Genomic DNA, 50,942 nt, shown 5'->3' on the forward strand with positions numbered 1-50,942 from the left:
CGCCGCCCTCGCGGTCGCGGCCGTCCTCGCCGTCGTCGCGGCCGGGCTCGGTGCCGCGGCCTGGCAGCGCCACGACGGCGGCACGCCGACCCCGGGCAGCTCGCCGTCCGCCGCCTCGCCGTCGGTCGGTGCGCCCGACCGCGACCAGCAGCAGCTGGACGCCCTGACCGCCGTGCTCGACGCCCGGCGCCGTGCGGTGCTCGACCACGACCGCGACGCCTGGCTGGCCACGGTCGACCCGCAGAGCACGACGTTCCGCGACGAGCAGGGGGCGGTGTTCGACAACCTGCGCGCCGTGCCGTTCCGCGACTGGACCTACCAGTACCTCGGTCGGGCCCCCGACCTGTCGTCCCAGCGGGTCGCGCAGCTGGGCGGCGAGGTGTGGGTGGCGCGGGTGCTGGCCGGGTACCGCCTGCGCGGCTACGACACGACGTCCTCGGACGTCGAGCAGTACCTCACCGTCGTGCGGCGCGGCAGCGCCTGGTTCATCGCCTCCACCGAGGACGGCGGCACCGCGCCCCAGCCGTGGGACCTCGGCCGGGTGCGCGTGGCCCGCGGCGACCGGGTGCTGGTCATCGGCACGGCGTCCCCCTCGACGCTCGGCCTGTACGCCGAGGCCGGCGACCGCGCCGTCGCCCGGGTCAGCGAGGTGTGGGGCCGGGCGTGGTCGCGGCACGCCGTGCTGGTCGCGCCACGCACCCAGGCCGAGTTCGGCCAGCTGCTGCTGCGCAGCAAGGACGGCCTGAGCCAGGTCGCCGCCGTCACCACGGGCGACCTCGGCGGCGAGAGCACCGACGCCACCACCGGCCGCGCCGGCAACGACCGCGTCGTCATCAACCCGGGCGCCTTCGCCCGGCTCGGCGCCACCGGGCGCCGCGTCGTCCTGACCCACGAGATGACGCATGTCGCGGTGCGGCAGAGCACCGCCACCAGCGTGCCGATCTGGCTGTCGGAGGGCTTCGCGGACTTCGTCGGCTACCGCGGCACCGGCGTCACCCGCCGGGTCGGGGCGGGCGACCTGCTGGCCCAGGTGCGGGCCGGGCACGCGCCGCGCACCCTGCCGACCACCGCCGACTTCGACCCCACCCGGACGACGATCGCCCCCTCGTACTCGGCGTCCTGGCTGGCCTGCTCGCTGATCGCCGACACCTACGGCACCAGCAAGCTGGTCGCGCTCTACCGCCGCGCGGCCAGCACCCGGCCGGGCACCGCCCCCGACCCCGACGCGCAGCTGAGGTCGGCGTTCCCCGCCGTCCTGGGGCGCAGCGAGCAGGGGTTCACGGCGGACTGGCGCCGCTACCTCGACCAGCTCGCCCGCGCGTGAGGTCGCGGCGGCTCGACCGCGCCCCCTGGCTGCTGCTGGCCCTGCTCACGGTCGCGCTGCTCGTCACCGCCGCCCTGCTCGTGCCGTGGACCGCGTGGTCCGGCCCGCCCGCGGTGGACCCGAGCCCGGCCGCCGACTTCAGTGCCGCGCAGCGCGCCCGCGACACCGACTTCCACGCGGCGCTGCGGGTGTGGACCTACCCCCGCTTCGTCGTCGTCCTGCTCGTCACGGCCGGGCTCGGCCTGACCCGGCTGGGCGCGCGGCTGGTCGGCCGGGCCGGGCGGCTGCTGGGCGGCTCGTGGCCGGCGACGGTCGTCGCTGGCACCGTCGTGCTCTCGGCCGTCTCGGTGCTCGTCGCCCTGCCGTTCTCGGTGGCCGCCGAGGTGGTGCTGCGGCGGTACCGGCTCTCGACCCAGGACTGGGGGTCGTGGACGGTCGACCTGCTGCGCGGCACCGCCGTCACGGCCGTCGTGACCTCGCTGGCCCTGGTGGTGCTGGTCGCGCTCGCGCGGCGGTGGCCGCGCGGCTGGTGGCTGCCCGGAGCAGCGCTCGCCGCCCTGCTCGTCGTCGCCGGCTCCGCGCTCTACCCCGTGCTCGTCGAGCCGCTGAGCAACGACTTCCGGCCGATGGCCGCCGGCGCGCAGCGGACGGCGCTGCTCGACCTCGCCGCCCGCGACGGGCAGCCGGTGCGCGACGTGCTGGTGGCGGACGCCTCGCGCCGGACGACGGCCGAGAACGCCTACGTCTCGGGGCTGGGCGGCACGCGCCGGCTCGTCGTCTACGACACCCTGCTGCAGCGCGCGAGCCCGGCAGAGGTCGAGCAGGTCGTGGCGCACGAGCTCGGCCACGTCGCCGCCCACGACGTCCGCACCGGCACCGCGCTCGGCGCGCTCGGCGCGGCCTGGGCCGTCGTGGCGCTAGCGCTGGTGACCCGGCGTCGTGGCTGGGGCCGGCGCCTCGGCCTGGACGAGCGCCGCGGGCTCGGCGACCCGCGGGCGGTGGCGTTCCTGCTGGCGGTGCTGGCGCTGGGCACGGTGGCCGCCGCACCGGTGACGAACCTCGTCTCGCGCCGGATCGAGGCCCGGGCCGACGTCCACGCGCTCGACCTGACGCGCGACCCGCGCACCGTCGCGCTGATGCAGCGCCAGCTCGCGGTGCAGAACATCAGCGACGTGTCGCCGCGCTGGTACCGCGAGCTGCTGTTCGAGACGCACCCGTCGTCGTCCTGGCGGGTCGCGCTCGCCCGCGCGTGGGCGCAGCAGCACGGCGTGCCGGGCCCGGCGGCCGTGCCGTCCGGCGCCCCGTAGGGTCGGGCCGTGGCCACCGGACGCACGCTTGTCGTCACCAACGACTTCCCGCCGCGCACCGGCGGCATCGAGTCGATGGTGCTCGCGCTGGCGCAACGGCTGCCCGCGGACGACGTCGTCGTCCACACCGCGCGCCAGCCCGGCGACCGCGCGTTCGACGCGTCGTTGCCGTTCGAGGTCGTCCGCGACCCGAGCCGGCTCATGGTGCCGACGCCCCAGATCGCCCGCCGCGCAGCGGGTCTGGCCCGAAGCCGCGGCTGCGACCGCGTGTGGTTCGGCGCGGCCGCGCCGCTCGGCCTGATGGCCCCGACCCTGCGCGCCGCCGGTGTCGAGCACACCGTCGCGACCACGCACGGCCACGAGATCTGGTGGTCGAGCGTGCCGGGCGCGCGGTCGCTCCTGCGCCAGATCGGCGAGCGCAACGACACCCTGACCTTCCTCGGCGAGTTCTGCCGCTCGCGCATCGAGCGACCGCTCACACCCGCTGCGCGAGAACGGATGCGCCAGCTGACGCCCGGCGTCGACGACGCGACGTTCCGACCCGGGGCCGGCGGGGCCGCCGTGCGCGAGCAGCACGGCCTGGGCGACCGGCCGGTCGTGGTCTGCGTGTCGCGGATGGTCGCGCGCAAGGGTCAGGACGTCCTCGTCGAGGCGCTGCCCGCGATCCGTCGCCGGGTTCCGGGCGCGGCGCTGCTGCTCGTCGGCGACGGACCGCACCGCGGCGCGGTCGAGAAACGCGTGCGCGCCCTCGGCCTGGAGCAGGACGTCGTGCTGGCCGGTCGCGTGCCGTGGGACCGGACGCCGGCCTACTTCGACGCCGGCGACGTCTTCGCCATGCCGACGCGCACGCGCCTCGGCGGGCTCGAGCCCGAGGCGCTGGGCATCTGCTACCTCGAGGCCGCGGCCACGGGGCTGCCCGTCGTCGTCGGCGACTCGGGCGGCGCGCCGGACGCGGTGCTGGACGGCGAGAACGGGTTCGTCGTGCCGGGCCGCTCGGTCGACGCCGTCGCCGACCGGTGCGCCACCCTGCTCGAGGACCGCGAGCTGGCCCGGCGCTTCGGCGAGCGCGGCCGCGCGTGGGTGGCGCAGCAGTGGCGCTGGGACGACCTCGCGCAGCGGCTGCAGGCCCTGCTCGCCGGTCAGCCCGTCCCGCGACTGCTGGGCTGAGCGGCGGCGGGGGCGGGGGCGGCCGGCGCGCCCGTGGCGGCGAGCCCGACCGCGACCAGCGCCCCCACCAACCAGTACTGGTTGTAGAACGCCTGCTTGTTGACCAGGTTCGCGGCCAGCAGCACCAGCGCCAGCCAGCCGGCCAGCTCGGGCAGGGCCGGACGCCGGCGCCGCACCGCCCAGCACGCGGCGCCCAGCGTGGCCAGCACCACCAGGCCGGTCAGCCAGAACGGCGGCGTGCGGTCGAGCTCGGTGCGCGCCGCGATGAACCAGGTGTTGGCGAACCGGATCGGGTGGAAGCCGACGAGCAGCGAGACCGTGTCGTGCCAGAAGTCGGCCGGCGAGGCGAGGAACCACGGCAGCACCAGCGCCCCGGCCAGCCCGCCGGTGGCGACGGCGCGCCGGAACCCGAACGGCGCCCAGCAGGCGAGCACCGGCAGCAGCAGCACCAGGTGCTGCTTGCTCGCGCAGCCCAGCGCCAGCGGGACGACCGCCCACCACGCCCGCTCGCGCTGCACCAGCAGGGCCCACCCGGCCAGGCAGGCCAGCAGCAGCGGCTCGGTCCAGGCCTGCTCGGCCTGGGTGACGGTGCCGGGGGCCAGGGCGAGCAGCGTCACCGCGGCCAGCGCCACGGGGGTCGCCCGCCGACGTCCGCCGCCCAGCGCCCACAGGCAGGCCAGCCCGACCAGCGTCGCCACCAGCAGCGCCCACCGGACGTCGCCCACGAGCCAGCGCCCGGGCGCGAGCAGCACCGCGGTCCAGGGCAGGTAGGTGAAGGCGTCCTGGATGCCGGGGGAGCCGTGCCAGGTCATCGCGTAGATGTTCTGCCCGTGGGCCATGCCGTCCGCCGCCTGCTGCAGCGTGACCCAGACGTCGATCCGGGGTGCGGGGTCGAGCAGCACCGCCGCGACCGAGACCGCCACGACGCCGGCCACCGCCACGGCGGCGGAGGCGACCAGCCCGCGGCGCCCGGGCAGCAGCAGCGCGGCCGCGGCCAGCACCGTGACCGCGGCGACGACGTGGGCGAGCACCCGGCGCTCGCCGGGGGAGACGTGGCTGAAGAACGGCACCGCCTCGGCGACCACGGCGCTGACCAGCAGTCCTGCGCCCAGCACCGGCCGCGGGACGTCGGGGAGCGTCCAGCGGCGCACCAGCGCGGTCGCCAGCAGCACGGCCGCCGAGGTCAGGACGACCACGATGGCCAGCCGGTACCGGACGACGCTCCACTGCAGCGCGGTGAAGTACCCGAGCCAGACGACCAGGAAGCAGACGGCGGCCGGGCGGGGGGCGAGGCGGTTCAGCGGTAGAGCTCCTCGACCTGGTCGCCGAAGTCCTTCATCACCACAGCGCGCTTGAGCTTCAGCGACGGCGTGAGGTAGCCGGACTCCTCGGTGAAGTCGACCGGCAGGATCCGGAACTTGCGGATCGACTCGGCCTTGCTCACCGCCTTGTTCGCGTCGTCGACGGCCCGCTGGATCTCGGCCGCGACCTTCTCGTCCTCGGCCGCCGACTCGACGTCCATGGCCGGAAGGCCGTTGTTGCTCAGCCAGACCGGGAGCATCTCGTCGTCGAGGGTGATCAGCGCGCCGATGAACGGCTTCTGGTCGCCGACGACGATGCACTGCGACACCAGCGGGTGCGCGCGGATGCGGTCCTCGAGCACGGCGGGCGCGACGTTCTTGCCGCCGGCCGTCACCAGGATCTCCTTCTTGCGGCCGGTGATGGTCAGCGCGCCGTCGGAGTCCAGCGAGCCGAGGTCGCCGGTGTGGAACCAGCCGCCGGTGATGGCCTCCGCCGTCGCGTCGGGGTTGTTCCAGTAGCCGCGCAGGACGTGCGGGCCCTTGATGAGGATCTCGCCGTCGTCCGCGATCTTGATCGAGACGCCGGGCAGCGGCGGGCCGACGGTGCCGACCTTGATCAGCTCGGGGGTGTTGACGGTGCTCGGCGCGGTGGTCTCGGTCAGGCCGTAGCCCTCGAGCACCGTGACGCCCGCCCCGCGGAAGAAGTGGCCGAGCCGCTCGCCGAGGGGCGCGCCGCCGGAGACCGCGTACTGCACCTCGCCGCCCATCGCCTCGCGCAGCTTGGCGTAGACCAGCTTGTCGAAGACGCCGTGCTTGAGCCGCAGGCCGAGCCCGCCGCCGCCGGTGTCCTGCGCCTTGCTCCACGCGATCGCGCTGTCGGCCGCGGCGGCGAAGATCTTGCCCTTGCCGCCGGCCTCGGCCTTGGCCTCGGCCGAGTTGTAGATCTTCTCGAACACGCGCGGCACCGACAGCAGGAACGTCGGCTTGAACTCCGCGAGGTCGTCGAGCAGGTTCTTGATGTCGGCCGTGTGGCCCAGGCGCGCGCCGGCGCTGATGGTCAGCACCTGGATGAACCGGGCGAACACGTGCGCCAGCGGCAGGAACAGCAGGGTCGAGGCGCCCTGCGCGTTGACGACCTGGCCGAGGCGGGCCACCGCGTTGTCGGTGAGCGCCATGAAGTTCAGGTGCGTCAGCTCGCAGCCCTTGGGCCGCCCGGTCGTGCCCGAGGTGTAGATGAGGGTCGCGAGGTCGGACGGGCGAGCGGCCTCGCGGCGCTCGGCGACCGCCGAGGCGTCGACGTCCGCGCCGGCCTTGACGAGGTCGTCGAGGCCGCCGGCCTCGATCTGCCAGACGTCCTTCAGGGTGCTGATCTCGCCGCGCACCGACCCGACGGTCTTGGCGTGCGCCGCCGTCTCGACCACGCACGCGACCGCGCCGGAGTCGCCGAGGATCCACGACACCTGCTCGGCGGACGACGTCTCGTAGATCGGCACGGTGACGGCGCCGACCGACCAGATGGCGAAGTCGACGAGGGTCCACTCGTAGCGGGTCTTGCTCATCAGGGCCACGCGGTCGCCCGCGTCGACCCCGGCCGCGACCAGGCCGCGGGCCAGCGCCTCGACCTCGCCGGCGAACTCGGCGGCGGTGACGTCCTGCCAGCGGCCGTCGACCCGGCGGCTGAACAGCACGAGCCCCGGGTCCTGCTCCGCGTGCTTGACGACGAGCGAGCTGGTGTTCCCGGTCGTCGGCTCGGCGACGAGGGCGGGGACGGAGAACTCGGGCACGGGGGCGCCTCCTCGGGACCTGGGTGTTCGCTAGACCCTACCGACCGGTAGGGGCGAGGTGCACCGTGTTGATCCACATCATCCCAGCCCGGACCGCGGTGGCACCACCGCCTCCCTCGACCGGCCCAGCCCCCGGGATGCAGCATGCTGGGGCCGTGGCGCTCATCGACCTGGTCGACGACACGTTCGTCGCCGCCGACCCGGCCGCCGTGGCCGCGGTGGTCGCCGACGAGCGCCGCTGGGCGCGGTGGTGGCCCGACCTCGCGCTCACCACGACCCGCGACCGCGGGCCCAAGGGCCGCCAGTGGCGGGTGGACGGCGCGCTGGTGGGCACGGCCGAGGTCTGGCTCGAGCCGTGGGGCGACGGCGTGCTGGTGCACTGCTTCCTGCGGCTCGACCCCGCCCCGGCGCCCGCGCCCGGCGAGGGCCCGGCCGCCTGGCGCTGGGCGGCCCGCGAGCGCGCCGCCCGGGCCCAGGCCTGGAAGCGGGTCGTGCATGGCCTCAAGGACGACCTCGAGCACGGACGACGGCCCGGCACGCCCGTGCCCGCGCTCAAGGCGCCCGCCGGGGCTGCCGATCACCGCGGGGATGAGTCCTGACGCCATGACCGGACCCGAGCTCGGTTCCGAGCAGCCCACCGACCCGCCGACGACGTGCCCGTCGTGCGGCGCGACGGTGCGCCACGACGTGCCCTGGTGCCTGCAGTGCTACGCCTCGCTGGCCCCGCAGCCGGAGCCCGAGCCGGAGCCCGAGCCCGAGCCGGAGCCCGGGCCCCAGCTGGAGCCCGCGGCGCCGCCGGCGGCCGAGGCGTCGTCCGGGCTGCCCGCGCCGCCCGAGGGCAGCGCGCTGCCCCCGGGCGAGGTCGACCGGATCGCCGAGCGGATGCTCGCCGAGCTCTCGACCACGAGCAAGGCGCTGCCGCCGTGGTGGTCCAAGCTGCCCACGACCCCGGGCGGCAAGGTGGTCTGGGTGGCCGGAGCGATCGGTGCGGCCAGCCTGCTGCTCGTCCTGGTGATGGGACTCGTCGGCCTCGTGCTCTGAGCTGCCCGGTGCTGCGGGGTAGCCTTCGGGTCGTCCCGCGACGAGCGTCCCGAACGCCCGTCGCGCCGCGCCGCAGAGAGGCTCCCGCATGGCTGACCGCACCGAGTCGAGCATCGTCGTCGACGCCCCTCCGGCGCAGGTCCTGGCGGTCATCGCCGACTTCGACGCCTATCCCGAGTGGACCGGCGCCGTGAAGCGCACCGAGGTGCTCTCGACCGGTGCTGCGCAGCGGGCGAAGCAGGTGCGCTTCGTGCTGGACGCCGGGGCGATCAAGGACACCTACGTCCTGGACTACACGTGGAAGGTCGCCAAGGCCGGCACGGGCACGGTGAGCTGGAACCTCGTCGAGGCCGAGCAGGTGCTCAAGGCGCTCGACGGCAGCTACACGCTCGAGGGCGACAAGGACGGCCCCACCACGGTCACCTACCAGCTGGCCGTCGACGTCAAGATCCCGATGCTCGGCATGCTCAAGCGCAAGGCCGAGAAGAGCATCATCTCGACCGCGTTGCAGGAGCTGAAGAAGCGGGCCGAGGGCTGACCCGACGTGCGCGTCGTCCTGTTCACCGGCAAGGGGGGCGTCGGCAAGACCACCGTGGCCGCGGCCACGGCGGTCCACGCCGCGCGCAGCGGCGTCAAGACGCTGGTGCTCTCGACCGACGCCGCGCACTCGCTCGGTGACGCGCTCGGCCGCACCCTCGCCCCGGACGACGTCACCGAGGTCGAGCCGGGGCTGTGGGCCCAGCAGGTCGACCCGGGCCACCGGCTGCAGCAGACCTGGGGCGCGGTGCAGGCCTACCTGCTCGACGTCCTGCAGGTGCTCGGCGTCGAGCCGCTGGACGCCGCCGAGCTGACGGTGCTGCCCGGTGCCGACGACGTCCTGACCCTGCTGGCGCTTCGCGACCAGGTGGCCGCCGGCCCCTGGGACCTCGTCGTCGTCGACTGCGCGCCCACGGCCGAGACGCTGCGGCTGCTCGCCCTGCCCGAGGCGCTGACCCGGCTCGTCGACCGCGTGCTGCCCGGCCAGCGGGCCCTCGCCCGCACCCTGGCGCCCGCCGTGGGACGCGCAGCGGGCCTGCCGACGCCCGGGCGCGAGGTCGGCGCCGCGCTGCTGCGGCTGCGCGGGCAGCTGGCCGAGGCGCTCGCCGTCGTGCGGGCGCCGTCGACGTCGGTGCGGCTGGTGCTCACCCCCGAGGCCGTCGTGCTCGCCGAGGCCCGCCGCACGCTGACCGCGTTGAGCCTGCAGGACTTCGCCGTCGACGGCGCGGTCGCCAACCGGGTCGTGCCCGGGCAGGACGCGTCACCCTGGCAGCAGGGCTGGGTCGACGCCCAGCAGGTCGTGCTGGACGAGGCGCGCTCGTCCTTCGGCTCGCTGCCGCTGGTGACCGTGCCCTACCTGCCCGCCGAGCCGGTCGGCCCCGACGCGCTGGCCGTGGTCGGCGCCGCGCTGCACGGCGGCGCGGGGGTCGAGGCGCTCGTGGCCGACCCGGTGCGGCCGCGGCCGCTGCGCGTCGAGCCGGACGGCGAGGGCTACCTGCTCGTGCTCGAGCTGCCGCTCGTGCACGCCGCGGACGTCGACCTCGCCCGTCGCGACGACGACCTGCTCGTCGGCGTGGCCGGTCACCGCCGCGTCGTCGCGCTGCCCTCGGTGCTGCGCCGCTGCACGGTCGCCGGCGCGCGGGTGCGCGACGGCGCGCTGCACGTGCGCTTCGTGCGCGACCCCGACCAGTGGCCCGCGTCGTGAGCGCGGCGCGCGAGCCGGTGGGCACGGCGGCCGACGAGGCGGCCCGGCTGGTCGAGGCGGTGAGCGGCTGGTGGGCCGGCCAGCAGGCCGCGCCCGGCCCGGACGAGCCGACGACGCACGAGCACCACGCCGACCACGCCGACCACGCCCGCGCCGCCGGCGAGCCCGAGACGGCGGGTCAGCCTTCGGTCTGCCGCTACTGCCCCTGGTGCCGGGCGCTCGCGGCCGCGCAGCAGGTGCGACCCGAGGTGGTCGAGCACCTGCTGGGGGCGGCCGAGCAGTTCGCCGCCGCGCTGCGCGAGCTCTCGCACGACCTCGCGGCCCGGGGTGCTGCCGGCCCGCCGACGCCGGGGGCCCACGACCCGTCGTCCCGCGACGCGGACCACCCCGCCCCGCGCGCGGGGGCGGCGCGTACCGTCACGATCCCCGTCGAGCCCGACGAGGACGAGCAGGACGACGTGCGCGACCAGGTGCGGGAGGACGGCTGACATGGGGCTGACCATCGGGGTCGACATCGGCGGGACCAAGATCGCCGCCGGTGTCGTCGACGAGGACGGCACGCTCGTCGCGACGACGCGGCGCGAGACCGCGGCGTCCGACCCGGGCGCCATCGAGACCGAGGTCACCGACGCCGTCCGCGAGCTGCGCGAGGCCCACGAGGTCACGGCGGTGGGCGTCGCCGCCGCCGGGTTCGTCGACACCACGGCCGGCGTGGTGCTGTTCGCGCCGAACCTCGCCTGGCGCGACGAGCCCCTGATGACCGACCTGGCCGAGCGGATCGGCCTGCCCGTCGTCATCGAGAACGACGCGAACGCCGCGGCCTGGGGCGAGTTCACGTTCGGCACCGCGCGCGACGTCGACGACGCGGTGCTCATCACCGTGGGCACGGGACTCGGCGGCGGGATCGTCGTCGACGGTCGGCTGCTGCGCGGCCACGTCGGCGTGGGTGGCGAGCTCGGCCACGTGCGCGTGGTGCCCGACGGCGTCCGGTGCGGCTGCGGCAACCGCGGCTGCTGGGAGCAGTACGCCAGCGGGTCGGCGCTCGAGCGCCAGGGCCGCGAGCTGGTGGCCTCGCGCAGCATCTACGCGGGCCGGCTGGTCGAGCTGTGCGGCGGTGACCCGGACGCGTTGCGCGGCAAGATGATCACGCAGGCGGCGCACGAGGGCGACCCCGCCGCCACCGAGCTGCTGTCGGACCTCGGCACCTGGCTCGGCGAGGGCATGGCGTCGATCGCGGCGGTGCTCGACCCGGCGCTCTTCGTCGTCGGCGGGGGCGTGGTCGAGGCGGGCGACCTGCTGATCGGCCCGGCGCGCACCGCCCTCGGTCGCCAGCTGACCGGTCGCTCGCACCGGCCCGACATCGGCGTCGAGCCGGCCACGCTGGGCAACGCCGCCGGGATGATCGGGGCGGCCGACCTGGCCCGGAGCCGCACGTGAGCGAGGCCCGGCCCGAGAGCAGCACCCGGGCCATCTGGTCGCGGCCGGCCATCGGGATCGACATCGGCGGCACCAAGGTGGCCGCCGGGCTGGTGGACGTCGACGGCCGGGTGCTGCGGCGGGCCCGGCGCGAGACGCCGGACCGCAGCCAGAGCCCGCAGGTCGTCGAGGACACCATCGCCGAGGTGATCGAGGAGCTGCGAGACCACCGCGAGGCCATCGCGGTCGGCATCGGCGCCGCCGGCTTCGTCGACGCCACGCGCGCGTCGGTGCTGTTCGCGCCGCACCTGTCGTGGCGGCACGAACCCCTGCGCGACGCCATGCACCGACGCATCGGCCTGCCGGTGACGGTCGAGAACGACGCCAACGCCGCGCTGTGGGCCGAGGCCAGGTTCGGTGCGGGACAAGGGGAGTCGTCGATCGTCGGCGTCAACCTCGGCACCGGCATCGGCGGCGGCGTGCTGCTCGACGGCCAGCTCTACCGCGGCCGCTACGGCGTGGCGGGGGAGTTCGGCCACATGCAGGTGGTGCCGGGCGGTCACCGGTGCGAGTGCGGCAACCGCGGCTGCTGGGAGCAGTACGCCAGCGGCAACGCCCTGGTGCGCGAGGCGCGCGAGCTCGCGGCCGCCCGCTCGCCGGTCGCGCACGGGCTGCTGCAGCTCGTCGACGGCGACGCCACCCGCATCACCGGGCCGCTCGTGACGCAGGCGGCCAAGGACGGCGACCCCGCGGCCGGCGAGCTCTTCGACGACGTCGGGCGCTGGCTCGGCGTCGGCTTGGCCAACCTCGCGGCGGCGTTCGACCCCGGGCTGTTCGTCATCGGCGGCGGGGTCAGCGAGGCCGGCGAGCTGCTGCTCGGCCCGGCGCGCGACGCGTTCCGGCGTCACCTCACCGGTCGCGGCTTCCGGCCCGAGGCGCGCGTGGTGCGCGCGCAGCTCGGCAACGAGGCCGGGATGATCGGGGCGGCCGACCTGGCCCGCGACGGCGCCCGCCTCTTCCGCCGGCGCCGCAGCCGGCGCCGCCGTCCGCGCCGTGCCTGACCAGCCGTCGTCCGGGCCGTCGTCCGAGCCGCCATCCGGGCCGTCGCGGCTGCGGCTGGTGAGCTACAACGTCCGCGACCTGCTGGACGACCGCGACGCCGTGGCGCACGTCGTGCGCTCGCTGCGGGCCGACGTCCTGTGCCTGCAGGAGGCCCCGCGGCGGTGGTTCGACGCGCACCGGCTGCACCGGCTCGCGGTCGAGACCGGGCTGCGGACGGCGGCCGGCGCCCGCCGCTCGGGTGGCACCGCGGTGCTCGTGCACCCGCGGCTGGACCTCGTCGGCGCGGAGGCGAGCCGGCTGCCCGTCGCGGGCCGGTTCACCCGCACCCGCGGCTACGCCCTCGCCACCGTCGAGCACTCGGACGGCGGCCGGCTGACCGCGGTCAGCGTGCACCTGCCGCTGCGCGAGACCGAGCGCGCCGACCACGCCCAGCGGGTGCTGCGCCGGCTGCACGACCTGGCGGCCCCGCCCTACGTCGTGGCGGGCGACCTCAACGAGCCCCCGGACGGCCCTTCCTGGGCCGCGCTCGCCGACCTGGTGCACGACGCCGTCGACCCGGGCGGGCAGCCGCCGGGCGCCACCTACCCGGCGCGTGCGCCGCGCCAACGCATCGACGCCGTGCTGCTGCAGGAGGGCGTGACCCTGCGCACCCTGCGGGTGGCGGGGACGTCGGACGGCCTGGACGACGCGGTGCTGCGAGCCGCCAGCGACCACCTGCCGCTGGTGGCCGACGTCGAGCTCAGCCCGGCAGCCGGTCGCGCCACCCCGGGTTGAGCTCGCCCGCGAGCTGCTCGAGGAAGAGCCCGATGTCGGTGACCACACCACGGGCCTGGGACGAGCCGCGGTCGGCCAGCTTGGTGACCGTCGCCGGGTTGATGTCGACGCACACCAGCGGGATCGACGCCGGCAGCAGGTTCCCGGTGGCCACGGAGTGCAGCATGGTCGCGACCATGATGGCGAAGCCCACGCCGTCGAGCGCCTCGCGCATCTTGCGCTGACCCACGATGACGTCGGTGTGGACGTCGGGCAGCGGGCCGTCGTCGCGCACCGAGCCGACGAGCACGAACTGCTTGTCGCCCTGCACCAGCGCGTGCATGACGCCCGAGGTCAGCACGCCCTGCTCGACCGCGGCCGCGATCGAACCCGCGGCGCGGATCTGGTTGATCGCGCGGATGTGGTGCTCGTGCCCGTGCTCGACCCCGCGACCCTTCGACAGGTCGACGCCGAGCGACGTGCCGTAGATCGAGGACTCGATGTCGTGCGTCGCGATCGCGTTGCCGCCGAACAGGACGTCGACGAACCCGGCCTCGACGAGCGCGACCATGGCCGGCGCGGCACCGGTGTGCACGACCGCCGGACCGCCGACCCACAGCACCTTCTTGCCGGCCTCCTTGACCGCCCGCATCTCGTCGGCGATCTGGCGCACCAGCAGGGCCTGCGGCTTCTCGCTGGAGACCTCGGAGTTCATGAACTCGAACACCTCGGCGTCGTCGACGAGGTCGGCCTTGGGCTGGATCACCCGCACACCCGTTGCGCCGCAGACGATCTGGTCGCCGACGACCACCTCGCTGACCGGCACGGTGCGCACGTGCGGCGCCCCGTCGACCTCGGTGACCAGCAGCCCGCAGTCCATCTCGGGCCCCGCGACGTCGACCCAGCGGCCGGCTAGGCGCACCTGGGTGTCGAGGTTCGTCGTCGAGTAGAAGTCGGACGGGAACACGCCGTCGGCCTCGACCGCTCGCAGCACCGGCTCGCCCGGGTCGGTGAGGTTGACCCCGTGGGCGTTGAGCCGCATGAGGATCGAGGCGAGCACCTGCTCGTCGTCGGTCTGCACCCGGATGCGCGCGTACGACTCGTCCTCGTGGTCCTTGCCGAGGTCGAGCCGCTCGACGACGTAGTCGCCGCCCAGCGACCGGACGTCGTCGACGCACCGCGACAGCACGCCGGTGTCGAGCAGGTGGCCGCGGATCTGCACGGTCTCCGAGAACGGCACGACAAGGGTCCCTTCGGGTCGGTGGTGCTCCGGTGCCGCCCGCCCGGGCAGCGGCGCACGAGGGCGCAGGGGTGACGCTAGACGACGGCGCCGTCGTCGTCGTCCTCGCCGCGCGAGTGCGGCAGCCGGACCACGAGCGCGACGAAGCCGCCGACGAACGCGGCAGCCGCCACGGCCACCCACAGCCGGCCGACGTCGCGCCAGAACAGGGCCGCGAACAGCAGGAACGCCGGGCCCAGCAGCAGCCCGGCCCAGGCGAGCTGGGCGGTCAGGTCGCCGCGCGGCAGCGGCGGCGGCTCGGGCGGCTCGTAGTGGTCCTCCGGCTGGGCCGCGAGCTCCCAGTCGCGGGGCCCGAGCTCGCGCGGGCCGGCCAGCGGGCCGACCGGCTCGACCGGGCGCACCACGGGCGGGTCGTCGGACCGCCGGTCGCGGGGCTCGCCCCGCTCGCGCTGGTCGGCCCGGTCGCGCTCGAGCCGCAGCTGGTCCATCGAGGTGGGCGGCGTGCGGCGGTCCTCGCGGGCGCCGGGGGCCTCGGGCGCCTCGGGCTCGGGGTCGACGTCCTCGGACGCCGGCCACGACGGCACCGGACCCACGGCCACGTCGTCCCAGCCCGCCACGATCTCGGCGAACGCGGCGTCGAGGTCGGCGTCGCGCTCGCCCGGGTGGTCGTGGTCGGCAGGCACGGGGCTCACCCCGTCACGCGGCGGACGAAGGCGAGGGTCTGGTCCTCGACCAGCGGCGCGTCGTGGTCGAGCGTCGCGACGTGGTAGCTCTTCTCGAGCACCAGCTCGGTGACGTCCTTGCTCGACACGCGCGACAGCACCAGCGCCGAGCTCTTGGCCGGCACCACGTGGTCCTGGGCCGAGCGCATCAGCAGCAGCGGCTGGGTGACCAGCGGCAGGTCGCGGACGACGTCCGGCCAGGCCTGCACGAACGAGTGCAGGGCCTTGAGCGGCGTGCGGTCGTAGGCCAGTTCGACGGCGTCCGGCAGGGCGATGTCGGAGGCGATCCCGCCGAGCGAGGGCACCAGGTGCTTGAGCACCGGCAGCGCGGCCAGCCGCGGGTCGCCCAGCGTGACGCACGGGTTGACGACCACGACGCCGGCCACCCGCGCCGGCTGCAGCTCGGCCACCCGCAGGGCCAGCGCGCCGCCCATGGACAGGCCGGCCACGAAGACCCGGTCGCAGCGCTCGACGAGCTCGGCGAACGCCCGCTCGACCTCGGCGTACCAGTCGGCCCAACGGGTGCGGTTCATCTCCTGCCAGGTGGTGCCGTGCCCGGGCAGGCGGGGCAGGCGGACGCTCAGACCGTCGTCGGCCAGGCGCTGCGCGAGCGGCCGCAGGCTCTGCGGGGAGCCGGTGAACCCGTGGCACACCAGCACCCCGGTGTCGCCACCGTCGTGCGAGAACGGCTCGGCGCCGGGGAGGACGGGCACGGGGCGGGCTCCTTCGCAGGTGACGTCGCGGCGAGGCGGCGTCGCGGCTGACCTCCGCATCGTTCCACGCGGCACCGTCAGGGTCGAGGGGTGCCATACAGTTCGGGGTGCACGGGCGGCGCACGCCGGCCCCACGACGTCCGCCACCACGACGACCACGAGCTCGACCACGACCACGCAGCAGGAGGGAGGCCCGGTGTTCTACTGGTTCATGAAGACGGTCGTCCTCGGCCCCGTGCTGCGGCTGATCTTCCGGCCGTGGGTCACCGGCGTCGACAACGTCCCCACCGAGGGCGGCGCGATCCTGGCGAGCAACCACCTCTCGTTCTCGGACTCGATCTTCCTGCCGCTGCTGCTCGACCGGAAGGTCACCTTCCTGGCCAAGGCCGACTACTTCACCGGCCGCGGTCCCAAGGGCCGGGCCACCGCGCTGTTCTTCCGCCTCGCCGACCAGCTCCCCGTCGACCGCTCCGGCGGCCGGGCCAGCGAGGCAGCGCTGCGCACGGGCCTGAAGGTGCTCGGCCGCGGCGACCTGCTCGGCATCTACCCCGAGGGCACGCGCTCGCCCGACGGCCGCCTCTACCGCGGCAAGACCGGCGTGGCGCGGATGGCGCTCGAGGGCAAGGTCCCCGTGCTGCCGGTGGCCATGGTGGGCACCGCCGAGGCCCAGCCCATCGGCCGCAAGCTGCCGAAGATCGTGCGGATCGGCGTCAAGATCGGCAAGCCGCTCGACTTCTCGCGCTACGAGGGCATGGAGGGCGACCGCTTCGTCCTGCGCTCGATCACCGACGAGATCATGTACGAGCTCATGCAGCTCAGCGACCAGGAGTACGTCGACGTCTACGCCGCGTCGATGAAGGAGCGGCTGGCCGCGGCCAAGCGCGGCCGCACCGTCTCGCTGCCGGGCGACCCCGAGGACGAGTCGGACGACGGCGGCACCGACGGCCTGGTCGACGAGGCCCCGGCCGAGCTCACCGACGTCACCGCGGCCGAGCAGGCGGCGGACGCCGACGCGGTGGTCCGCGGCGACGGGTCCGGCGCGTCGACCGACGAGCAGGCCGACCCGCCCACGCGCGCGGCGGGGTGACCCGCACGGCCGGCCCGCCGACGTCCGGCACGGCCGCGGTCGAGGACCCGCTCTGGCGCGGGGTCGACGTCTTCCGCACGCTCAGCCTGCTCTACGCGGTGGCCAACACCGCGATGACGGCCGACGAGCTGCGCCGCCCGGCCCTGGCCTGGGTCGCGATGGCGGTGATGACGGCGTGGACGGCGTCCTTCTGGCTGCGGCCGCGACCGCGCCGGGCGGCGACGCTGGTCGCCGACCTGGTGCTCGCCGCCGGTCTGGCGCTGCTGACGCTGGCCGTCGACACCCCGGCCCGCATCGCCGAGGGCGCGCCCACGCTGCCGACCGTGTGGGCGGCCACGCCGGTCATCTCGTTCGCGGTGTGGCAGGGCATGCGCGGCGGGCTGCTGGCCGGGCTGTGCATCGCCACCGTCGACGTCGTGGTGGCCGGCCGGCTGGGCGGGAACACCTTGCACAACAACGTCCTGCTGGTGCTGCTGGGCTCGATCGTGGGCTACTGCGCGGACCTGTTCCGCCGCGGCCACCTGGCGCTGCGGCAGGCGCTCGCGCGCGAGGCCGCGACCGTCGAGCGCGAGCGGCTGGCCCGCGACATCCACGACTCGGTGCTGCAGGTGCTCGCCTTCGTGCAGCGCCGGGCCCGCGAGATCGGCGGCCCGACCGAGGAGCTCGGCACCCTGGCCGGCGAGCAGGAGCGCCGGCTGCGCGCGCTCGTGTCCTCGCGCCCGGAGCCCGCCGGCGTGAGCGGGCCGGGCGGCCGCCCGGACGTCGTCGACCAGCGCGCCCTGGTCGCCACCGACGACCCGCGGACGACGGTCGTGCTGCCGGCCGACCCGGTCGAGCTCGCGCGCGAGCTGGCCGAGCGGCTCGCCGCCGCCGTGTACGCGGCGCTGGACAACGTGGCGCGGCACGCCGGCCCGACCGCCCGCGCCTGGGTGCTGGTCGACGACACCGGCGAGCAGGTCGAGGTCACCGTGCGCGACGACGGCGCCGGCTTCGCGCTCGGCCGGCTCGAGCCGGCCGCGGACGACGGACGGCTGGACGGCGGCCTCAGCGTGCGCGGCCGGCTGGCCGAGCTCGGCGGCAGCGCCGACGTCCGCAGCACGCCCGGCGAGGGGACCGAGGTGCGGCTGACGGTCCCTCGTAGGGTGGCGCCGTGAGCGACCAGGGGGACAGCGAGCGGGCGGTGGGCGAGCCGGGCGTGAGCGTGCTGGTCGCCGACGACCACCCGATGTGGCGCGACGCCGTGGCGCGCGACCTGGGCGACGCCGGCTTCGCGGTCGTCGCCACCGCTGCGGACGGCGACGAGGCCGTGCGCCGGGCCCGCGCCACCCGCCCGGCCGTCGTCGTCACCGACCTGCAGATGCCCGGCACCGACGGGGTCGAGGCCACCCGGCAGATCGTCGCGGCCGTGCCCGGGGTGCGGGTGCTGGTGCTCTCGGCCAGCGGCGAGCAGCGCGACGTGCTCGAGGCGGTCAAGGCCGGCGCCACCGGCTACCTGGTCAAGTCGGCGTCGCGCGAGGAGCTCGTCGACGCCGTCCGGCGCACGGCCGAGGGCGACCCGGTGTTCACGCCCGGGCTGGCCGGGCTGGTGCTGGGCGAGTTCCGGCGGATGGCCGACCGCCCGGCCGAGCCGGGCGAGCAGGACGCGCGGCTCACCGACCGCGAGACCGAGGTGCTGCGGCTGGTGGCGACCGGCCTGTCGTACAAGCAGATCGCCGAGCGGCTGGTCATCTCGCACCGCACGGTGCAGAACCACGTGCAGAACACCCTCGGCAAGCTGCAGCTGCACAACCGGGTCGAGCTGGTGCGCTACGCCCTCGAGCGCGGTCTGGACGGCCCCGAGCGCTGACCGCGCTGGCTCCCGGCCGGCTCAGGTGCGGCCGGCGCGCAGCTGCTCGAGCACCACCGGGTCGACCGAGCCCGGCCGCAGCCGCATCTCGAAGTTGGCCGAGCCCGCCCAGTCGTCGAGCAGCTGGTCGAGGTCGTCGCCCTGGTGACCGAGCCGGGCCAGCAGGGTGCGCACCTCGTCGGCCACCTCGCCGGTGAGCGGCAGCAGCGCGTCGGGGTCGGGCTCGCCGAAGTACAGCGCGTGCAGGTCGTGCAGCCGGCGCAGCTCCTCGACCGGTGTCTCGTGGTCGTCGACCCGCAGGTCGAGCTCGGTGTCGTCGCCGCCGTAGCCGGCGCCGGGGCGCGCCACCACGATTGCGGCGCTCTGCCGGCCGCGCTTGTCGCCCCCCGCGGCGTCGCCCGCGGCCAGGACGTCGAGCAGGCGCTCGGCCAGCGGCCGCCCGGACGACGCGAGCCAGGTCTGCTCCATCGCCTCGACCACCTGCTCGCCGACCAGGATGTTGCCCTGCACCGCGTAGTCGGCCCCGCTGCGCCCGCCGGCCCAGTCGTGGCACTCCGGGCCGGTGAAGCTCGCCCCACCCGACGCCGACACCACGCCGGCCTGGCGCTGGGCCCGCCCGTCGTCCGCGTCGGTGAGCTCGCGCAGGGTGTCCTCGCTCGAGCGGCCCTGGCGCAGCAGCGACAGGCCGTCCGGGCGGTAGGAGAGGTTGGCGTACGCCTGGGTGGCGACGGCGCCGACGGCGGCCTCGGCCGCCGGCACGGCCGAGCCCACCGCGAGGAACTTGCTGGCCACCGCGACGCCGTAGGCGTCGCCGTCCCGGCCGACGACGGAGAAGGTCATGGCGCGACCCTAGCCCGGCCGTGCGACGTCCGACTGGTGGTCGCGCCGTCGCCGCGCCGCGCCCGGCCTGGCTAGGCTCCGCGGCATGCGCATCGGAATCCTCACGGGGGGCGGGGACTGCCCCGGCCTCAACGCCGTCATCCGCGCCGTCGTCCGCAAGGGCACGGGTCTGGGCCACGAGTTCGTCGGGTTCAAGGACGGCTGGCGCGGCCCGCTCGAGGGGCTGACCCGCTCGCTGACGACGGACGACGTCGAGGACGTCCTGCCGCTGGGCGGCACGATCCTCGGCTCCTCGCGCACCAACCCGTACAAGGTCGACGGCGGCGTCGACCGGATCCGCGAGAACCTCGCGGCCGCCGGGGTCGACGCGCTGGTCGCGATCGGCGGGGAGGACACGCTCGGCGTGGCCAAGCGGCTGACGGACGACGGCATCGGCGTCGTCGGCGTGCCCAAGACCATCGACAACGACCTGGGCGCCACCGACTACACGTTCGGCTTCGACACCGCGGTGTCGATCGCCACCGAGGCGATCGACCGGCTGCGCACCACCGCCGAATCCCACCACCGGGCCGTGGTCGTCGAGGTGATGGGCCGGCACGCCGGCTGGATCGCGCTGCACTCGGGGCTGGCCGGGGGAGCGGACGCGATCCTGCTGCCCGAGGTGCCGTTCGACCCCGACCAGGTGTGCGCCTGGGTGCAGCAGCGCTTCGACCGCGAGCGCGCCGCGATCGTCGTGGTGGCCGAGGGCGCGGTGCCCACCGGCGGGGCCGAGGTGCTGACGGCCGGCGAGGTCGACGCGTTCGGGCACGTGCGGCTGGGCGGCGTCGGCACCTGGCTGGCCGGGCAGGTCGAGGAGAAGACCGGCCGCGAGACCCGCGCGGTCGTCCTGGGTCACACCCAGCGCGGCGGCTCGCCCACGGCCTACGACCGCGTGCTGTCGACCCGGTTCGGGCTCGCGGCGATCGACGCCGTGCACGACGGGGCCTTCGGCACGATGGTCGCGCTGCGCGGCACCGACGTCGTGCGGGTGCAGCTGTCGGAGGCCACGGCCGAGCTCAAGACGGTGCCGCCGGAGCGCTACGCGGAGGCGCAGGTCTTCTTCGGCTGACCGCTTTGACCGGTCCGCGACCGAACTTCTGCTGATTTCAGCGAAAGGTATTGCGGGTCGCGGTCAAAGCCCTCTATCGTCCCGACCACCGGCCCACCAGGGGCCGGTCCCGGAGGGACGACGATGACCCTGCAGCGACCCGAGAACCGTCACCAGGTGGCGCTGCTGCGCCGGCTGCGCGACGAGGGGCCGCGCTCGCGGGCCGAGCTCGGGGACGGCGTCGAGCTGTCCCGCACCAAGCTCGCGGCCGAGGTCGACCGGCTGATCGAGCTCGGGCTCGTCGAGGCCACCGGCCTGGCCGCCTCGCGCGGCGGCCGCCGCTCCACTGCCCTGGCGCTCAGCTCGCGCACCCGGCTGCTCGGCGTCGACATCGGCGCGACCTCGGTCGACGTCGCGCTGGCCGACGCCCAGCTCGAGGTGCTCGGCCACCTGCGCGAGGACGTCGACGTGCGGCTCGGCCCGGACGTCGTCCTCGACCGCGCGCTGGACCTGGCCCGCAAGCTGCTGGCCGACGAGCCCGGCACGGTGCTGGCCGGCGTGGGCGTCGGCGTGCCCGGCCCGGTGAACTTCGACCGCGGCGAGCCGGTGTCGCCGCCGATCATGCCCGGCTGGAACGGCTACCCGGTGCGCGAGCGGTTCGCCACCGCGCTCGGCTGCCCGGTCGTCGTCGACAACGACGTGAACATCATGGCGCTGGGCGAGAAGCACGCCGGCATCGCGCGCCGCGCCCAGGACTTCCTGTTCGTCAAGATCGGCACCGGCATCGGCTGCGGCGTGGTCGTCCGCGGCGAGGTCTACCGCGGCGTCAACGGGTCGGCCGGCGACATCGGGCACATCCAGGTCGACGACGCCGGCCCGGTCTGCACCTGCGGCAACGTCGGCTGCCTCGAGGCCTACTTCGGCGGCGCGGCGCTGCGTCGCGACGCCACGACGGCGGCGCGCTCGGGCCGCTCGGTGTTCCTCGCCGAGCGGCTGGAGCAGACGGGGTCGCTGAGCGCGGCCGACGTCGGCGCCGCCGCCGAGGCCGGCGACCCCGAGGCGGTGGCGATGGTGCGCAGCGGCGGCCGCGTGCTGGGCGAGGTGCTCGCCTCGCTCGTCAGCTTCTTCAACCCCGGGCTGGTCGTGCTGGGCGGCGGCGTCACGGGTCTGGGCCACGAGCTGCTCGCCCAGGTGCGCAGCGTCGTCTACCAGCGCTCGCTGCCGCTCGCCACGGGCAACCTGCCGATCGTCATCAGCGAGCTGGACGGCGCCGCGGGCGTCATCGGCGCGGCTCGCACCATCAGCGACCAGCTGTACTCGACCGTCTCGGGGAGCCGGGCATGAGCGGACCGCTGCTGCAGATGCGCGGCATCGTCAAGGAGTTCCCCGGCGTGCGGGCGCTCGACGGCGTCGACCTCGACGTCGAGGCGGGCGAGGTGCACTGCCTGCTGGGCCAGAACGGCGCGGGCAAGTCGACGCTGATCAAGGTGCTGTCGGGCGTCCACCGCCCGGACGACGGCGAGGTGCGCTGGCAGGGCGAGCCGGTGCAGCTGCCGTCGCCGCACGCCGCGGACGCCGTGGGCATCGCGACGATCCACCAGGAGCTCGACCTCGTGCCGGGCCTGACCGTCGCCGAGAACGTCGTGCTGGGGCACGAGCCGTCGCGCCTCGGGCTGAGCCGGCCGGCCGACGCCGAGCGGCTTACCCGGGGCCTGCTCGAGCGGCTCGGCCACCCCGAGATCTCGCCGCGCCGCGAGCTGGGGCGCCTGTCGGCGGCCGGCCAGCAGATCGTCAGCGTGGCGCGGGCGCTGTCGCGCGACGCGCGGCTGATCGTCATGGACGAGCCGTCGGCCGTGCTCGACCCCGAGGAGGTGCGCGGGCTGTTCGGCGTCGTCCGCGAGCTGACGGCGCAGGGCGTCGCGGTCGTGTACATCTCGCACCGGCTCGAGGAGATCCGCGAGATCGGCCACCGGGTGACGGTGCTCAAGGACGGCCGCACCGTCGCGCAGAACCTGCCCGCGCGCAGCACCCCGACGGCCGACGTGATCCGGCTGATGACGGGCCGCAGCATCGAGTACGTCTTCCCGCCGCGCGAGACGCCGGTGGGCGAGGTGGTGCTCGACGTCCAGGGGCTGTCGCGGCCGCGCGAGTTCTCGGACGTGTCGTTCTCGGTGCGGGCGGGCGAGGTCGTCGGCATCGCGGGCCTGGTGGGAGCCGGTCGGTCCGAGGTGCTCGAGACCGTGTTCGGCGCCCGCCGGTCGTCGTCGGGCACGGTGCGGGTCGCCGGCCGGGCGCTGCGGCCGGGGTCCGTCGTCTCGGCGGTGCGCGCGGGGCTCGGCCTGTGCCCGGAGGAGCGCAAGTCGCAGGGGCTGCTGCTCTCAGAACCGGTGTACCGCAACGTGTCCCTGGCCAGCCTGCGGCGCTTCGCCCGCGGCTCGTTCGTCCGCGAGAAGGCCGAGATCGAGGCCGCGCGCGAGGTGACCGAGCAGCTCGACGTCCGCCCGGCCGACCCGCGCCGGCCGGTCGGCACGCTGTCGGGCGGCAACCAGCAGAAGGTCGTCCTCGGCCGGTGGCTGATGCGCGGCTGCAAGGTGCTGCTGCTCGACGAGCCGACGCGCGGCGTCGACGTCGGCGCGCGCACCGAGATCTACCAGCTGGTGCACCGGCTGGCCGCCGAGGGGGTGGCCGTCGTCCTGGTGTCCAGCGAGGTGCCCGAGGTGCTGGGCCTCAGCCACCGGGTGCTCGTCCTGCGCGAGGGCCGCGTGGTGCACGAGGCGCCGTCCACCGAGCTCGACGAGAGCCGCGTGCTCGACCTCGTCATGGAAGGGACCGCAGCATGAGCGACGTCAGGAGCACCGAGGCGACCCCCGCCGAGGTACCGGCCGCCGACGAGAGCAGCCGGGTCGAACGGGTCGCCCGCGAGGCCGCCCGGCCGACGTCCCGCTGGGCCCGGGTCATGGACAGCAGCGTCGGGCGCAACCTCGGGCTCGTGGGGGTGCTGGTGGTGCTCTGCATCATCGGGGTCGCGACGGCCGACACCTTCGCCACGCGCTCGAACGTGCTGACGATCCTCACGTCGGCGTCGGTCATCGGCGTCATCACCGTGGGGGCGACGTTCGTCATCATCGGCGGCGGCATCGACCTGTCGGTCGGCAAGGTCATGGCGCTGGCGTCGGTGTGGGCCACGACGGTGGCGACGCAGTCCTACGGGCCGTGGGCGATGGTGATGTGCGCGCTGCTCGTCGGCGCCGGGGCGGGACTGGTCAACGGCGTGCTGATCGCCTACGGCCGCATCGTGCCCTTCATCGCCACCCTCGCGATGCTCATCTCGGCGCAGGGCCTGGCCGAGCGGATCTCGCGCAAGCAGAGCCAGATCGTCACCCAGAACGCCATCAACGACATCGCGACCACGCGGCTGCTGGGCGTGCCGCTGCTGGTCTACGTGTTCGCGGTCGTCGTCGCGGTGGGCTGGGTGCTGCTCAACCGGACGACGTTCGGCCGGCGCACGTTCGCCATCGGCGGCAACGCCGAGGCGGCCCGGCTCGCCGGCGTCGACGTCAAGCGCCACACGATGCTGCTGTACGTCGTCTCGGGTCTGTGCTGCGGCATCGCGGCCATCATGATCGCCTCGCTCACCACCACCGGGTCGAGCACCCACGGCACGCTCTACGAGCTCGACGCCATCGCCGCGGTCATCATCGGCGGCACGCTGCTGAGCGGCGGGCGCGGCACCCTCGTCGGCTCGATCCTCGGCGTCCTGGTCTTCACGACCATCACCAACCTGTTCATCCTCAACAACCTGGCCACCGAGGTCCAGAACATCGCCAAGGGCGTGATCATCGTGGCCGCGGTGCTCTTCCAGGCCCGCGCCCAGCGCACGTCCACCTCTCCATAGAACCCGTCTCCCACAACGGTTCCGGCGCTGCGGCGCCGGCACCACACCCCGTCACACCCTCGTGCACCACCCCGTCAGACCCAGACACCACCAAGGAGATCGCGACATGACCGAGCTGCAGACCTCGACCCTCCGGCGGCGGGGCTTCCTCGTCGGAGCCGGAGCCCTCGGTGCCGCGGCCCTCGCTGCCTGCACCAGCAACAGCAAGGACGGCGGCACCTCCACGGCCAACGTCGCGGCGGCGGCCGGTGACAACGCCGCCAAGGGCAAGCAGGTGACCATCGGCTTCTCGGCGCCCGCGGCCGACCACGGCTGGATCGCCGCGATCGCCAACAACGCCAAGGCCCAGGCCGGCCAGTACGAGGACGTCACCTTCGAGGCCGTCAACCCCACCAACGACATCGCCCAGCAGATCGCGGCGGTCGAGACGCTCATCAACAAGAAGGTCGGCGTGCTGGTGCTGCTGCCGAACGACGGCAAGCAGCTGACCGCGGTGGCGCGCAAGGCGATGGAGGCCGGCATCCCGGTCATCAACCTCGACCGCGTCTTCGACACCCCGCTCGCGTACCGGACCTGGATCGGCGGCGACAACTACGGCATGGGCGTCAGCGCGGGCAACTACGTCGCCGAGACCCTGAAGTCGAAGGGTGTCTCGAACCCCGTCATCGGCGAGATCGCCGGCATCGACAGCCTGCCGCTGACGCAGCAGCGCAGCCAGGGCTTCAAGGACGCGCTCGCCACCCACGGGTTCAAGGTCGGGCCCCGCCAGGCCGCGGACTTCACGGTGCAGGGCGGGCAGCGCGTGACGGCCAACCTGCTGCAGGCCGCGCCCAAGCTCGACGCCCTGTGGAACCACGACGACGACCAGGGCCTCGGCGTGCTGGCGGCCATCAAGCAGGCGAACCGCTCGGAGTTCTTCATGGTCGGCGGCGCCGGCTCGGCCAACGCCATGCGCGACATCCAGGCCGACAACACGGTGCTGAAGGCCACGGTGACCTACAGCCCGACCATGGCGTCCAGCGCCATCTCGCTGGCCCGGCTCGTCGGGCAGAGCAAGGGCATGGGCGACCTGGTCGAGAAGGAGGTGCCGTCGTCGATCACCCTGTCGTCGGCCACCATCACCAAGGACAACGTGAAGGACTACCTGCCGCTGGGCTTCGAGTCGTGAGCGCGTCGGGGGAGGGGTCCCTCGGCGTCGGGATGGTCGGCTACGCGTTCATGGGGGCCGCGCACTCGCAGGCGTGGCGCAACGCGCCGGCGTTCTTCGACCTGCCGGTGCACCCCGCGATGAACGTGCTCTGCGGGCGCGACACCGCGGCCGCCGGGGAGACCGCCCGCAAGTTCGGGTGGCGCGACGTGGTCGGCGACTGGAAGGAGCTGCTGCGGCGCGACGACGTCCAGCTGGTCGACGTCTGCACCCCGGGGGACACGCACGCCGAGATCTCGATCGCGGCGCTCGAGGCCGGGCGGCACGTGCTGTGCGAGAAGCCGCTCGCCAACAGCGTCGCCGAGGCGCAGGCGATGGTCGACGCCGCAGAAGCCGCTGCGGCGCAAGGCGTCCGGTCGATGGTGGGCTTCACCTACCGCCGCGTGCCGGCCATCGCGCTGGCCCGGCAGCTGGTGCAGCAGGGGCGGCTGGGCACGATCCGGCACGTGCGAGCGCAGTACCTGCAGGACTGGTTGAGCGACCCCGCGTCGCCGCTCTCGTGGCGGCTGCAGAAGGAGCGCGCCGGGTCCGGGGCGCTCGGCGACATCGGGGCGCACGTCGTCGACCTGGTGCAGCACGTCACCGGCCTCGACGTCACGTCGGTGACGGCGGCGCTCGAGACGTTCGTGACCGAGCGACCCCTGCCGGTCGAGCAGGGCCAGCTGGGAGGACGCGGAGGCACCGAGACCGGCGAGGTGACCGTCGACGACGCCGCCGTGTTCCTCGCCCGGCTCGAGCAGGGCGTGCTGGGCGTCTTCGAGGCCACCCGGTTCGCGAGCGGTCGCAAGAACGCCATCCGGCTGGAGGTCAACGGCAGCGCGGGCAGCATCGCCTTCGACTTCGAGCAGATGAACGAGCTGTGGTTCCACGACCACACCGAGGACGCCGAGGTGGCAGGGTTCCGGCGAGTGCTGGTGACCGAGCCCTCGCACCCGTACGTCGGCGGCTGGTGGCCGGCGGGGCACCTGCTCGGCTACGAGCACGCGTTCACCCACCAGGTCGTCGACCTCGTGGGTGACGTCGCGGCCGGGCGCGACCCCGCGCCGTCCTTCGCGGACGGGCTGCAGGTGCAGAAGGTGCTCGCCGCCGTCGAGACGTCGGCGGCGTCGGGCGCGTGGCAGCAGGTCCAGGACCAGGTCTAGGCACAGGGAGAGCGGACATGGCACGACCGATCACGCTGTTCACCGGCCAGTGGGCCGACCTGCCGTTCGAGGAGGTCGCCCGGCTCGCCGGCGAGTGGGGCTACGACGGCCTCGAGATCGCCTGCTGGGGCGACCACCTGGACGTCGTCCGGGCGGCCGAGGACGAGGCGTACGTCCGCGACCGGCACGCGGTGCTGGAGAAGCACGGCCTGCAGGTCTTCGCGATCTCCAACCACCTGACCGGGCAGGCGGTGTGCGACGACCCGATCGACGCGCGCCACCGCGACATCCTCTCGCCGCGGGTGTGGGGCGACGGCGACCCGGAGGGCGTGCGGCAGCGCGCGGCCGAGGAGATGAAGGCGACCGCGCGCGCCGCGCGGGCCATGGGCGTCGACACCGTCGTCGGCTTCACCGGGTCGAGCATCTGGAAGACGGTCGCGATGTTCCCGCCGGTGCCGCAGGCGATGGTGGACGCCGGGTACGCGGACTTCGCCGACCGCTGGAACCCGGTGCTCGACGTCTTCGACGAGGTCGGCGTGCGGTTCGCCCACGAGGTGCACCCGAGCGAGATCGCCTACGACTACTGGACGACGGTCGCCGCCCTCGAGGCGGTCGGGCACCGCCCGGCGTTCGGGCTCAACTGGGACCCGAGCCACTTCGTCTGGCAGGACCTCGACCCGGTGGGGTTCCTCTGGGACTTCAAGGACCGGATCTACCACGTGGACTGCAAGGACGCGAAGCGCCAGGTCGGCAACGGCCGCAACGGCCGCATGGGCTCGCACCTCGCCTGGGCCGATCCCCGCCGCGGGTGGGACTTCGTGTCGACCGGTCACGGCGACGTCCCGTGGGAGGCGTGCTTCCGGATGCTCAACACCATCGGGTATGACGGCCCGATCTCGGTGGAGTGGGAGGACGCCGGCATGGACCGCCTGGTCGGCGCGCCCGAGGCGCTCGAGTTCGTCCGGCGGCTCGCGTTCGACCCGCCGTCCGCGGCGTTCGACGCGGCGTTCAGCTCCGGCGGCTGACCGGCCCCACGACCGCCGCCCGGCGCCCCGGTCCGCGGGGCGGGACCCAGGTCCCGTCATCCGGACCGCGCGCCGGGCGGCCGCGGCGGGGACCTACCCTGGTGCGGTGAGCCTCGACAGCCTGCACACCGGGACGACGGCCGCCGCGCCGGGCGGGCGCGCCGACCGCGCCGCCCAGGTGCTCGACGGGCTCGACGTCTGGCGCGGGCTGCCGGCCGCGCAGCAGCCGCGCTGGGACGACGCCGAGGCGGTCGCGAAGGCCGTCGAGACGCTGCGCTCGAGCCCGCCGCTGGTGTTCGCCGGTGAGTGCGACGAGCTGCGCGACCGGCTCGCCGCGGCCGCGCGCGGCGAGGCCTTCGTGCTGCAGGGCGGCGACTGCGCCGAGACCTTCACCGGCACCAACGCCGACGACATCCGCGACCGGATCAAGACGGTGCTGCAGATGGCCGTCGTGCTGACCTACGGCGCGAGCCTGCCGGTGGTCAAGCTGGGGCGCATGGCCGGGCAGTTCGCCAAGCCGCGCAGCAGCGACCTCGAGACCCGCGGCGACGTGACGCTGCCGGCCTACCGCGGGGACGCGGTCAACGACTACGCGTTCACCGCCGAGGCGCGGCGGCACGACCCCGCCCGGCTGGTGCAGGCATACCACGCGAGCAGCGCGACGCTGAACCTCATCCGGGCCTTCACCCAGGGCGGTTTCGCCGACCTGCGCCAGGTGCACGAGTGGAACCGCGGCTTCGTCGGCAACACCGCCAAGGCGCGCTACGAGGTCATGGCGCGCGACATCGACAAGGCCATGAAGTTCATGGACGCGTGCGGCGCCGACTTCGACGCGCTGCGCACCGTCGCGTTCTACGCCAGCCACGAGGCGCTGCTGCTCGAGTACGAGCGCGCCCTCACCCGCATCGACTCGCGCACGGGCGACCCCTACGACGTGTCCGGCCACTTCGTCTGGATCGGCGAGCGCACCCGCCAGCTGGACGGCGCGCACGTCGACCTGCTCTCGCGCGTGCGCAACCCGATCGGTGTCAAGCTCGGCCCGTCGACGTCGCGCGACGACGTGCTCGAGCTGATCGACCGGCTCGACCCCGACCGCGAGCCCGGCCGGCTGACCTTCATCAGCCGCATGGGCGCGCCCAAGGTGCGCGACGCGCTGCCCGCCCTCGTCGAGACGGTCGCCGAGGCCGAGGGCCAGGTCTTGTGGATCTGCGATCCCATGCACGGCAACGGTTTCGAGTCGCCGACCGGCTACAAGACGCGGCGCTTCGACGACATCGTCGACGAGCTGCGCGGCTTCTTCGAGGTGCACCAGGCGCTGGGTACCGTGCCGGGCGGCGTCCACCTCGAGCTCACCGGCTCCGACGTCACCGAGTGCCTCGGCGGGTTCGAGCAGATCGACGAGCAGGCGCTGTCGACGCGGTACGAGTCGGTGTGCGACCCGCGGCTGAACCACCAGCAGAGCCTGGAGGTCGCGTTCCTCGTGGCCGAGATGCTCGCGGCCCGGTGACGGCGCGCTGATGCTCGTCGACCTGCGCAGCGACACCGTCACGCGCCCGACCGAGGCGATGCGCACGGCCATGGCGCAGGCCGAGGTCGGTGACGACGTCTACGGCGAGGATCCCACGGTCGACCGGCTCGAGCGGCGCGTGGCCGAGCTGCTCGGCCACGAGGCCGGGGTGTTCACGCCGACCGGCTCGCTCGCCAACCAGCTGGGGCTGCGGCTGCTGGTGAAGCCCGGCGAGGAGCTGCTGTGCGACGTCACGGCGCACGTGGCCCGGGCCGAGCTCGGCGCCGCCGCCGTCTTCAGCGGGATCACCACCCGCACCTGGCCCAGCGAGCGCGGGCTGCTCGACGCCGCGGTGCCGCTGGCGCTCATGGCGCCGGACGCCGGGCCGTACCTCGTCTCGACCGCGGCGATCGCGGTCGAGAACACGCACAACTTCGGCGGCGGCACCGTGCAGCCCCTCGAGCAGGCTCGGGCGCTGCGAGCCGGTGTCGAGGGCACCGGCGTGCGGCTGCACCTCGACGGCGCCCGGCTGTGGAACGCCCACGTCGCGACGGGCGAGCCGCTGCACGAGTGGGGCTCGCTGTTCGACACCGTCTCGGTCTGCCTGAGCAAGGGCCTCGGCGCGCCGGTGGGGTCGGTGCTGGCGTGCAGCGCCGAGCGGGCGGCCGAGGCCCGGGTCTGGCGCAAGCGCTACGGCGCCGGGATGCGGCAGGTCGGCGTGCTGGCAGCTGCCGGGCTGCACGCGCTCGACCACCACGTCGACCGGCTGGCCGACGACCACGCGCACGCGCAGGCGATCGCGCAGGCGTGCGCCGCGGCCGCACCGGATGTCGTCGACCCCGACCAGGTGCGCACCAACATCGTGGTGCTCGACCTGTCCGCCGTCGGCCTGGCGGCTCCGGCCTTCGCCGAGACCGCTGCGGCGCAAGGAGTTCGCGTCTCGGCGCTCGGTCCGCGCGTCGTCCGGCTCGTCACGCACCTGGACGTCGACGACGCCGGTGCTGACCACGCGGCCCGCGTGCTCCCGGAGGCGTTGTCGGCGTGAGGCCGCGACCGGCGGGGTCCGTCCGCCGGTGCTCTGCCAGGATCGGGACGTGAGCCACGCCGACGACCGGGCGCTCCCGCCCGGCCAGCGCCTCGCGAACGGCTGGCCCGTGATGCACTACGGGCCGGTGCCCGCCGACCGGGGCGAGCGGTGGGACCTCACGGTCACCGGCGCCACCGAGGACGGCGCCGACCACGTGCTCGACGCCGCCGCGTTCGCGGCCCTGCCGCGCACCACGGTCACCGGCGACCTGCACTGCGTCACGCGCTGGACGGTGCCGGGCAACGTCTGGCAGGGCGTGGCGGCGCGCACCCTGCTGGACGCGTTCCCCCCGGCCGCGGGTGCCGAGCACGTCATGGTGTGGGCCGAGTACGGGTACTCCGCGAGCCTGCGGCTCGAGGACCTCGCGTCGCCGCGCGCCCTGCTCGCGACGCACCACGGCGGCGAGCCGCTCACGCCCGAGCACGGCTGGCCGCTGCGGCTCGTCGTCCCGCACCTGTACGGCTACAAGGGACCCAAGTGGGTGCGCGGGATCGAGTACCTCACCGAGCCCGGTCGGGGGTTCTGGGAGCAGCGGGGGTACCACGGCGTCGCCGACGCCTGGCGCGAGGAGCGCTGGTCCTACCAGGAGTGAGCTCGACGACGTACATCGCGGCCAGCACGAGCAGACCGCCGCCGAGCATCCGGGCGGTGAGGTGCTCGCCGCCGAGCGCCACCGCGAAGAGCGCGGCGAACACCGGCTCCATGGTCATGATGATGGCGGCGCGCGTGGCCGTGAGGTGGGCCTGCGCCCAGGTCTGCGCCACCAGCGCTGCCGCGCCGGCGAGAATGGCGGTGTAGACGACCGCCAGCCAGCCACCCGTCGTCGGGGGAGTGGTGTAGCCGTGCGGTGCGGCCGCGACGGCGCACAGCACGGCGATCGCGACCATCTGGACCGTGGCCAGCCCCAGGGCGTCGCGCGCGCCCGACCACGCGCCGAGCGCCACGATGTGCAACGCGTAGAGCAGGGCGGAGGCCAGCACCAGCAGCTCGCCGCCGCCGACCGAGAGCCCGTTGAGCGCCAGCAGCGCCAGCCCCGCGGTCGACAGCAGCACCGCGAACCACGTCGTGGCGGGCGCCTTCTGCCGCAGCAGCAGCGCGCCGAGCACCGGCGTCAGGACGACGTACATGCCGGTGACGAAGCCGCTGACCGCTGCCGACGTGTGCGCCAGGCCGTACGTCTGCAGGATCTGGGCCAGGCCGTAGACCACGCCGAGCGCGACGCCCTGGCGCACCTGCTGCCGGGCCAGCCGCCGCAGCGGGCGCCAGAAGACCAGCACCATGACGACCGCCGCGATGACGAAGCGCTCGGCGAGGAAGTCCAGGACGGGCACGTCGCGGACGACGTCCTTGATCATGACGAACGTGCTGCCCCACACGGCGGTCACGGAGACGAGCAGCACCGCGGCCGCCGTCGTGCTGCGCCGGGTGTCCGGCGGGTGCGGCGGGTCGGGGAGGACGAGTCCTTCGCTCACGGCGGGTGCGGCGCCGTCAGACGACGGTCAGGACGACGGTGGAGCCGTACGGCGCCTGGCTGTCGGCGCGCGGGCTCTGCGAGCGGACGCTGCCGAAGTACCCGCCGAGGATCTTGCGCACCTCGACCTGGAAGCCCAGCTGCTCGAGCGTCGCCCGCGCCTGGTCGACCTGGCGGCCCACCACCCGCGGCACCGGCACCAGGTGCGGGCCCTTGGACACCACGAGCCGCACGGTGTCGCCCTTGAACGCCGTCCCGGCGCCGGGCTTCTGGCTGACGACCGAGCCCTGGGCCACCTCGTCGTCGAACGCCTGCGTGGTCGTGACCTTCAGGCCCGACGCCTTGAGCGCCGCGACGGCCTGGTCGGCCGGCTTGCCCACCCAGCTGGCGACCGCCACCGGCTCGCGGCCACGGCTGACGACGAGGTCGACCGTGGTGCCCGGTCGCACCTTGGCGCCCGTGGTGAGCGAGCCCTTGATGACCGAGCCGTCCGGCACGGTGCTGGAGAACTGGCGGCTGACGGCGCCGACCTCCAGGTGCGCGGCGGTGATCGCGGCGCGCGCGGCGTCCTCGGTGAGCCCGGCCAGCCGCGGCACGGCGTAGCGCTCGGGGCCCTTGGAGACGACCAGGTCGACGGTGCCGCCCTTTCGCAGCCTGCCGCCGTCGGTGGGGTCGGCCGAGACCACGGTGCCGCGGGTGACCGACTCGCTGAAGGCGGTGCTGACGTCGTCGTGCAGGCCGCGGGCGGCCAGGGCCTTCTCGGCCTCCGCCTGGGTCAGCCCGACGACGGTGGGCACCCGCACGTACGCGCCCGGGCCGGCGCCGAGGTGCGCGGTCGGCCTTCTGGCGCACGCGGTCGGGAGGCTCGGGGGGCAGGGCGACGGGGCCGAGGGCGTCCAGCGCCATCGTGCGGTCGGCCGGGGCCGGTCCGGTGGGGACGACGTCCGCGCCGGTGCTGGACGGCGCTGCGCCCGGCTCGGTGCCGAGCGGGGTCGGACGCCGGTCGAGAGCCGCGCCGCCGAGGCGCCGGCGGGTCTCGCGCAGCGCCATCAGCAGGTCGCGGGCGTCGGACGGCCGGTCGTCGGGGTCGCGGGCGGCGGCGAGCAGCACCAGGTCGTCGAGCGCGGGGTCGATGCCGGCCGCGCGGGACGACGGGGCGGGCACGCGGCTGGACACGTGCTGCAGGGCCACCTGCACGGGGGTGTCGCCGGCGAACGGCTTGCTGCCGGTGAGCAGCTCGAACAGCACCACACCGGCGGCGTAGACGTCGCTGCGCGCGTCGGCGACGCCGCGCTCGACCTGCTCGGGCGCGAGGTAGGAGACCGTGCCGAGCAGCACGCCGGTCTGGCTGTGCGCGGTGCCGGCGTCGACCGCCCGCGCCAGGCCGAAGTCGGCGACCTTGACCCGCTCGTCGTCCGCGATCAGCACGTTCTCGGGCTTGACGTCGCGGTGCACGATGCCCGCGCGGTGCGCGGCGGCCAGCGCGTCGAGCACCGGCTCGAGCAGGTCGAGGGCCTCGCCGGCGCTCATCGGGCCGCGCTCGCGCATGACGTCGCGCAGCGTGCGGCCCGGCACGTACTCCATGGCGAGGAAGGCGACGCCCTCGTGGAAGCCCTGGTCGAAGACCTGCACCACGCCGTGGTGGTTCAGCCGGGCGGCCGAGCGCGCCTCGCGGGTGAAGCGGCGCACGAAGTCGTCGTCGCCGACCAGGGAGTCGTGCATGACCTTGACCGCGACCTCGCGGTCGAGCCGCTCGTCGACGGCGAGGTAGACGGTGGCCATGCCGCCGCGCGCGATGCGCGAGCGCACGGCGTAGCGCCCGTCGAGCACACGCCCGACGAGAGGATCGGCCACCGACACGTCCACGGCCACGAGTCTACGGTCGCCTCCTGCCGGGTTCGTGGACCCCGAGCCCGCTCGCGCGGCTCAGCCGAAGCGGCGCACGAGCGCCATGACGCTGCGGACGTACTGCTTCGTGTCCGCGTGCATGCCGTGCTGACGTACCGAGGCCAGGCCCTGGTAGTAGCCGGCGACGGCCTGGTGGCGGTTCGCCGCGGACGCCGAGAGCGCCTTGAGGATCACCACGCCGGCCGTGACGTTGTCGCGGGTGTCGAGCAGGTCGAGCCGTCGTCCGACGAGGTCGCTCGCCCAGCGCCCGGACGACGGGATGACCTGCATCGTGCCGATGGCGTTGGCCACCGAGACCTGGCGCTGGTTCCAGCCCGACTCCTGGAACGACACCGCCAGCGCCAGCGCGGGGTCGACGCCGTAGCGCCGGGCGGTGCTGGTGATCAGGCGCTTGGTCGCCTCGCGGCTCGGCACGGCGCGGCTGGCCAGCCGGTGCCGGTTGAGCGCTGCCGCGTGCACCGTCGCGTCGGGGTAGGTGCGACCGGCGAAGGTGTTGTGGTCGAAGGCCTTCGAGCTGCTCGCGCGGGTCGTCGCGTGGCGCGGCACCCGCAGGCGCTGGCCGGGGTGGATGACGGACGAGGGCCGCAGCCGGTTGGCCTTGAGGATCGTGGCCTGCGAGCTGCCGACCCGCACCGCGATGGCGCTGACGGTGTCGCCGCTGCGCACGCGGTAGGACGTCCAGCGCGCGCGGGCGACCGCGGCGGCGCGGGCCTTGGCGCGGGCGCGCAGGGCGTCGGCCGGGACGGCGAGGTGCTGGCCGGCGTAGATCCGCCCGCGCTGGTCCAGGTGGTTCAGCTGCAGCAGGCGGCCGGGGGAGACCCGCAGCCGCTGCGCGATGTCGCTGATGGTGTCGCCGCTGCGCACCACGTAGCGCGCGGTGCGGGCGGGACGCTGGTGCGGCGTCCGGGCGGCGGTGTGCGCCCGGCCGGGGACCCGCAGCACGGCGCCGGCACGGATCAGGTGCCCGCCGTCGCTGAGGTGGTTGGCGCGCACCAGCGTCCGCACGTCGGTGCGGTGCCGGCTGGCGATGTCCCAGACCGTGTCGCCGTCCTTGACGGTGTAGTGCGTCCAGTGACCGGCGCCGGCGCCGAGCAGCAGCGGTGCGCCGGCGGCGGTCGCGATGGCGGCCGTGACGATGGGCGCCATGGGGGTCTCCTCGAGCCGGGGAAGTGCGTCTTCGTGAGACGCGTGTGACGGGTGTGACCAGTGGTACGACGATCGACGGTACACGAGATGCGTTGCCGGACAAGAGTTACACCGGTGTGATTCGTCGTCCCGGGTGACGGTGCGCGGTGGTCGCGGGTGGCGTGGCAGGCTGGTGCCGTGGATGACCTGGAGACCCTCGTCGACGAGTGGCTGACCGTCCCGGACGTCGCGGACCGGCTCGGCGTGGCCGACACCAAGGTGCGCCAGCTGCTGCAGGAGGGCGCGCTGCTCGCCGTCCGGCGCGGCGAGCGCAACGTGGTGTCGGTGCCCGCGCTGCTGCTCGGGGCCGAGGGCCTGCTGCCCGAGCTCCCCGGAACCGTGACGGTGCTGGCGGACGCCGGCTTCGACACCGACGAGACGCTGCGGTGGTTGTTCGCGCCGGACGACACCATCACCGGCGGCAGCCCGATCGCCGCGCTGCACGCCGGGCACAAGACCGAGGTGCGCCGCCGCGCGCAGGCCCTCGCGGTCTGACCCGGGTAGCACCCGTGCGACACCTGGGGTACCTGGGGATGCTCGCGTTCTGCGTCCTGGGCACCGCGCCGCTCGAGCTGTACCTGCGCGTCGGGGTCTACCGGCGATGGCGCCGGCTGCTGCTCACGCTGCTGCCCGTCGTCCCGCTGTTCGTGCTGTGGGACCTGTACGCCGTGAGCCGGCACCACTGGTTCTTCGACCGCGCGCAGACGCTCGGCGTCGACGTCCCGGGCGGCCTGCCCGTCGAGGAGGTCGCCTTCTTCGTGGTGGTGCCGCTCGCCGCGGTGCTCACCCTCGAGGCCGTGCGCGCGGTGCGCGGCTGGCGGGTCGGTGACGAGCCGTGACCTACACCCAGCTGTGCCTGGTCGCGGTGCCGTTCGCGGTGCTGGTCGACCTGGTGCTGCTGCGCACGAAGCTGTTGTCGCGCAAGGCGTTCTGGGTGGCGTACGCCATCGTGCTGTTCTTCCAGCTGCTGACGAACGGGTGGCTCACGGGGCGGGGGATCGTGACGTACGCGGACGACGCCGTGGTCGGGGGCGCGCAGGCCGTGCCGTTCGGGCAGGGACGCGTGCTCTACGCACCGGTCGAGGACGTCGCGTTCGGCTTCTCGCTGGTGCTGCAGACCTTGGCGTGGTGGGTGTTCTGGGGACGGCGCGGGGTCGACCGCACCCGTCGTCCGCGTGCCGTCAGGCTGAAGCGGGAGCGTGCCAGCGGGCGCTCTCGCGCCGAGCTCTGACCGCGCGGGCGAGCTGGGGGAGCGCGACGGCGAGCCGGGTGCGCTGCGGCACGGCGACGCGACCGGTGAGCACCTGGTAGCCGGCCTTCTCGACCTCGTCGAGGATCCCGCCGTACAGCCGGATCGCCGTGGTCAGGCACGGGCGGCTCTCGGGTCGCACCAGGCGCACGCCCTGCGCGGCGTAGCGGTAGAGCTCGCGGGTGCGGTCGATCTCGAAGGCGAGCAGCGCCCTGATCGGCGGGGTCACGACGCCGGCCTCGAGGTCGGCCACGGTGACGCCGAACCGGTCGAGGTCGTCGGTGGGCAGGTAGACGCGTCCGCGCTGGAGGTCCTCGCCGACGTCCCGGACGAAGTTGGCGAGCTGGAACGCCTCGCCGAGCGCGATCGCGTGGTCGCGCGCCCGCTCGTCCAGGGGCCCGAGCAGCGGCAGCATCATCAGACCGATCACGGCGGCCGAGCCCCACATGTAGCCGCGCAGGTCCTCGAAGGTGCGGTACCGCGTGGTGCTGATGTCCTGGCGCATGGCGGCGAGGAAGTCCTCGAACAGCTGCACGTCCAGCCCGAAGGTCGCCACGGTGTGCGCGGTGGCGGCGACGACCGGGTCGGCCGACGTCCCCGCACGCAACCCGGCCAGCGCCTGCTCGCCCCACGCCACCAGCCCGTCGGGGTCGGGCGCGTCGAGGTCGTCGACGAACTCGTCCGCCGTGCGGCTGAACGCGTAGAGCGCGTAGACGTGCGGACGTCGGTCGGCCGGCAGCAGCAGCGCCGACAGGTAGTAGGTCTTGCCGTGCTCGGCGTTGACCAGGCGGCAGCGCTCGTACGCCGCGCGCAGGAACGGGTCGGTGATGCCCGCGGCGTCCAGCGCCCGCTCGTGCACCCTCTTCATGCCGCCACCTGCGCGCGTGATCCTGCAAGTTCCAGCCGACGAGCGGGGTCGCGGTGCAGGGCCCGTTCGCCGAGCGGGGAGAACGTGCACGATCGCGCGCGGGCTCTGCCTGTGGACGGCGTCAGCAGCGGCGGCGGTGGCTGGTCCAGGCTCGTGCGGTGGACCCCGTCGTCGCGCTGCAGGAGCTGTCGGGCGCCGCGCGCTGGGCCGAGCTGGTCGCGCACGGCGTCAGCCCCAGGGCGGTGCAGCGCGCCTGCGACGAGGGGCGGGTGAAGGCTCTGGGATCCGGGCTGTACTGCCTGCCGGGTGCCGAGGCACATCCAGCGACCCGCGCGGTGGCCCTCTCCGGCGTCGTGAGCTGCTCGACCGCCGCCGAGTGGCACGGCCTGGACGTCTTCGGCCAGCAGTCCGTGCACGTCACCCTGCGACGCACGCCCCCACGCCGCAGCCGCGGGGTCGTGCTGCACCGGCGGGAGGTGGAGCGCGACACCCGCACGACCACCCTGCGCCAGACGCTGCTGGACTGCTGCCGCTGCCTGGCCGTCGGGCCGGCCGTCTCGGTGCGCGACAGCGCGGTCCGCCAGGGCCGGGTCGACGCCGACGAGCTGGCTCGGCTGGTGCCGCGCAGCGGCCCGTGGGCGGCGCGCGTCGCACGGGCCGTCGCCCTGGTCGACCCGCAGGCGCAGTCGGTGCTCGAGAGCGCGGGGCGGGTCCTGCTGGTGGAGGGCGACGTCGGCCCGGTCGTCAGCCAGGTGCGGTTCGCCCACGTGGGCTGGGTCGACCTGCTGGTCGGGGAGCGCCTCGTGGTCGAGCTCGACGGCCGCGCCGTGCACGGCGACACGTTCGTCGAGGACCGTCGCCGCGACGCGGAGCTGGTGCGGCAGGGGTTCGTCGTCGTGCGCTTCACCTACGCCGACGTCGAGCGGCGACCGGCGTGGGTGCTGCAGGTCGTGCGCGAGGCGCTCGCGGCCGGTCACCGGCGGGCTCGGGAGCGGTAGGTGGGGTCGACGCCGAGGACGCGCTCGGCCGCCAGCCGGCCCGACACGAGGACCATCGGGACGCCGACGCCGGGCTGGGTGCCCGAGCCGGTGAAGACCACGTTCTCGCCCCAGATGTTCTTGGGCCGGAACGGCCCGGTCTGGAAGAAGGAATGCGCGGCGGCGAACGGTGCGCCGCGCTCCATGCCGCGCGCGGCCCAGTCCAGCGGCGTCGTGACGTCCTCGACCTCGATCGCGTCGGCGAAGCCGTCGTAGCCGCGCGCCTCCAGCGTGGCCAGCACGTGCTCGCGGTAGCGCGGCGCGAGGGTGCGCCAGTCGAGCGGCGAGTCCAGGTTCGGCACCGGGAAGAGCGTGTAGTAGATCTCGCGGCCGGCCGGCGCCAGGGAGGGGTCGCTGCGTGTCGGGTTGGTGACCAGCACCGACGGGTCGCTCATCAGCTTCCCGGACGTGAGCTCCTCGAAGACCTCGCGCCAGGCGTGCCCGAAGTGGATCGTGTGGTGCGCGCCTTGGTCGTACCGGCGCCGCGACCCGGCCAGCAGCAGGTAGCAGGACGGCGAGTACCGCAGCCGCCGCACCGACCACGGCTGGCGTCCCAGCAGCTCGCGCTGCGCGACGGGCAGGTCGGGGTTGAGCACCACGACGTCGGCCGCGACCCGCTCGCCGTCGCGGGTGTGGACCGCGACCGCGCGGCCCCCGCGGTGCTCGACCCGCACGACCTCGGTGGAGGTGCGGATCTCGACACCGTGCTTCTCGGCCGCGCCGGCCATCGCCAGCGGCACCGCGTGCATGCCACCGCGGGGGAAGTACACCCCCGCCACGGAGTCCATGTAGGCGATGACGGCGTAGATGGCGAGCGCGTCGTACGGCGACAGCCCGGCGTACATGGCCTGGAAGCTGAACAGCCTCCGCGTGCGCTCGTCCTTCAGGTACTGCCCGACCTTGGGGGCGAGGCGCCGGAACGCCCCCAGCCCGACCAGCCGGGCCAGGTCCGGCGTCAGCAGGTCGAGCGGCGAGTCGATGTTGCGGTCGATGAAGTCGCGCATCTCGTAGCGGTAGAGCTTCGAGACGAAGTCGACGTAGCGCTCGTAGCCCGCGGCCTCGGCCGGACCGCAGACGGCGCGCAGCTCCTCGGCCATGGCGGCCGGGTCGGCGTGGACGTCGATCCGCGACCCGTCGGCGTGGAAGCTGCGGTAGAGCGGGCTGACCGGCTCCAGGTCGAGCCAGTCCTGCATCCGCTCGCCCACCGCGTCGAAGCAGTCGGCGATGAGGTCCGGCATCGTCAGCACCGTCGGCCCGTTGTCGACGCGGTAGGTGCCCGCGCCGTCCGGTGCGGCGAGCTCGACCACCCCGGCCCGGCCGCCCACCCGCGGCTCGCGCTCGAGCACCGTCACCCGTCGTCCGGCACCGGCCAGGCGCAGGGCCGCCGACAGCCCGGCCAGCCCGGCTCCCACGACGACGACGTGGTCGGTCGGCCCCTTGACCGTGCGCAGGCTCACGAGGCGCGCGCGGTGGCGGCGTCGACCAGCTGGCGCAGGACGTCGCGCGCCGGCTGCTGGACGTCGGCGGTCTCGAGCGCGGCCACCGCCTCGTCGGCGAGCGCCTCGATGAGCGTCTCGACGTGCGCCAGCGCACCCGTGCCGTCGATGACCTCCCGCAGCCGGTCGACGCCGGCCGGGTCGAGGTCGGGACGTCCGAGGTCGGCCGCGAGCACCGCCCGCTGCCCGTCGTCCCCGCGCGCGGTCGCCTCGGCCACCAGCACGGTGCGCTTGCCCTCGCGCAGGTCGTCACCCGCGGGCTTGCCGGTCTGCGCGGGGTCGCCGAAGACCCCCAGGACGTCGTCGCGCAGCTGGAACGCCTCGCCCAGCGGCAGCGCGTACGCCGAGTACGACGCCAGCAGGGCGTCGGACGCCCCGGCCAGCCGTCCGCCCACCAGCATCGGGTGCTCGACCGTGTACTTCGCGCTCTTGTAGCGGATCACCCGGCGCGCACGCTCGGTCGTGCCGCCGCCGGCGTCGAGCGGGAGCACCTGCTCCAGCACGTCGAGGTACTGCCCGCCCATGAGGTGCGTGCGCATGAGGTCGAAGACCGGCCGCGCCCGCTCGACCGCCTCGACCGGCAGCCCGCTGCGGCTGAGCAGCTCGTCGCTCCACGACAGGCACAGGTCGCCGGCCAAAATCGCCGCCGCCGTGCCGAACCGGTCGGCGTCGCCCTCCCAGCCGTTCTCGCGGTGCAGCGTCGCCATCCGCCGGTGGGCCGCCGGGCGGCCGCGCCGGGTGTCGCTCGCGTCCATCACGTCGTCGTGCAGCAGGGCCGCGGCCTGGAACAGCTCGAAGGCGCTCGCGGCCTGCACGACCTCGGGGACGTCGGGACCGCCCGCGCCGCGCCAGGCCCAGTAGCAGAACGCCGGTCGCAGCCGCTTGCCGCCGCTGAGCAGGTCGCTGATCGTCTCCAGCAGCGGGCCCAGCTCGTGGCCGAGCTCCTCCAGCCGCGCGGCCTGGCCGCTGAGGTGGTCGTCGACCGCCTTGTGCACGCGCGTGCGCAGGTCCTCGGCGTCCAACGGGTGCGACAACGGGTCTCCTCGGGGGTGGGGCAGCGTTCCCCGAGCGTATTGCGCGCCCACCTGGTGAGCACGGGCGCGGGCCGCCGGTGGCGCGGTTAGGCTGGCCGGCATGGCTCTCGGACTGCCCTCGACGATGCCGGACGGCGCGCCCACGGTGCACGAGAGCCTGCGCGAGCTGCTCGCGGGCGGCGGCCGGTCGTTCTCCTTCGAGTTCTTCCCGCCGCACGACGACGCCGGCGAGGCCGCCCTCTGGCAGGCGCTGCGCCGCCTCGAGCGGCTGCGCCCCACCTTCGTGTCGGTCACCTACGGGGCGGGCGGCAGCACCCGCGACCGCACCGTCCGCATCACCGAGCGCATCGCGCGCGAGACCACGCTGACGCCGGTGGCCCACCTGACCTGCGTGTCGGCGTCCGTCACCGAGCTGCGCACGGTGGTCGGCCAGTACGCCGACGCCGGCGTGCGCAACGTCCTCGCGCTGCGCGGCGACCCGCCGGACGGCCCGTCGGGCGAGTGGACGGCGCACCCCGACGGCTTCGACCACGCCGACCAGCTCGTCGCGATGATCCGGCAGATGGGCGCGTTCTGCGTCGGCGTCGCGGCCTTCCCCGACAAGCACCCCGAGTCGCCCGACCTCGACCACGACGCGCAGGTGCTGGTCGACAAGGCCGCGGCCGGCGCCGACTTCGCCGTCACGCAGATGTTCTTCGAGGTCGACGCCTACACCGCGCTCGTCGACCGCGTGCGCGCCAGGGGCAGCGACCTGCCGGTCGTCCCCGGCCTGATGCCGATCACCAGCCGGGCCCAGATCGAGCGCGTCGCCGGCCTGGTCGGCGCACCGGTTCCCGAGTGGGTCGTCGAGGGGCTGGCGCGTGCGGGCGACGACCCGGCCGACGTCCGGCGCGCGGGCATCGCCATGGCCACGCGGCTCGCGCGCGACCTGCTGGACGCCGGGGCGCCGGGTCTGCACTTCTACACGCTCAACCGCTCGACCGCGACGCTCGAGATCTACGAGGGCCTCGGTCTGGGCGCCGGCCTGAGCCCGGTGGCCGTGCCGTGAGCGTCACCGTCACCGGTCGCGGGAGCGCCAGCGCCACGCCCGACACCGCGCTGGTCGACCTCGGCTGCGAGGCCGCCGGCCGCACGCCGGACGCCGCCCTCACCACGGCGTCGCAGGCGCTCGCCGCGGTCCGCGAGGTGTTGCGCGAGGCGGGCCTGCCCGACAGCGCGGTGCGGTCCGCCGAGCTGGGCGTCTGGCCCGAGCACGACCGCGACGGCCGGCCGGACGGGTACCGCGCGGGCCTCGGCCTGGTCGCCCGGGTCGACGACCTCGACGCCCTGGGCGGGTTGCTGGGCACCGCCGTCCGGGCCGGGGGAGAGGCCAGCCGGCTGCGGTCGGTGCGGCTCGTCGTCCGCGACCTGACGGCGGCGCGCCGGGCGGCGCGCGAGGCCGCCTGGGGTGACGCCCGCAGCGCCGCCGAGCAGCTCGCCACGCTCGCGGGCCGCACGCTCGGCGCGGTCACGGAGGTCCGGGACGCCTGGAGCGGGGGCGACGACGGCCGCCCGCCGGGTCCGCGCTTCGCGCTCGCCGCCGACTCCGGCCCAGGCGTCGACGCCGGGGTGCTCGACGTCACGCACGCCGTGACGGTCACCTGGGACCTCGCCTGACCCGCGACGAGTACCTGGACGGCTGGGCCCGCCTGCACGGCACGGACCCCCGCGCGTCCCGGTTGGTCCACGGCTGGCTGTCCTTGTCCTACCTCGTGGCCCGCCCGTTCGTGGCCGCGCGCGTCGCGCCCGACGTGCTCACGGTGCTCGGGCTGCTGGTCGCGTGCGCGGTCGTGCCGCTCGCAGCGCTGGGTGGTCGGTGGCCGCTCCTGGCCGCCCTGGTCGTGGTGGTGTCCGGGCTGGCCGACAACCTGGACGGCGCCGTCGCCGTCATCACCGGCCGCACCACCCGCTGGGGCGCGGTGCTCGACGCGCTGTGCGACCGCGTGGCCGACGGCGCCGCGGTGGTGGCGCTCGCGGTGCTCGGCGCGCCGCCCTGGCTGGCCGCCCTCGCCGCGGGCACGGCGCTGGCCCACGAGTACCTGCGCGCCCGGGCCACCGCCGCCGGGCTCGACGACGCCGGCGTCATCACCGTCGCCGAGCGCCCGACGCGCATCATCGGTGCCACGGCCTTCCTGCTCGGAGCCGGCCTGTACGCGGGTTCTGCGTCGAGCTGGGCGACCGCCGGCGCCGCCTTCCTGGCCGCCGTGGGCGCGGTCGGGCTCGCCCAGCTGCTCGTCGTCGTCCGGCGCCGGCTGCGCTGACGGGTCAGGCCCGGCCGACCAGCTCGGCCACGATCGCGGCCGACAGGCCCACCAGCGGCAGCCCGCCCCCGGGGTGCGCGGAACCTCCGACGAGGAACAGCCCGGGCACCGGCGAGCGGTTGGCCGGGCGCAGGAACGCCGAGCGCGCGCCGTTGCTCGACGTCCCGTAGATGGCGCCGCCGACGCTGAGGGTTCCGCGCTCGAGGTCGGCCGGCGTGCGCACCTCGCGCCACACGACCCGGTCGCGGACGTCGAGGCCGCGGGCGGCCATGACGTCGAGCACGCGGTCGGCGTAGGAGGAGGCCAGACCCGGTGCGTCCCAGTCGATCCCGGCCGCGGGGTCGTCGACGGAGTGGCGCGGTGCGTTGACCAGGACGAACCACGACTCGTGCTCGGCGTCCGGCCGCAGGGCGGGGTCGTCGGGGGCGCTGACGTAGACGGTGGGGTCGGGCACGGCGCGCGGCGCGCCGCGGTGGGGCCCGGTGCCGAAGACCGCGTCGAACTCGTCGTCGTAGTCCTCGGGGAACAGCACCGTGTGGTGGGCGGGGTCCGGCGTCCGGCCGCGCAGCGCGAGCAGCAGGACGAAACCCGACAGGCTCGGCGTCGTGCGGGCCATGGCGCGCCGCGCCGGGTCGGCGGCCGGGTCGCGGACCAGGTCGGTGTAGAGGTGCGCGGCGTCGACGTCCGACACGACGACGTCGGCGTCGAGCACGCGCCCGTCGGCCAGCCGCACGCCGGCGGCCCGGCCGCCCTCGACCACCACCTCGGTGACCCGGGCCCCGGTGCGCACGGCGGCGCCGGTGCTGAGCACGCGCTCGTGCAGCGCCTCGCCGAGCCGCCGCAGCCCGCCGCGCACGTACCAGCCGCCGAACGTCTGCTCGACGTACGGCACGGTCGCCAGCGCCGCGGGGGCCCGGCGCGGGTCGGAGCCGGTGTAGGTCGCGTACCGGTCGAGCATCATCGCCAACCGGGGGTCGCGCAGGTACTGCCGTCCCAGGCCGCGCAGCGACTTCCACGGTGCCACGGTCGTGAGGTCGCCGAGCCGGCGGGCGAGCGGCAGCAGGGTGCGGACGCCGTCCAGGGGCGACTCCAGGAAGGGACCGCGGGTGACCTCCCACATCTGGCCCGCGCGGTCCATCAGCGCGGCCCACTGCGCACCCGCGCCGGCTCCGAGGGCGTCGTCCAGGGCGGCCACGGTGCGCCCGCGCGAGGCGTTGGGCAGGTCGAGCGGGGTGCCGTCGGGGAAGCGGTAGCGGCACACCGGGTCGACCGGCACCAGCTCGACGCTGCGCTCGAGCGCGGTGCCGGTCTTGAGGAACAGGTCGCGGTAGACCGCCGGCAGGGTCAGCAGGCTCGGCCCGGTGTCGAAGGCGAAGCCGTCCCGCTCGAACCAGCCGAGCTTGCCGCCCACGGCGTCCGACTGCTCGCACACGACGACGTCGTGCCGCTGGGCGGCGAGGCGGGCGGCCACGGCCAGGCCGCCCATGCCGGCGCCGACGACGACGATGCGAGCCACGCGGGCAGCGTAGGGCTCAGCCGACCGGGCGGCCCTTCCAGGTCAGCGTCCCGCGCGCGTGCTCGCGCAACGAGCGGGCCGTCAGCCAGGCGAACGTCGCCACGGACACCGGGTGGGCCAGCGCGTCCGGCCACACCCGCGCCCGGGTGCGTCGTCCGGTCAGCACGCGCCCGGCCACGCCGGCGGCGTAGCCCAGCGCGCCCACGGGCGAGCCGCCCAGCGCCGCCACCGCCGGCCAGCCGTAGGTCGCGAGCATCGCGCCGACCACCGCCGCGCCGCCGGCCGGGCTGCCGAACGCCGACCACAGCGACTTGGTGTAGCCCTCGCGCAGGTCGTCCCAGCTCTCGTACATGCGGCAGGTGGCCAGATCGGTGCCGTCGGTGACGACCCCGCGACCGCCGGAGAGCTTGACCGCGCGCAGCAGCGCGAGGTCGTCGAGGACGGCGTCGCGCACCACCGCGTGCCCGCCCGCGCGCTCGTAGGCGGCGCGGTCGACGGCGAGCAGCTGGCCGTTCGCGGCGCCCAGGGTCGGCCGGGCCGACCGCTCGGCCAGGCCGAGCGGCAAGGTCGTGAGCCACGACCACTGCAGCAGCGGCTGCACCAGGCGCTCGGCCGGCGTGACGGCGAGCTGTCGCGGGTACGGGCAGACCAGGTCGAGGCCGGTGCCGCGCAGCTGCGCGACGGTGGCGGACACCGCGTGCGGCGCGAGCACGACGTCGGCGTCGACGAAGACCAGCAAGGTGCTGGCGCTGCTCGCCTCGCGGGCCAGCTGCTGGCAGGCCCACGGCTTGCCCAGCCAGCCGTCCGGCAGGTCGGCGCCGCTGACCAGCCGGACCCGCGCGTCGTGCTCGCAGACCGAGCGCACCAGCTCGGCGGTGCCGTCGGTCGAGCAGTCGTCGAGCACCACGAGCTCGGCCCGGTGGGCGCACTCGTCGAGCGCCACCACCAGCGCGCGCAGGGCCGGCTCGAGCCGGTGCGACTCGTCACGCACGGGGAGCAGCACCGAGACCCACTCGTCGGGGGGCTGGGGCGCCGCCGGCGGCCGCCGCAGCTGCCGCAGGTTCCACGCCGTGTGGGCGGTCAGGGCGACGGAGGCCGCGGTCGTCGTCCAGGTCAGGGCGCGGGCGACCCGCCCGCCGCTCACGGCCGGCCGTCCCACCACAAGAACAGGTACGGGACGACGACCACGCCCATCGCGACGCCGCCCCACACCGCGACCCAGGGGCGGTCGAAGAACACGGCGTTGCCCAGCGCGGAGCCCGCCCAGGTCCACGCGAGCAGCGCGCCGGGCACGCCCTCGGCCGCCGAACGCCCTTGCGGCAGAACGCCTTCGAGCACCGCCACCATGACGACCGCCACCAGCAGCCAGCCGGCGAAGTTCGTCAGCGGCACGCCGGGCACACCCGGCAGGCACGGCGTCGGGTGCGCCCACGTCCAGTGCCCGGCCGCGACCATCTGCGGGTCGAGGAACAGGTCCCACGCCGCCAGCGCGAGGCCTCCGGTCGGCACGACGACGAGCGACGACGGCTCCGGACGGCGCGACCGGCGGGCCGCGGCCCGGGCCAGTCGGCGGCCGAGCAGCAGGCACGGGTAGGCCATCATCACCCAGGCCAGCGGCACCACCACGGGCACACCGGCCACCTGCGGGCCCAGCGTGCCGGCGTAGGCGTACTCGCCGAAGGGCAGGCCGGTGCGCACGCCGAGCGCTTCGGCGCCCAGGCCGAGCCCCCCGGCGAGCACCAGCAGCCCGAGCGCCCAGAGCACGCCCCGCGTCGCCGCGGCGTGCAGCACGGATGCCGCGGCGAACAGCAGCACGGTGGCGATGGTCAGCAGCCGCAGCGGCTCGCCGTCGGTGAGCGGGTAGGCGATCTGCGCGAGCACGGTGGCGGCTGCCAGCACCGCCGACACCGCCCGCAGGCCGGAGCTCGTCCGGGCCGGGCGGGCGCCGGCGCCGGGAGGCGGCACGTGGGCGCGGACGGTCACGAGCCGGGAGTCTAGGGCTGGGGCGGGCCGGCCGGACGCGGCGTGCTCCAGCCGCGCCACCAGGCGCGGGCCCGGCGGACCCGCTTCCAGAGCAGCACCACCAGCGTCGCGCCGACCACCAGCAGCACCGCGGCGATCACCGCTGCCACCCAGGGGTTGAGCACGGCGAGCGACACGACCCCGGCGACCGTGAGGTCCTCGCCGGTGCTGACGACGACGTTGCTCGCGGGCTCGGGCGAGGTGTTGACCGCGGCGCGCAGCCCGGCCTTGACGACGTGGCTGGCCAGCGCGCTCACGCCGCCGGTCGTGGCCATCACCGCCTGCTCGAGCGAGCTCGCGTCGCCGGCCAGCAGGGCGCCGAGCGCGGCGCCCACCACCGGTCGCACGACGGTGTGCACCGTGTCCCACACCGAGTCGACGTAGGGGATCTTGTCGGCCACCAGCTCGACCAGGAACATCACGGCGGCCGCGACCAGCACGTCGGTGCGCTCGAGCGCCGGCGGCACCGCGTCGACGCCGGCGAACCGGCCGAGCACGCCCATCAGCAGCACCACGGCGTACGCGTTATCCCGCTCGCCCAGCCGGAGGTGAAGACCCACGGCAGCAGCTCAGCGCCCATCACGCGCTCCTCCCAGCTCGCCCGCGACGTCGAGGACCTCGAACCGCGCGAACAGCTCCTCGACGTACCAGCCTTCCAGCGCGGTACGACGGACCGCCTCGACGTGCGGTTCCCGCCGGTGCGCGAACTCCGTGAGCGCCTGCGCCGAGTCCCACAGGCTGAAGGTGCCCTGCAGCCCCACCGGGGCCTCGCCGACGCCGAGCGCGAGCCGCAGCCCCGGCACCTGGTGCAGGTCGGCCGACACCGGCGGCACGGCGCGCCAGAAGGTCAGCGCCTTGCGCGGGGCGATCCGGGCGCGGGTGATGCTGGCGACCGGACCGTCGACCCGCCGCGGGCGCGGGTCGCCGAACGGGCGGTGCCCCGACCACTCGCCGCGGCTGCTGACCGGCCGCAGCCGCACCACGAGCCGCTCGGTGGCGACCCGCTGCCACGACCGCAGCACCCGGTGACCGCGCTCGAACCCGTCGGCCGCGGCGTCGTCGTCCCAGACGGTGAGCAGGGCCCAGCGCCGCGGGTCCGCGTCGCGCGCGGTGAAGGTGCGGCCGCTGCCGGTGCCGAGCAGCTTGCGGAACCGCAGGCCGGGCGTGCCGGCCAGCTGCCGTCGTCCGGTGGCCATGCGCAGCACCGCCCGCGGGACGTCGCGCCCGCGCACGCCCCACACGTGCAGCAGCACGGTCGGGACGTCGGGGGCGCTCACGCGCACACCGTAGGACCTGGCGCGTCTGAGTACCTCGCGCGGCACCGCCTGAGTACCTGCACGGATCCCGCGGCCGGACGACGGGGACAGGCTGGGAGCCGCAGCGTGGGGGTGCGGTGCGACACCGGGCGGTGGCCGGCAGGAGGGGACGGCCACCGCCCGGTCGGGTCCGGAGTCGGTGCGGGTCGGCGCGGGGCGTCGTCCCGCGGTTGACGGAGGGGCCTGGCAGGGTCGCGGTCATGAGCGAGCCGACCGACCCGCCCGTGGGCGACCTGCCGGTCGTGCGCGACTCGCGCTTCCGCGAGCCCACGGCCTCGCCCCGCTCCCGGCACGGCGTGGGCCTGTGCCTCTCCGGCGGTGGCTACCGCGCCGCGCTGCTGCACCTGGGGGCCCTGCGCCGGCTCGACGAGCTCGGGGTGCTGGCGCAGGTCCGCACCGTCAGCGGGGTCTCCGGCGGGTCGCTGGCGGCGGCCGCCCTGGCCCACCCGGGCCTCGGCTGGCCGGATCCCGGCGGCGAGGGGCTGCAGCGGGTCGCCGGCCTCGAGCCGCTCGTGGGTGGAGCGCTGCGGGCGCTGACGAGCCGCAACGTGCGCACACCGGCGCTGCTCAGCCGCCTGCTGCCCGGGGGCCGCGGGGTGCGCGGGCTGGCGCGGCTGCTGGCCGAGCACCCGCCGTTCGACCGGCCCCTGCAGGACGTGCGTCCGGGGCCGCGGCTGGCGATCGGGTCCACCGACCTGGTCTTCGGCGTCGACTGGGTCGAGTGGACGGCGACCGCCGGCGCCCCGGCGTCCGTCGGCTCCTACCGGGCCGGCCACGCCGCACCGGACGACGGCTGGCGGCTGGCCGACGCCTGCGCCACCTCGTGCGCCGACCCTCCGTGGTTCGCGCCGCGCCGGGTGCCGGCCGAGCTGGGGTTGCGGCTGACGGGCGGGCACGTCGAGGTCGAGACGCCCGAGCGGCACCGCGAGCTGCGCCGCCGGCTGCAGCTCGTCGACGGCGGTGTCTACGACAACCTCGGGCTCGAGCCGGTCTGGCGCACGCACGCCGACGTCCTGGTGAGCGACGGCGGTGGGGTGTTCCGCGCCCGCACCCAGCGCACGCTGGTGGGGCGCCTGGCCCGCTCGCTGGAGGTGCTCGGACGGGCCGGCAGCAACACCCGGCTGCGCTGGCTGCACGCGGCGTTCGCCCGAGAGGTCCTCGGCGGCTGCACCTGGGGCGTCGACGACGTCGTCGGCCGCGGCTACCCGTTCGCCGTCGTCGAGGCCGTGGCCCGGGTGCGCACCGACCTGGACGCCTTCTCGACCGCCGAGCAGCAGGTGCTCGAACGGCACGGGTATTGCGTCGCCGACCACGCCGTGCGGCGGCACGCCGCGTCGTTGGTGCGCGGCGACGCGCCGTTCGAGCCGCCGCACCCGCAGGTCGCCGACCCGGACGTCGCGCTCGCGGCCTTGCGCGGGTCGGACCGGCGCACCCTGCTCGGGCGCTGGTGAGGGCGCGCGTGATCTTGCTGGCCGGTTCGCCCCCTCTGCCGGGTTCGGTGGGCTAAGGTCGGCCTCGACGGTCCAGAAGTGCGGCGGTCTTCATCGCTGATTCCTGCGCCGTGTCGGGGCGACCCAGGACCGCTGAGAGGTCGCCCCATGTCACTCGCCGAGTCCCTGCCCACCGTGCCCGACCCCCCGGCCGGCCCGCTCTCCGCGCCGTTCGCGGCGCTGCCCGCGCCCACGCGCCCGCCGGACCTGCTGCGCAGCGTGGTCGGGCCGTCCGTGACCGCGCTGGACGCCGGGTCGGTCAGCCTGCTGGTCGACGCCGACACCTCGGTGCTGGTGGTGCTGCACGGCGCGGTCGACGGCGGCCTGCAGGACGACGTCCGCGACCTCGTCGAGGACCTCGTCACCAACGCGGTGCAGACGTCCGGGCGGCCGGTGCGCGTGCTGGCCGAGCAGGTCACCCGCTTCGAGCTCACCGGCGTGTGGCTGCTGCTGGAGCTGCGCCGGGCCGCCCGGCCCGAGCGGGTCACGCTCGTGCGCCCGTCGGAGGCCGTGCGCGACGCGATCGCGCTGCACGGCATCAGCGGCCTGGACGTCGAGGACTGACGGGGCTGACGGAGGCGGGCGCGCAGGGGCGCCCACCTCCGCCGGCTCGTGGCGGGGTCTCAGACCCGGCGCAGGACCGCCTGGACGCGGCCGAGCACCACGGCCTGGTCGCCGGGGATGGGCTCGAACGCGGGGTTGTGGGGCATCAGCCAGACGTGGCCGTCGCGGCGCTTGAAGGTCTTGACCGTCGCCTCGCCGTCGATCATCGCCGCGACGATGTCGCCGTTGTCGGCGGTCTGCTGCTGGCGCACGACCACCCAGTCGCCGTCGCAGATCGCGGCGTCGACCATCGAGTCGCCGACCACCTTGAGCAGGAACAGCTGGCCCTCGCCGACGATCTGGCGGGGGAGCGGGAAGACGTCCTCGACGGCCTCCTCGGCCAGGATCGGCCCGCCCGCCGCGATCCGGCCCACGACCGGGACGTACGACGGCGCGGGCCGCTGGTCGCCCGAGCCGGTCGGGTCGACGTCGTCGGGCAGCGCGCCCGCCGCCGGCGCGGAGCTCGTGGCCGGCGCGTCCGGCGACATCACCTCGATGGCCCGCGGTCGGTGCGGGTCGCGGCGCAGGTAGCCCTTGCGCTCGAGGGCGGTGAGCTGGTGGGCGACGCTGCTGGGGCTGGCCAGCCCGGCGGCCTCGCCGATCTCGCGCATGCTCGGGGGGTAGCCGCGCCGCTCGACGGCGTCGCGGATCGTCTCGAGCACCCGGCGCTGGCGCGTCGTGAGGCCGTCGCCGCCGTCCCGGTCGGGCAGCTCGTGCACGTCCGCAGACGGGCGGTCCTCCGTGGCCATGCGTCCTCCCGGGGCGGGCGTGATGAGCTCGACTGGGGGCGAGCGTAGGGCCACCAGCACCCCGAGTTCAAACACCTGTTCGAACGTGTCGCCGTCCGGCGCAGCCCGTGACGCGTGGGACGGGCGTTGTCGGTGGCGTCTGATGAGGTGGTTCTCGAGCACGAGGCAGCGCACCGGTCGAACATCCGTTCGACGCAGGGCTCGACACCAGCCGGGTCCTGGTGCTACAACTCGTACAGGCGTTCGATCGAACACCCGTTCGATCCTCTTCCCAGGAGGCCCCGATGACCGCGATCACCCTCACCGCACCGAGCTCGTCCTTCGGCCGCACCCGCCCGGCGCCGGTGCGCCCGGCGCGGGGTCGACCGGCTCCGCGCGCCCAGCGCGCCCGCGCCACGGCGCAC

At 75.2% G+C, this 50,942-nt stretch carries 51 protein-coding genes and 1 pseudogene; 33 read left to right on the top strand and 19 right to left on the bottom strand.

Annotated features, from left to right (window positions below; all coding sequences use genetic code 11):
- The 3 genes from ACYVJ4_RS12460 to ACYVJ4_RS12470 form a co-directional block, all read left to right on the top strand.
- Positions 1-1,324, top strand: a 1,324-nt coding sequence (locus ACYVJ4_RS12460; protein ID WP_460460451.1) for a hypothetical protein, incomplete at its 5' end; no start/stop codon positions are given.
- The gene (locus tag ACYVJ4_RS12465) at positions 1,321-2,631 is read left to right on the top strand and encodes a M48 family metalloprotease (protein ID WP_460460452.1); all 1,311 of its coding nucleotides are present in this window, start codon (positions 1,321-1,323) and stop codon (positions 2,629-2,631) included. The genes ACYVJ4_RS12460 and ACYVJ4_RS12465, both read left to right, overlap by 4 nt.
- Positions 2,632-2,640: 9 nt before the next feature.
- On the top strand, positions 2,641-3,798 hold the full coding sequence (locus ACYVJ4_RS12470; protein ID WP_460460453.1) for a glycosyltransferase family 4 protein: 1,158 nt from the start codon (positions 2,641-2,643) through the stop codon (positions 3,796-3,798).
- Here ACYVJ4_RS12470 and ACYVJ4_RS12475 read toward each other — a convergent pair.
- Complete coding sequence (locus ACYVJ4_RS12475; RefSeq protein ID WP_460460454.1) at positions 3,771-4,994, bottom strand: hypothetical protein; 1,224 nt, start codon at positions 4,992-4,994, stop codon at positions 3,771-3,773. The two genes, ACYVJ4_RS12470 and ACYVJ4_RS12475, sit on opposite strands and share 28 nt — an antisense overlap.
- A gap of 101 nt (positions 4,995-5,095) precedes the next feature.
- Positions 5,096-6,883 carry an AMP-dependent synthetase/ligase gene (locus tag ACYVJ4_RS12480; protein ID WP_460460455.1) on the bottom strand — a complete coding sequence of 596 codons (1,788 nt, stop codon included), beginning with the start codon at positions 6,881-6,883 and terminating at the stop codon, positions 5,096-5,098.
- A 155-nt stretch (positions 6,884-7,038) separates the two neighbouring features.
- On the opposite strand from ACYVJ4_RS12480, the gene ACYVJ4_RS12485 reads away from it, so the two are divergent.
- The 8 genes from ACYVJ4_RS12485 (at position 7,039) to ACYVJ4_RS12520 (ending at position 12,917) form a co-directional block, all read left to right on the top strand.
- A complete protein-coding gene (locus ACYVJ4_RS12485; RefSeq protein ID WP_460460456.1) occupies positions 7,039-7,482 on the top strand; it encodes a polyketide cyclase / dehydrase and lipid transport in 444 nt (147 codons plus the stop codon).
- A gap of 4 nt (positions 7,483-7,486) precedes the next feature.
- A complete protein-coding gene (locus ACYVJ4_RS12490; protein ID WP_460460457.1) occupies positions 7,487-7,924 on the top strand; it encodes a hypothetical protein in 438 nt (145 codons plus the stop codon).
- A gap of 88 nt (positions 7,925-8,012) precedes the next feature.
- Positions 8,013-8,462 (top strand): SRPBCC family protein, encoded by a 450-nt coding sequence (locus ACYVJ4_RS12495; protein WP_460460458.1) that lies wholly within the window; start codon positions 8,013-8,015, stop codon positions 8,460-8,462.
- Between the two features lie 6 nt (positions 8,463-8,468).
- Positions 8,469-9,665, top strand: a complete 1,197-nt coding sequence (locus tag ACYVJ4_RS12500) for an ArsA family ATPase (protein WP_460460459.1) — start codon at positions 8,469-8,471, stop codon at positions 9,663-9,665.
- A complete protein-coding gene (locus ACYVJ4_RS12505; protein ID WP_460460460.1) occupies positions 9,662-10,153 on the top strand; it encodes a hypothetical protein in 492 nt (163 codons plus the stop codon). Before ACYVJ4_RS12500 ends, ACYVJ4_RS12505 begins: the two co-directional genes overlap by 4 nt.
- Position 10,154: 1 nt before the next feature.
- Positions 10,155-11,102 (top strand): ROK family glucokinase, encoded by a 948-nt coding sequence (locus tag ACYVJ4_RS12510; protein WP_460460461.1) that lies wholly within the window; start codon positions 10,155-10,157, stop codon positions 11,100-11,102.
- A complete protein-coding gene (locus ACYVJ4_RS12515; RefSeq protein ID WP_460460462.1) occupies positions 11,099-12,142 on the top strand; it encodes an ROK family glucokinase in 1,044 nt (347 codons plus the stop codon). Before ACYVJ4_RS12510 ends, ACYVJ4_RS12515 begins: the two co-directional genes overlap by 4 nt.
- Entirely contained in the window at positions 12,135-12,917 is a 783-nt protein-coding gene (locus tag ACYVJ4_RS12520) for an endonuclease/exonuclease/phosphatase family protein (protein WP_460460463.1), read from the top strand. Before ACYVJ4_RS12515 ends, ACYVJ4_RS12520 begins: the two co-directional genes overlap by 8 nt.
- Here the strand turns inward: ACYVJ4_RS12520 and ACYVJ4_RS12525 are convergent.
- From ACYVJ4_RS12525 to ACYVJ4_RS12535, 3 genes are all read right to left on the bottom strand, one after another.
- Entirely contained in the window at positions 12,883-14,136 is a 1,254-nt protein-coding gene (locus ACYVJ4_RS12525) for an ornithine cyclodeaminase, nickel-pincer nucleotide-dependent (RefSeq protein WP_460460464.1), read from the bottom strand. The two genes, ACYVJ4_RS12520 and ACYVJ4_RS12525, sit on opposite strands and share 35 nt — an antisense overlap.
- A 77-nt stretch (positions 14,137-14,213) precedes the next feature.
- Entirely contained in the window at positions 14,214-14,828 is a 615-nt protein-coding gene (locus ACYVJ4_RS12530) for a hypothetical protein (protein WP_460460465.1), read from the bottom strand.
- Complete coding sequence (locus ACYVJ4_RS12535; RefSeq protein ID WP_460460466.1) at positions 14,825-15,571, bottom strand: alpha/beta hydrolase; 747 nt, start codon at positions 15,569-15,571, stop codon at positions 14,825-14,827. Before ACYVJ4_RS12535 ends, ACYVJ4_RS12530 begins: the two co-directional genes overlap by 4 nt.
- Positions 15,572-15,767: 196 nt before the next feature.
- Between ACYVJ4_RS12535 and ACYVJ4_RS12540 the strand changes: the two genes are divergently transcribed.
- From ACYVJ4_RS12540 to ACYVJ4_RS12550, 3 genes are all read left to right on the top strand, one after another.
- Positions 15,768-16,658, top strand: a complete 891-nt coding sequence (locus ACYVJ4_RS12540; protein ID WP_460460467.1) for a lysophospholipid acyltransferase family protein — start codon at positions 15,768-15,770, stop codon at positions 16,656-16,658.
- Positions 16,655-17,812, top strand: a complete 1,158-nt coding sequence (macS, locus tag ACYVJ4_RS12545; protein WP_460460468.1) for a MacS family sensor histidine kinase — start codon at positions 16,655-16,657, stop codon at positions 17,810-17,812. Before ACYVJ4_RS12540 ends, macS begins: the two co-directional genes overlap by 4 nt.
- A gap of 71 nt (positions 17,813-17,883) precedes the next feature.
- Positions 17,884-18,504, top strand: coding sequence for a response regulator (locus ACYVJ4_RS12550; protein WP_460460497.1), 621 nt, complete (start codon positions 17,884-17,886; stop codon positions 18,502-18,504).
- 21 nt (positions 18,505-18,525) lie between these two features.
- Here the strand turns inward: ACYVJ4_RS12550 and ACYVJ4_RS12555 are convergent, their stop codons facing one another.
- Complete coding sequence (locus ACYVJ4_RS12555; protein WP_460460469.1) at positions 18,526-19,344, bottom strand: DUF1028 domain-containing protein; 819 nt, start codon at positions 19,342-19,344, stop codon at positions 18,526-18,528.
- Between the two features lie 85 nt (positions 19,345-19,429).
- Between ACYVJ4_RS12555 and ACYVJ4_RS12560 the strand changes: the two genes are divergently transcribed.
- The 10 genes from ACYVJ4_RS12560 to ACYVJ4_RS12605 all read left to right on the top strand — a co-directional run bounded on the left by ACYVJ4_RS12560 (position 19,430) and on the right by ACYVJ4_RS12605 (position 30,886).
- The gene (locus tag ACYVJ4_RS12560) at positions 19,430-20,452 is read left to right on the top strand and encodes a 6-phosphofructokinase (RefSeq protein ID WP_460460470.1); all 1,023 of its coding nucleotides are present in this window, start codon (positions 19,430-19,432) and stop codon (positions 20,450-20,452) included.
- A gap of 123 nt (positions 20,453-20,575) precedes the next feature.
- On the top strand, positions 20,576-21,775 hold the full coding sequence (locus tag ACYVJ4_RS12565; protein ID WP_460460471.1) for an ROK family protein: 1,200 nt from the start codon (positions 20,576-20,578) through the stop codon (positions 21,773-21,775).
- Complete coding sequence (locus tag ACYVJ4_RS12570; RefSeq protein ID WP_460460472.1) at positions 21,772-23,271, top strand: sugar ABC transporter ATP-binding protein; 1,500 nt, start codon at positions 21,772-21,774, stop codon at positions 23,269-23,271. The genes ACYVJ4_RS12565 and ACYVJ4_RS12570 overlap by 4 nt, the downstream gene beginning before the upstream one ends.
- Positions 23,268-24,326: an ABC transporter permease gene (locus ACYVJ4_RS12575; RefSeq protein ID WP_460460473.1), complete on the top strand. Its 1,059-nt coding sequence runs from the start codon at positions 23,268-23,270 to the stop codon at positions 24,324-24,326. Before ACYVJ4_RS12570 ends, ACYVJ4_RS12575 begins: the two co-directional genes overlap by 4 nt.
- 106 nt (positions 24,327-24,432) lie before the next feature.
- A complete protein-coding gene (locus tag ACYVJ4_RS12580) occupies positions 24,433-25,494 on the top strand; it encodes a substrate-binding domain-containing protein (RefSeq protein ID WP_460460474.1) in 1,062 nt (353 codons plus the stop codon).
- 32 nt (positions 25,495-25,526) lie between these two features.
- Positions 25,527-26,675, top strand: coding sequence for a Gfo/Idh/MocA family protein (locus tag ACYVJ4_RS12585; protein WP_460460498.1), 1,149 nt, complete (start codon positions 25,527-25,529; stop codon positions 26,673-26,675).
- A 17-nt stretch (positions 26,676-26,692) separates the two neighbouring features.
- Entirely contained in the window at positions 26,693-27,700 is a 1,008-nt protein-coding gene (locus ACYVJ4_RS12590) for a sugar phosphate isomerase/epimerase family protein (RefSeq protein WP_460460475.1), read from the top strand.
- Between the two features lie 178 nt (positions 27,701-27,878).
- Positions 27,879-29,207: a class II 3-deoxy-7-phosphoheptulonate synthase gene (locus ACYVJ4_RS12595; protein WP_460460499.1), complete on the top strand. Its 1,329-nt coding sequence runs from the start codon at positions 27,879-27,881 to the stop codon at positions 29,205-29,207.
- A 10-nt stretch (positions 29,208-29,217) separates the two neighbouring features.
- Entirely contained in the window at positions 29,218-30,252 is a 1,035-nt protein-coding gene (locus ACYVJ4_RS12600; RefSeq protein WP_460460476.1) for a threonine aldolase family protein, read from the top strand.
- A gap of 112 nt (positions 30,253-30,364) precedes the next feature.
- Positions 30,365-30,886 (top strand): molybdopterin-dependent oxidoreductase, encoded by a 522-nt coding sequence (locus ACYVJ4_RS12605; protein WP_460460500.1) that lies wholly within the window; start codon positions 30,365-30,367, stop codon positions 30,884-30,886.
- Here ACYVJ4_RS12605 and ACYVJ4_RS12610 read toward each other — a convergent pair.
- The 4 genes and pseudogenes from ACYVJ4_RS12610 to ACYVJ4_RS12625 form a co-directional block, all read right to left on the bottom strand.
- A complete protein-coding gene (locus ACYVJ4_RS12610; protein WP_460460477.1) occupies positions 30,795-31,766 on the bottom strand; it encodes a DMT family transporter in 972 nt (323 codons plus the stop codon). The two genes, ACYVJ4_RS12605 and ACYVJ4_RS12610, sit on opposite strands and share 92 nt — an antisense overlap.
- Before the next feature lie 16 nt (positions 31,767-31,782).
- Positions 31,783-32,562 carry a PASTA domain-containing protein gene (locus tag ACYVJ4_RS12615; RefSeq protein WP_460460478.1) on the bottom strand — a complete coding sequence of 260 codons (780 nt, stop codon included), beginning with the start codon at positions 32,560-32,562 and terminating at the stop codon, positions 31,783-31,785.
- A 325-nt stretch (positions 32,563-32,887) separates the two neighbouring features.
- Positions 32,888-33,547: pseudogene (locus ACYVJ4_RS12620) on the bottom strand (protein kinase domain-containing protein); the annotation flags it as partial.
- Between the two features lie 144 nt (positions 33,548-33,691).
- Positions 33,692-34,819 (bottom strand): lytic transglycosylase, encoded by a 1,128-nt coding sequence (locus ACYVJ4_RS12625; protein ID WP_460460479.1) that lies wholly within the window; start codon positions 34,817-34,819, stop codon positions 33,692-33,694.
- A gap of 177 nt (positions 34,820-34,996) precedes the next feature.
- Between ACYVJ4_RS12625 and ACYVJ4_RS12630 the strand changes: the two genes are divergently transcribed.
- Genes ACYVJ4_RS12630 through ACYVJ4_RS12640 form a run of 3 tightly spaced genes read left to right on the top strand, consistent with a single transcriptional unit; the run spans position 34,997 to position 36,089 of the window.
- The gene (locus ACYVJ4_RS12630; RefSeq protein WP_460460480.1) at positions 34,997-35,353 is read left to right on the top strand and encodes an Rv2175c family DNA-binding protein; all 357 of its coding nucleotides are present in this window, start codon (positions 34,997-34,999) and stop codon (positions 35,351-35,353) included.
- 14 nt (positions 35,354-35,367) lie between these two features.
- Positions 35,368-35,697 (top strand): lycopene cyclase domain-containing protein, encoded by a 330-nt coding sequence (locus tag ACYVJ4_RS12635; RefSeq protein WP_460460481.1) that lies wholly within the window; start codon positions 35,368-35,370, stop codon positions 35,695-35,697.
- Entirely contained in the window at positions 35,694-36,089 is a 396-nt protein-coding gene (locus ACYVJ4_RS12640; RefSeq protein WP_460460482.1) for a lycopene cyclase domain-containing protein, read from the top strand. The genes ACYVJ4_RS12635 and ACYVJ4_RS12640 overlap by 4 nt, the downstream gene beginning before the upstream one ends.
- Here ACYVJ4_RS12640 and ACYVJ4_RS12645 read toward each other — a convergent pair.
- Complete coding sequence (locus tag ACYVJ4_RS12645) at positions 36,040-36,975, bottom strand: phytoene/squalene synthase family protein (protein ID WP_460460483.1); 936 nt, start codon at positions 36,973-36,975, stop codon at positions 36,040-36,042. The genes ACYVJ4_RS12640 and ACYVJ4_RS12645 overlap by 50 nt on opposite strands.
- A 158-nt stretch (positions 36,976-37,133) precedes the next feature.
- On the opposite strand from ACYVJ4_RS12645, the gene ACYVJ4_RS12650 reads away from it, so the two are divergent.
- Positions 37,134-37,973, top strand: a complete 840-nt coding sequence (locus ACYVJ4_RS12650; protein ID WP_460460484.1) for a DUF559 domain-containing protein — start codon at positions 37,134-37,136, stop codon at positions 37,971-37,973.
- Here the strand turns inward: ACYVJ4_RS12650 and crtI are convergent.
- Both crtI and ACYVJ4_RS12660 read right to left on the bottom strand, forming a co-directional pair.
- Complete coding sequence (crtI, locus tag ACYVJ4_RS12655; protein WP_460460501.1) at positions 37,949-39,463, bottom strand: phytoene desaturase family protein; 1,515 nt, start codon at positions 39,461-39,463, stop codon at positions 37,949-37,951. The genes ACYVJ4_RS12650 and crtI overlap by 25 nt on opposite strands.
- Positions 39,464-39,465: 2 nt before the next feature.
- Positions 39,466-40,542: a polyprenyl synthetase family protein gene (locus tag ACYVJ4_RS12660; protein WP_460460485.1), complete on the bottom strand. Its 1,077-nt coding sequence runs from the start codon at positions 40,540-40,542 to the stop codon at positions 39,466-39,468.
- Between the two features lie 100 nt (positions 40,543-40,642).
- Between ACYVJ4_RS12660 and metF the strand changes: the two genes are divergently transcribed.
- The 3 genes from metF (at position 40,643) to ACYVJ4_RS12675 (ending at position 42,842) form a co-directional block, all read left to right on the top strand.
- Complete coding sequence (gene metF / locus ACYVJ4_RS12665) at positions 40,643-41,590, top strand: methylenetetrahydrofolate reductase [NAD(P)H] (RefSeq protein WP_460460486.1); 948 nt, start codon at positions 40,643-40,645, stop codon at positions 41,588-41,590.
- Complete coding sequence (locus ACYVJ4_RS12670) at positions 41,587-42,198, top strand: SIMPL domain-containing protein (protein WP_460460487.1); 612 nt, start codon at positions 41,587-41,589, stop codon at positions 42,196-42,198. Before metF ends, ACYVJ4_RS12670 begins: the two co-directional genes overlap by 4 nt.
- Positions 42,199-42,293: 95 nt before the next feature.
- A complete protein-coding gene (locus ACYVJ4_RS12675) occupies positions 42,294-42,842 on the top strand; it encodes a CDP-alcohol phosphatidyltransferase family protein (protein ID WP_460460488.1) in 549 nt (182 codons plus the stop codon).
- Between the two features lie 4 nt (positions 42,843-42,846).
- Here ACYVJ4_RS12675 and ACYVJ4_RS12680 read toward each other — a convergent pair whose 3' ends face one another.
- The 5 genes from ACYVJ4_RS12680 to ACYVJ4_RS12700 are packed head-to-tail and all read right to left on the bottom strand — an operon-like array spanning position 42,847 to position 47,657.
- Positions 42,847-44,358, bottom strand: coding sequence for a phytoene desaturase family protein (locus ACYVJ4_RS12680; protein ID WP_460460489.1), 1,512 nt, complete (start codon positions 44,356-44,358; stop codon positions 42,847-42,849).
- A 16-nt stretch (positions 44,359-44,374) separates the two neighbouring features.
- Positions 44,375-45,502 (bottom strand): glycosyltransferase family 2 protein, encoded by a 1,128-nt coding sequence (locus ACYVJ4_RS12685; protein ID WP_460460490.1) that lies wholly within the window; start codon positions 45,500-45,502, stop codon positions 44,375-44,377.
- A complete protein-coding gene (locus ACYVJ4_RS12690) occupies positions 45,499-46,341 on the bottom strand; it encodes a carotenoid biosynthesis protein (RefSeq protein ID WP_460460491.1) in 843 nt (280 codons plus the stop codon). The genes ACYVJ4_RS12685 and ACYVJ4_RS12690 overlap by 4 nt, the downstream gene beginning before the upstream one ends.
- Positions 46,342-46,352: 11 nt before the next feature.
- On the bottom strand, positions 46,353-46,940 hold the full coding sequence (locus ACYVJ4_RS12695; RefSeq protein WP_460460492.1) for a DUF4126 domain-containing protein: 588 nt from the start codon (positions 46,938-46,940) through the stop codon (positions 46,353-46,355).
- A 9-nt stretch (positions 46,941-46,949) separates the two neighbouring features.
- Positions 46,950-47,657, bottom strand: coding sequence for a monooxygenase (locus ACYVJ4_RS12700; protein ID WP_460460493.1), 708 nt, complete (start codon positions 47,655-47,657; stop codon positions 46,950-46,952).
- A gap of 239 nt (positions 47,658-47,896) precedes the next feature.
- Between ACYVJ4_RS12700 and ACYVJ4_RS12705 the strand changes: the two genes are divergently transcribed.
- Both ACYVJ4_RS12705 and ACYVJ4_RS12710 read left to right on the top strand, forming a co-directional pair.
- The gene (locus ACYVJ4_RS12705; RefSeq protein WP_460460494.1) at positions 47,897-49,147 is read left to right on the top strand and encodes a patatin-like phospholipase family protein; all 1,251 of its coding nucleotides are present in this window, start codon (positions 47,897-47,899) and stop codon (positions 49,145-49,147) included.
- A gap of 147 nt (positions 49,148-49,294) precedes the next feature.
- Entirely contained in the window at positions 49,295-49,750 is a 456-nt protein-coding gene (locus ACYVJ4_RS12710; RefSeq protein ID WP_460460495.1) for an STAS domain-containing protein, read from the top strand.
- 59 nt (positions 49,751-49,809) lie between these two features.
- Here the strand turns inward: ACYVJ4_RS12710 and lexA are convergent, their stop codons facing one another.
- On the bottom strand, positions 49,810-50,538 hold the full coding sequence (gene lexA / locus ACYVJ4_RS12715) for a transcriptional repressor LexA (protein ID WP_460460496.1): 729 nt from the start codon (positions 50,536-50,538) through the stop codon (positions 49,810-49,812).
- Between the last annotated feature and the right edge of the window lie 404 nt (positions 50,539-50,942).

Source organism: Angustibacter peucedani (assembly GCF_054779595.1).

Bases quoted from the DNA above. Each gene is read 5' to 3' on its own strand.
- ACYVJ4_RS12490 (WP_460460457.1), top strand. From the start codon at position 7,487: ATGACCGGACCCGAGCTCGGTTCCGAGCAGCCCACCGACCCGCCGACG.
- ACYVJ4_RS12495 (WP_460460458.1), top strand. From the start codon at position 8,013: ATGGCTGACCGCACCGAGTCGAGCATCGTCGTCGACGCCCCTCCGGCG.
- ACYVJ4_RS12510 (WP_460460461.1), top strand. From the start codon at position 10,155: ATGGGGCTGACCATCGGGGTCGACATCGGCGGGACCAAGATCGCCGCC.
- ACYVJ4_RS12550 (WP_460460497.1), top strand. From the start codon at position 17,884: ATGTGGCGCGACGCCGTGGCGCGCGACCTGGGCGACGCCGGCTTCGCG.
- ACYVJ4_RS12555 (WP_460460469.1), bottom strand. From the start codon at position 19,344: ATGACCTTCTCCGTCGTCGGCCGGGACGGCGACGCCTACGGCGTCGCG.
- ACYVJ4_RS12560 (WP_460460470.1), top strand. From the start codon at position 19,430: ATGCGCATCGGAATCCTCACGGGGGGCGGGGACTGCCCCGGCCTCAAC.
- ACYVJ4_RS12565 (WP_460460471.1), top strand. From the start codon at position 20,576: ATGACCCTGCAGCGACCCGAGAACCGTCACCAGGTGGCGCTGCTGCGC.
- ACYVJ4_RS12570 (WP_460460472.1), top strand. From the start codon at position 21,772: ATGAGCGGACCGCTGCTGCAGATGCGCGGCATCGTCAAGGAGTTCCCC.
- ACYVJ4_RS12575 (WP_460460473.1), top strand. From the start codon at position 23,268: ATGAGCGACGTCAGGAGCACCGAGGCGACCCCCGCCGAGGTACCGGCC.
- ACYVJ4_RS12580 (WP_460460474.1), top strand. From the start codon at position 24,433: ATGACCGAGCTGCAGACCTCGACCCTCCGGCGGCGGGGCTTCCTCGTC.
- ACYVJ4_RS12585 (WP_460460498.1), top strand. From the start codon at position 25,527: ATGGTCGGCTACGCGTTCATGGGGGCCGCGCACTCGCAGGCGTGGCGC.
- ACYVJ4_RS12590 (WP_460460475.1), top strand. From the start codon at position 26,693: ATGGCACGACCGATCACGCTGTTCACCGGCCAGTGGGCCGACCTGCCG.
- ACYVJ4_RS12600 (WP_460460476.1), top strand. From the start codon at position 29,218: ATGCTCGTCGACCTGCGCAGCGACACCGTCACGCGCCCGACCGAGGCG.
- ACYVJ4_RS12605 (WP_460460500.1), top strand. From the start codon at position 30,365: ATGCACTACGGGCCGGTGCCCGCCGACCGGGGCGAGCGGTGGGACCTC.
- ACYVJ4_RS12625 (WP_460460479.1), bottom strand. From the start codon at position 34,819: ATGGCGCCCATCGTCACGGCCGCCATCGCGACCGCCGCCGGCGCACCG.
- ACYVJ4_RS12645 (WP_460460483.1), bottom strand. From the start codon at position 36,975: ATGAAGAGGGTGCACGAGCGGGCGCTGGACGCCGCGGGCATCACCGAC.
- metF (WP_460460486.1), top strand. From the start codon at position 40,643: ATGGCTCTCGGACTGCCCTCGACGATGCCGGACGGCGCGCCCACGGTG.
- ACYVJ4_RS12705 (WP_460460494.1), top strand. From the start codon at position 47,897: ATGAGCGAGCCGACCGACCCGCCCGTGGGCGACCTGCCGGTCGTGCGC.
- ACYVJ4_RS12710 (WP_460460495.1), top strand. From the start codon at position 49,295: ATGTCACTCGCCGAGTCCCTGCCCACCGTGCCCGACCCCCCGGCCGGC.
- lexA (WP_460460496.1), bottom strand. From the start codon at position 50,538: ATGGCCACGGAGGACCGCCCGTCTGCGGACGTGCACGAGCTGCCCGAC.